This is a genomic window from Nostoc parmelioides FACHB-3921, assembly GCF_014696625.1.
Classification (GTDB): domain Bacteria; phylum Cyanobacteriota; class Cyanobacteriia; order Cyanobacteriales; family Nostocaceae; genus Trichormus; species Trichormus parmelioides.
Map to the genome: position 1 here is coordinate 1 of NZ_JACJQL010000048.1, position 45,975 is coordinate 45,975.

The 45,975-nt window shown below is 41.1% G+C and carries 49 protein-coding genes and 25 tRNA genes; 49 read left to right on the forward strand and 25 right to left on the reverse strand.

Annotated elements, in window-relative coordinates; all coding sequences use genetic code 11:
• The first annotated feature begins 135 nt into the window (after positions 1–135).
• Positions 136–456: a hypothetical protein gene (locus tag H6G14_RS23745; RefSeq protein ID WP_190570236.1), complete on the forward strand. Its 321-nt coding sequence runs from the start codon at positions 136–138 to the stop codon at positions 454–456.
• 177 nt (positions 457–633) lie between these two features.
• Here H6G14_RS23745 and H6G14_RS23750 read toward each other — a convergent pair whose 3' ends face one another.
• Positions 634–831, reverse strand: coding sequence for an NblA/ycf18 family protein (locus H6G14_RS23750; protein WP_044520365.1), 198 nt, complete (start codon positions 829–831; stop codon positions 634–636).
• A 527-nt stretch (positions 832–1,358) separates the two neighbouring features.
• Between H6G14_RS23750 and H6G14_RS23755 the strand changes: the two genes are divergently transcribed.
• Positions 1,359–1,748, forward strand: a complete 390-nt coding sequence (locus H6G14_RS23755) for a VOC family protein (RefSeq protein WP_190570238.1) — start codon at positions 1,359–1,361, stop codon at positions 1,746–1,748.
• Positions 1,749–1,831: 83 nt separating this feature from the next.
• Here the strand turns inward: H6G14_RS23755 and H6G14_RS23760 are convergent, their stop codons facing one another.
• Entirely contained in the window at positions 1,832–3,109 is a 1,278-nt protein-coding gene (locus H6G14_RS23760) for an EndoU domain-containing protein (protein WP_190570240.1), read from the reverse strand.
• Positions 3,110–3,381: 272 nt separating this feature from the next.
• On the reverse strand, positions 3,382–3,873 hold the full coding sequence (locus H6G14_RS23765; protein WP_190570242.1) for a hypothetical protein: 492 nt from the start codon (positions 3,871–3,873) through the stop codon (positions 3,382–3,384).
• 922 nt (positions 3,874–4,795) lie between these two features.
• Between H6G14_RS23765 and H6G14_RS23770 the strand changes: the two genes are divergently transcribed.
• The 26 genes from H6G14_RS23770 to H6G14_RS23895 all read left to right on the forward strand — a co-directional run bounded on the left by H6G14_RS23770 (position 4,796) and on the right by H6G14_RS23895 (position 7,935).
• On the forward strand, positions 4,796–5,332 hold the full coding sequence (locus tag H6G14_RS23770; RefSeq protein ID WP_010999558.1) for an HNH endonuclease: 537 nt from the start codon (positions 4,796–4,798) through the stop codon (positions 5,330–5,332).
• 282 nt (positions 5,333–5,614) lie between these two features.
• A tRNA-Glu gene (locus H6G14_RS23775) sits at positions 5,615–5,692 on the forward strand.
• A 5-nt stretch (positions 5,693–5,697) separates the two neighbouring features.
• Positions 5,698–5,772: transfer RNA gene (locus H6G14_RS23780), tRNA-Ser, on the forward strand.
• Positions 5,773–5,777: 5 nt separating this feature from the next.
• Positions 5,778–5,852, forward strand: a tRNA-Ile gene (locus H6G14_RS23785).
• A 3-nt stretch (positions 5,853–5,855) separates the two neighbouring features.
• Positions 5,856–5,926 (forward strand) — tRNA-Trp (locus H6G14_RS23790).
• 127 nt (positions 5,927–6,053) lie between these two features.
• Positions 6,054–6,127, forward strand: a tRNA-Glu gene (locus tag H6G14_RS23795).
• Between the two features lie 126 nt (positions 6,128–6,253).
• A tRNA-Tyr gene (locus H6G14_RS23800) sits at positions 6,254–6,338 on the forward strand.
• A 4-nt stretch (positions 6,339–6,342) separates the two neighbouring features.
• Positions 6,343–6,430 (forward strand) — tRNA-Ser (locus H6G14_RS23805).
• A 6-nt stretch (positions 6,431–6,436) separates the two neighbouring features.
• Positions 6,437–6,510 (forward strand) — tRNA-Arg (locus H6G14_RS23810).
• A 6-nt stretch (positions 6,511–6,516) separates the two neighbouring features.
• Positions 6,517–6,590: transfer RNA gene (locus tag H6G14_RS23815), tRNA-Phe, on the forward strand.
• A 9-nt stretch (positions 6,591–6,599) separates the two neighbouring features.
• Positions 6,600–6,674 (forward strand) — tRNA-Asn (locus tag H6G14_RS23820).
• 5 nt (positions 6,675–6,679) lie between these two features.
• Positions 6,680–6,755 (forward strand) — tRNA-Gln (locus tag H6G14_RS23825).
• Positions 6,756–6,763: 8 nt separating this feature from the next.
• Positions 6,764–6,837 (forward strand) — tRNA-Gln (locus H6G14_RS23830).
• Positions 6,838–6,842: 5 nt separating this feature from the next.
• Positions 6,843–6,920, forward strand: a tRNA-Leu gene (locus H6G14_RS23835).
• Positions 6,921–6,924: 4 nt separating this feature from the next.
• Positions 6,925–7,001 (forward strand) — tRNA-Pro (locus tag H6G14_RS23840).
• 3 nt (positions 7,002–7,004) lie between these two features.
• Positions 7,005–7,078 (forward strand) — tRNA-Leu (locus H6G14_RS23845).
• A 5-nt stretch (positions 7,079–7,083) separates the two neighbouring features.
• Positions 7,084–7,161, forward strand: a tRNA-Leu gene (locus tag H6G14_RS23850).
• Positions 7,162–7,204: 43 nt separating this feature from the next.
• Positions 7,205–7,280 (forward strand) — tRNA-Lys (locus tag H6G14_RS23855).
• Between the two features lie 6 nt (positions 7,281–7,286).
• Positions 7,287–7,360: transfer RNA gene (locus tag H6G14_RS23860), tRNA-Leu, on the forward strand.
• A gap of 2 nt (positions 7,361–7,362) precedes the next feature.
• Positions 7,363–7,440: transfer RNA gene (locus H6G14_RS23865), tRNA-Met, on the forward strand.
• 3 nt (positions 7,441–7,443) lie between these two features.
• Positions 7,444–7,515 (forward strand) — tRNA-Thr (locus H6G14_RS23870).
• A 29-nt stretch (positions 7,516–7,544) separates the two neighbouring features.
• Positions 7,545–7,615: transfer RNA gene (locus tag H6G14_RS23875), tRNA-Gly, on the forward strand.
• 5 nt (positions 7,616–7,620) lie between these two features.
• Positions 7,621–7,696 (forward strand) — tRNA-Val (locus H6G14_RS23880).
• Positions 7,697–7,702: 6 nt separating this feature from the next.
• Positions 7,703–7,774, forward strand: a tRNA-Arg gene (locus H6G14_RS23885).
• A gap of 6 nt (positions 7,775–7,780) precedes the next feature.
• Positions 7,781–7,854 (forward strand) — tRNA-Ala (locus H6G14_RS23890).
• 5 nt (positions 7,855–7,859) lie between these two features.
• Positions 7,860–7,935 (forward strand) — tRNA-His (locus tag H6G14_RS23895).
• Between the two features lie 230 nt (positions 7,936–8,165).
• Here H6G14_RS23895 and H6G14_RS23900 read toward each other — a convergent pair.
• The 3 genes from H6G14_RS23900 to H6G14_RS23910 all read right to left on the reverse strand — a co-directional run bounded on the left by H6G14_RS23900 (position 8,166) and on the right by H6G14_RS23910 (position 10,299).
• Positions 8,166–8,771 carry a hypothetical protein gene (locus tag H6G14_RS23900; protein WP_199326272.1) on the reverse strand — a complete coding sequence of 202 codons (606 nt, stop codon included), beginning with the start codon at positions 8,769–8,771 and terminating at the stop codon, positions 8,166–8,168.
• Positions 8,772–8,788: 17 nt separating this feature from the next.
• Entirely contained in the window at positions 8,789–9,532 is a 744-nt protein-coding gene (locus H6G14_RS23905; RefSeq protein ID WP_190570245.1) for a ParA family protein, read from the reverse strand.
• A 206-nt stretch (positions 9,533–9,738) separates the two neighbouring features.
• A complete protein-coding gene (locus H6G14_RS23910) occupies positions 9,739–10,299 on the reverse strand; it encodes an HD domain-containing protein (protein ID WP_190570247.1) in 561 nt (186 codons plus the stop codon).
• 135 nt (positions 10,300–10,434) lie between these two features.
• Between H6G14_RS23910 and H6G14_RS23915 the strand changes: the two genes are divergently transcribed.
• On the forward strand, positions 10,435–10,854 hold the full coding sequence (locus H6G14_RS23915; RefSeq protein WP_010999552.1) for a hypothetical protein: 420 nt from the start codon (positions 10,435–10,437) through the stop codon (positions 10,852–10,854).
• A 201-nt stretch (positions 10,855–11,055) separates the two neighbouring features.
• On the opposite strand, the gene H6G14_RS23920 is transcribed toward H6G14_RS23915, so the two are convergent.
• The 4 genes from H6G14_RS23920 to H6G14_RS23935 are packed head-to-tail and all read right to left on the reverse strand — an operon-like array spanning position 11,056 to position 13,380.
• Complete coding sequence (locus H6G14_RS23920) at positions 11,056–11,463, reverse strand: hypothetical protein (RefSeq protein ID WP_190570249.1); 408 nt, start codon at positions 11,461–11,463, stop codon at positions 11,056–11,058.
• 59 nt (positions 11,464–11,522) lie between these two features.
• On the reverse strand, positions 11,523–12,686 hold the full coding sequence (locus tag H6G14_RS23925; RefSeq protein ID WP_010999550.1) for an HNH endonuclease domain-containing protein: 1,164 nt from the start codon (positions 12,684–12,686) through the stop codon (positions 11,523–11,525).
• 3 nt (positions 12,687–12,689) lie between these two features.
• A complete protein-coding gene (locus H6G14_RS23930) occupies positions 12,690–13,145 on the reverse strand; it encodes a hypothetical protein (RefSeq protein WP_010999549.1) in 456 nt (151 codons plus the stop codon).
• Positions 13,123–13,380 (reverse strand): hypothetical protein, encoded by a 258-nt coding sequence (locus H6G14_RS23935; RefSeq protein WP_044520387.1) that lies wholly within the window; start codon positions 13,378–13,380, stop codon positions 13,123–13,125. Before H6G14_RS23935 ends, H6G14_RS23930 begins: the two co-directional genes overlap by 23 nt.
• An 8-nt stretch (positions 13,381–13,388) precedes the next feature.
• Between H6G14_RS23935 and H6G14_RS23940 the strand changes: the two genes are divergently transcribed.
• From H6G14_RS23940 to H6G14_RS23995, 11 genes are all read left to right on the forward strand, one after another.
• Entirely contained in the window at positions 13,389–14,357 is a 969-nt protein-coding gene (locus H6G14_RS23940) for an HNH endonuclease (RefSeq protein WP_242053522.1), read from the forward strand.
• Positions 14,358–14,440: 83 nt separating this feature from the next.
• Positions 14,441–15,295, forward strand: a complete 855-nt coding sequence (locus H6G14_RS23945) for an AcrVA2 family anti-CRISPR protein (protein WP_190570253.1) — start codon at positions 14,441–14,443, stop codon at positions 15,293–15,295.
• Positions 15,292–15,786 (forward strand): DUF262 domain-containing protein, encoded by a 495-nt coding sequence (locus tag H6G14_RS23950; RefSeq protein WP_190570255.1) that lies wholly within the window; start codon positions 15,292–15,294, stop codon positions 15,784–15,786. Before H6G14_RS23945 ends, H6G14_RS23950 begins: the two co-directional genes overlap by 4 nt.
• 178 nt (positions 15,787–15,964) lie before the next feature.
• Positions 15,965–16,345, forward strand: coding sequence for a hypothetical protein (locus H6G14_RS23955; protein ID WP_190570257.1), 381 nt, complete (start codon positions 15,965–15,967; stop codon positions 16,343–16,345).
• Positions 16,346–16,395: 50 nt separating this feature from the next.
• Complete coding sequence (locus H6G14_RS23960) at positions 16,396–16,626, forward strand: hypothetical protein (RefSeq protein WP_190570259.1); 231 nt, start codon at positions 16,396–16,398, stop codon at positions 16,624–16,626.
• Between the two features lie 21 nt (positions 16,627–16,647).
• A complete protein-coding gene (locus H6G14_RS23965; protein WP_190570261.1) occupies positions 16,648–17,118 on the forward strand; it encodes a hypothetical protein in 471 nt (156 codons plus the stop codon).
• Positions 17,119–17,141: 23 nt separating this feature from the next.
• The gene (locus H6G14_RS23970; protein WP_190570263.1) at positions 17,142–17,357 is read left to right on the forward strand and encodes a hypothetical protein; all 216 of its coding nucleotides are present in this window, start codon (positions 17,142–17,144) and stop codon (positions 17,355–17,357) included.
• A 493-nt stretch (positions 17,358–17,850) separates the two neighbouring features.
• Complete coding sequence (locus H6G14_RS23980; RefSeq protein WP_190570267.1) at positions 17,851–18,870, forward strand: tyrosine-type recombinase/integrase; 1,020 nt, start codon at positions 17,851–17,853, stop codon at positions 18,868–18,870.
• Positions 18,871–18,918: 48 nt separating this feature from the next.
• Entirely contained in the window at positions 18,919–19,668 is a 750-nt protein-coding gene (locus H6G14_RS23985; RefSeq protein ID WP_190570269.1) for a class I SAM-dependent methyltransferase, read from the forward strand.
• A gap of 104 nt (positions 19,669–19,772) precedes the next feature.
• Positions 19,773–20,222: a (2Fe-2S) ferredoxin domain-containing protein gene (locus H6G14_RS23990; protein ID WP_190570271.1), complete on the forward strand. Its 450-nt coding sequence runs from the start codon at positions 19,773–19,775 to the stop codon at positions 20,220–20,222.
• 235 nt (positions 20,223–20,457) lie between these two features.
• Entirely contained in the window at positions 20,458–21,486 is a 1,029-nt protein-coding gene (locus tag H6G14_RS23995; protein ID WP_190570273.1) for a Vgb family protein, read from the forward strand.
• Between the two features lie 161 nt (positions 21,487–21,647).
• Here H6G14_RS23995 and H6G14_RS24000 read toward each other — a convergent pair whose 3' ends face one another.
• Positions 21,648–21,947, reverse strand: a complete 300-nt coding sequence (locus tag H6G14_RS24000) for a hypothetical protein (RefSeq protein ID WP_190570274.1) — start codon at positions 21,945–21,947, stop codon at positions 21,648–21,650.
• 147 nt (positions 21,948–22,094) lie between these two features.
• Between H6G14_RS24000 and H6G14_RS24005 the strand changes: the two genes are divergently transcribed.
• Both H6G14_RS24005 and H6G14_RS24010 read left to right on the forward strand, forming a co-directional pair.
• Positions 22,095–22,676: an Hpt domain-containing protein gene (locus tag H6G14_RS24005; protein ID WP_190570276.1), complete on the forward strand. Its 582-nt coding sequence runs from the start codon at positions 22,095–22,097 to the stop codon at positions 22,674–22,676.
• 301 nt (positions 22,677–22,977) lie between these two features.
• Positions 22,978–23,331, forward strand: coding sequence for a phenylpyruvate tautomerase MIF-related protein (locus tag H6G14_RS24010; RefSeq protein WP_096637511.1), 354 nt, complete (start codon positions 22,978–22,980; stop codon positions 23,329–23,331).
• A gap of 326 nt (positions 23,332–23,657) precedes the next feature.
• Here the strand turns inward: H6G14_RS24010 and H6G14_RS24015 are convergent, their stop codons facing one another.
• From H6G14_RS24015 to H6G14_RS24055, 9 genes are all read right to left on the reverse strand, one after another.
• Positions 23,658–24,329 carry a response regulator gene (locus H6G14_RS24015; protein WP_190570278.1) on the reverse strand — a complete coding sequence of 224 codons (672 nt, stop codon included), beginning with the start codon at positions 24,327–24,329 and terminating at the stop codon, positions 23,658–23,660.
• Between the two features lie 224 nt (positions 24,330–24,553).
• Positions 24,554–26,281 carry an ATP-binding protein gene (locus tag H6G14_RS24020; protein ID WP_190570280.1) on the reverse strand — a complete coding sequence of 576 codons (1,728 nt, stop codon included), beginning with the start codon at positions 26,279–26,281 and terminating at the stop codon, positions 24,554–24,556.
• A complete protein-coding gene (locus H6G14_RS24025; protein ID WP_190570282.1) occupies positions 26,278–26,856 on the reverse strand; it encodes a hypothetical protein in 579 nt (192 codons plus the stop codon). Before H6G14_RS24025 ends, H6G14_RS24020 begins: the two co-directional genes overlap by 4 nt.
• A gap of 73 nt (positions 26,857–26,929) precedes the next feature.
• On the reverse strand, positions 26,930–27,601 hold the full coding sequence (locus tag H6G14_RS24030; RefSeq protein ID WP_190570284.1) for a hypothetical protein: 672 nt from the start codon (positions 27,599–27,601) through the stop codon (positions 26,930–26,932).
• A 3-nt stretch (positions 27,602–27,604) separates the two neighbouring features.
• Positions 27,605–27,913, reverse strand: coding sequence for a hypothetical protein (locus H6G14_RS24035; protein WP_190570286.1), 309 nt, complete (start codon positions 27,911–27,913; stop codon positions 27,605–27,607).
• An 88-nt stretch (positions 27,914–28,001) separates the two neighbouring features.
• Positions 28,002–28,205 carry a hypothetical protein gene (locus tag H6G14_RS24040; RefSeq protein ID WP_190570287.1) on the reverse strand — a complete coding sequence of 68 codons (204 nt, stop codon included), beginning with the start codon at positions 28,203–28,205 and terminating at the stop codon, positions 28,002–28,004.
• A gap of 8 nt (positions 28,206–28,213) precedes the next feature.
• Positions 28,214–28,480 (reverse strand): hypothetical protein, encoded by a 267-nt coding sequence (locus H6G14_RS24045; RefSeq protein ID WP_190570289.1) that lies wholly within the window; start codon positions 28,478–28,480, stop codon positions 28,214–28,216.
• A gap of 5 nt (positions 28,481–28,485) precedes the next feature.
• Positions 28,486–28,701 (reverse strand): hypothetical protein, encoded by a 216-nt coding sequence (locus H6G14_RS24050; protein WP_190570308.1) that lies wholly within the window; start codon positions 28,699–28,701, stop codon positions 28,486–28,488.
• On the reverse strand, positions 28,694–29,746 hold the full coding sequence (locus H6G14_RS24055; protein ID WP_190570291.1) for a ParM/StbA family protein: 1,053 nt from the start codon (positions 29,744–29,746) through the stop codon (positions 28,694–28,696). Before H6G14_RS24055 ends, H6G14_RS24050 begins: the two co-directional genes overlap by 8 nt.
• A 257-nt stretch (positions 29,747–30,003) precedes the next feature.
• Here H6G14_RS24055 and H6G14_RS24060 point away from each other — a divergent pair, with 257 nt between their 5' ends.
• The 5 genes from H6G14_RS24060 to H6G14_RS24080 all read left to right on the forward strand — a co-directional run bounded on the left by H6G14_RS24060 (position 30,004) and on the right by H6G14_RS24080 (position 38,890).
• Positions 30,004–30,174: a plasmid partition protein ParG gene (locus H6G14_RS24060; RefSeq protein ID WP_010994151.1), complete on the forward strand. Its 171-nt coding sequence runs from the start codon at positions 30,004–30,006 to the stop codon at positions 30,172–30,174.
• Between the two features lie 380 nt (positions 30,175–30,554).
• Positions 30,555–33,836, forward strand: a complete 3,282-nt coding sequence (locus H6G14_RS24065) for a DNA primase family protein (protein WP_190570293.1) — start codon at positions 30,555–30,557, stop codon at positions 33,834–33,836.
• Positions 33,837–34,428: 592 nt separating this feature from the next.
• A complete protein-coding gene (locus tag H6G14_RS24070) occupies positions 34,429–34,698 on the forward strand; it encodes a hypothetical protein (protein WP_190570294.1) in 270 nt (89 codons plus the stop codon).
• Between the two features lie 288 nt (positions 34,699–34,986).
• Complete coding sequence (locus H6G14_RS24075; RefSeq protein ID WP_190570296.1) at positions 34,987–35,133, forward strand: hypothetical protein; 147 nt, start codon at positions 34,987–34,989, stop codon at positions 35,131–35,133.
• 238 nt (positions 35,134–35,371) lie between these two features.
• Positions 35,372–38,890, forward strand: coding sequence for a WD40 domain-containing protein (locus H6G14_RS24080; RefSeq protein ID WP_190570298.1), 3,519 nt, complete (start codon positions 35,372–35,374; stop codon positions 38,888–38,890).
• Between the two features lie 37 nt (positions 38,891–38,927).
• Here the strand turns inward: H6G14_RS24080 and H6G14_RS24085 are convergent, their stop codons facing one another.
• Together H6G14_RS24085 and H6G14_RS24090 are read right to left on the reverse strand one after the other, a co-directional pair.
• Positions 38,928–39,137, reverse strand: a complete 210-nt coding sequence (locus H6G14_RS24085; RefSeq protein ID WP_199326273.1) for a hypothetical protein — start codon at positions 39,135–39,137, stop codon at positions 38,928–38,930.
• A 116-nt stretch (positions 39,138–39,253) separates the two neighbouring features.
• Positions 39,254–40,087 (reverse strand): hypothetical protein, encoded by an 834-nt coding sequence (locus H6G14_RS24090; protein WP_190570300.1) that lies wholly within the window; start codon positions 40,085–40,087, stop codon positions 39,254–39,256.
• Positions 40,088–40,391: 304 nt separating this feature from the next.
• On the opposite strand from H6G14_RS24090, the gene H6G14_RS24095 reads away from it, so the two are divergent.
• Entirely contained in the window at positions 40,392–40,577 is a 186-nt protein-coding gene (locus tag H6G14_RS24095) for a CopG family transcriptional regulator (RefSeq protein WP_190570302.1), read from the forward strand.
• 252 nt (positions 40,578–40,829) lie between these two features.
• On the opposite strand, the gene H6G14_RS24100 is transcribed toward H6G14_RS24095, so the two are convergent.
• The 3 genes from H6G14_RS24100 to mobV all read right to left on the reverse strand — a co-directional run bounded on the left by H6G14_RS24100 (position 40,830) and on the right by mobV (position 44,388).
• The gene (locus H6G14_RS24100; protein WP_096637527.1) at positions 40,830–41,006 is read right to left on the reverse strand and encodes a ribbon-helix-helix domain-containing protein; all 177 of its coding nucleotides are present in this window, start codon (positions 41,004–41,006) and stop codon (positions 40,830–40,832) included.
• Between the two features lie 690 nt (positions 41,007–41,696).
• Positions 41,697–42,332: a hypothetical protein gene (locus H6G14_RS24105; RefSeq protein ID WP_096637528.1), complete on the reverse strand. Its 636-nt coding sequence runs from the start codon at positions 42,330–42,332 to the stop codon at positions 41,697–41,699.
• A 337-nt stretch (positions 42,333–42,669) separates the two neighbouring features.
• Positions 42,670–44,388: a MobV family relaxase gene (gene mobV / locus H6G14_RS24110; RefSeq protein ID WP_190570304.1), complete on the reverse strand. Its 1,719-nt coding sequence runs from the start codon at positions 44,386–44,388 to the stop codon at positions 42,670–42,672.
• A 439-nt stretch (positions 44,389–44,827) separates the two neighbouring features.
• Between mobV and H6G14_RS24115 the strand changes: the two genes are divergently transcribed.
• On the forward strand, positions 44,828–45,304 hold the full coding sequence (locus H6G14_RS24115; RefSeq protein WP_190570306.1) for a hypothetical protein: 477 nt from the start codon (positions 44,828–44,830) through the stop codon (positions 45,302–45,304).
• Positions 45,305–45,975: the final 671 nt, after the last annotated feature.

Sequence of the window (45,975 nt, forward strand, 5' to 3'; positions counted from 1 at the left end):
TACTCACCGTAGTTACTGGAATATCGGTCACTAAAATTATTCAGAGGGATTCTCCGTTGATATCTCAACTACTACGGAACTGGTATATAAGTGGATATTAACGATATATCAAAAAGAAGGGTGTTTGAATAAGCGATGTCAGCCAAAAGCGAAGTCACAATAAAATTTAGTGGTGAACTACCAACAGCCACACCAGCAGAGAATAAGAAAGTTGCAATCGAGTTGACAGATCAGAACGGCATAGTCTTTACCGCTCAAGTTAACGCCAAAAGTTGGCGCAAGGCAGAAACTAGCGCCTCAGAGTTTGCAGACTGGGCTGGGGCTGTATCGGGTAAGCTTGGCCAACGAACAGAAAACGGGTTTGAGGTGGTTGATGCCGGAATCCAGATTTTTGAAAAGAAGGCGAAGGAGTCAAAACCAGATGTAGCGGCGGCTGAAGTTGGCGCAAGTTCATAGATGTGTCTCAAGCATTCAATAGCACATTTCCACCGAGAGCAAATATCTCATTGCTCCTGGTGGAAGCACTTTCAGTTGGCGCTCCAACATTCTAAAAAGTGGAATCGTTAGAATGCAAAAAAATGAAATACACGACATTTATATATCTACAACAGGTTTGATATTTACGAGCAGTCTTTAGCCCCAGACAGCATCTGAATCGAGTTTCCACTCATGCTTGAGCAATTCCTGGTATGTCGTTTCTCGAATCATCATCTGCTTATACAGCATGAGCAAAAGCTCTTGAGCTTGTTCACGGGACATCTGCTGCACTTGGTCAGCAAAAGTTCTCAGGCTAAATTCTTGTTCTAAAGATAATGTCATAGGTTGATTAATTGCAGGCTCAATCGCCCAACTGGAGGAAAACTTTTTTGGTAAATGCTAAAAATCAGGAGAGGAAGTGTTAATACCTAGCTGCGGTTAGTAGTCGTACACTCATTGAGCTATTGGGCATTCTCCTCTTCAGTGGTGTCGCACCTAGATTGTGAATTTATATTAACAAGTATAACAAAATATTTACAAAGCTGAGGCGATGGTAGATCAAAGCTTAAAAACATCATGTACCCTGATACCTCAGAGATCCTTTTGGTCAAAGACCAAAAAGGTATTACACCACCAATTGATGAGACTACTTAAACTAAGCTATATGCAGAGGTTTCTGCATGAGTCAGGCGACTATGGCGAACTGAATACTGGATAAACTACGCTGGTCAAATCGTCTCTTATTTGCGGACACCGGATGGAACGCTCGTTGAGCTATGCACTCCCGTATCTGCATAAAAGTGTGGCTTAACCTTCACTTAACTGTTGGTCGGGTTTTAGCTCACACGTTCGTCCTCTTGGAACAATGATTGAGAATAGTTATGGGCTTTAGCCGCATTCTTACAAACATCTGCTCCGCTCAACTGACAGAAAGCCGAGATTTCTATGTGGCTTTGCTTGGCTTTGAGGTAAGTTATGACAGTGATTGGTATGTTCAACTTCGCAGTCCGTCTAATCAAGAACTAGAGTTTGGTATTATTCTTCGCAGTCATCATCTGGTTCCACAGGAGTATCAAACTGCTCCATCAGGTATGTATGTAACGTTTGTGGTTCCCGCAGTTGATCTAGTCTACGAAAAAGCAGTAGCTATGGGGCTTCGCATCGTTCAAGAACCTAGAAACGAGTTTTATGGGCAGCGTCGATTCTTAACTGTCGATCCAAATGGTTGTTTGATAGATATTTGTTCACCATTTACTGAAACAGAGAAATAACTATTCCACGTTCTAGCCCCAACGTGTAAGTAGGTGGATGCCTAAATGCGGGATGAATTAGAATAAATGGCAGCCGAAACCCTTTACTGGATACAGTTAGGGGTAGCGTCAGGAGTAGCATCGGGATAGAAAGTACGGATACCACCTTGTCTTCTGACAAATACGGCTTTAAAAGTTCTATTCTCATCTGTGACACCCAGAAGACATACTTGGTTAGTAGTGCTAGTGTTGGGGTTGTTCTTGTAACCTAAAGATGCGTTTGACAAAATTTCTTCAGCACTGAGGGTGTAAGGATAACCTTTGATAGTAGATTGAGCAGTCCCAGTACCTACCCTCATGACAACACCCATTGTGTAGACTGTGTTGGGAACAACTTCTTCCCTAAACGTATTATTATTCAGCCGCCCAGCTAAACCCTTATTTTGCAGTTCTACATAACGACCAACAAAATGCAGCCCACCAATAGAGCCTCCTTGAACTGGTTCTCCACAGAATATATGCTCGAAGCCTTCCACATTAAACCAGACATCGGTTAAATCGTTCAAGAAATCAGTATCAGAAGTACGACCTACTTTGAGATATCCTCCCACAGATGCCTTGACATTTGCTAAGACAGTAGGATTATTCTGCATCATAGACTGGAAGCCAGTGCGACTCACAACAGTACCCGGATCGCCGCAAAGATTGACTACTGCTGTATCAAAGCTGTTGAGAACTGGGGCAGGAGGTGTGACATCAGCAGGGCTACCAAAGGCTAAACCGGATACAGAGTTGTTGATATCGTCAAAGAAAGGTACAGAACCGGCTGGTAGAGAAGGAGGAGTGGAACCGGAAGAACCATAATCATTAATTACGATGTCATCAATATTGGTTCGGTTTGCAGTTCCATCAGTTTTACGAATTTCACAGCGAACACTACCAGAGATATTGGGTGTAAAAGTCGCTGTTTGCAAGGCTGTAGAAGTGGTATTGACAGTAGAGCCGATTTGTATCCATGAAGAGCCACTGTTAGGTGAACACCAAACACCCCAAGTAGTATTAGCGTCAGTACCAAACTTAGCGTATTTGATAGTAATAGAGCCTGCACCCGTAGTGCGATCAAATCGCATTGTCACTCTACCACTATTACGAATGCGGGCAGACTTTGCACCATTTTTTCTGTCAGTGCTGAGATCACCAATCAGAGCATCATTCAAATTCCATAAGCCCGTGCTGAGATTAACATCAGCATTCGCATAACTTGTTTTTGTACCGCTCTCAAATCCTTCAGAAATTGTGGCGCTATTTGCACTAGTTACACAAAAGGTAAGTAGTATAACTGCTCCTGTTGATATCTTTAAAGTCAAGGCTAACTTAGACATACTTAATAGGTTAGTTATTTGAGTTAATTAGTAGTTGATATTGAGCCTAAATAGGTAGATTGACTACCCTAAATTACTTCATTTAAAACGAAGAAATCAAGAGAAAATATATGATTCAAAATCCTATAATTTAAGCAAAGATTAAATTATTGAAGATTTAAACAACTGCATTACGATTGGCAATGCAGTTACTGAGTATGTCATTTATCTATTAAATTTCGATTAAATATAAGTTAAAAAAATGATTACTAATTTATTTTAAAGTTCAGCTATTAGTCCTCATCTTTAACCCATAGCATTCCAATCAGTGTAGCACTTACAAAAATTATACCTGTGTCAAATGTTGCGTCTGTCAGCGAATCCCAAGCACTAAGCGCCGAGTAGTTGTTGGCAAATACTGCGTTAGTAAAAAATTTACAGGGATTTGGAAAAAAGTTGAACATCTTAGTAGAAATTTTTTCAGCCTCTTCTATTGCCATAATTTTTGAAGAATAAGCCAAATCTTTTGTCAAGACAAATGCTAAAATTTTTTCTGCTGCGGCTTGATGAATTTCTTTCCAGTGAACGTCAAGCCCTACATACCCCATTTGACTAACAAATAAATCCAGAATTTCTGTCAAATCCTCAGCTTTTTTAAGGCTCAGATAAGAGCGGATTTGTTTAATTTCAAACAAAACATTTCCCAGACTACGTTTTGAGAGAATTTCTGCTCTAAATTCTTTAATTTCTGAAGAATCTACACTTTCTAATATTTTGATGCTCATTTTATTTAAATAAATAATTGCAGCTTTTTGCGAGCTTTATCTAAAATATTACTCCCAAGTTAATACATCTCGCAGCACATCAGGAATTTCTCCCATCTCTAGGGGAAATTCCAACAAGATTTCTTAACCTAAATACCCAGACTCAGGAAACGATAACAGCATTCGCATTAGCGCTAACCAAACTTCTGGTTCGTATTCCCAAGGTACTATTACGAGTAGAGTGTGGTTAGTACCAAAAGTAATAGCCAATACCGAGCATGAGAGGTGCGAGATAATGGCGACCAGAAGCATTGATATATGCAGGCTGTAATCATCAAACTAAGAAATTAAGTCAATACGTTTCTTACTTTCGACTTTTTGAAAGCATTTTTCTATCTGCTCAAGGGTGGCGATCGCTCTCACACTCAAAAACCCAGCTTTTATGACTGGGCTTTAATGGGGTTATATTCCCCTAGTTATTTATAGAACTTATTTATAATTCAGCACTCTGATATTTACTACACCCCAAGCTTTACTATTTCGGAAAATTGGTTGCCCTTTTATATCTTCTACAATCTGTAGTAGACAAACATATAATACAAGATGTATTATTAAAAGTATCTTAATTACAAATACTACAAAGTTCCATGATCAGCAAGTTATCTTCAAGCATTAATAACGCGGTGCATTGCCAACCCTATCGGGATTTAGGCAGAGCAATCGCGCTGTTTGCGTTTGAGGGAATGTATCTGTTCATTGGCGAGAAATCTATAAGTGTTGGCATTTTTGGAGCGTTAGCCTCTTGGCTGAATCGAGATCAACTTATCCTTAGCGGGAGGTGCAAATGTCTCATAGCACCAACATAGTGCAGAGAGTATCAACTAACTGACCCCCGCTTCTTTTCACCAGAGGCGGGGGTTATTTTTTAGGAGTGAATTAACTGATGGAAGCTCAACCACCTTTTCAGCAATCCCAAATACTACAAAATTCAGTCGTAGTATTCTCCAAAAACTACTTACCATTAGCACGCATCAATATCAAACGAGCAATCGTGCTGTTAGTCACGGGTCAGGCTGAATCGTTGAATTTTGGTACTACAAAACAGTGGGAAGTACGTTCTCCCAGTGTTGTACTACAAGTACCTGAACACATCCGCTTAACCGTTGGCAATCCCGAACGTCATTGGAAAGTACCGCCTGTAAACCGTCGTGAAGTTTTGAGACGAGACAATCACACCTGTCAATACTGCGGTAGCACCAAGCATTTAACGCTTGACCATGTAATCCCCCGCTCAAAGGGTGGACAGCATACCTGGGACAACGTTGTCACAGCGTGTGAAAAATGCAACTCAACCAAGAGCGATCGCTTGCCGCATGAAGCGGGAATGGTACTGAAAAACAGACCCAAAGCCCCAATTCACCCAGCAGTTGCATTTGCTGAACAATTTTGGAACGCACAACGCCTGAGTGAATCTGAGTAATTGACTTCAAACTCAATCATAGAGGGCAATACCGCAATTAAATCATACTGTCCTCTCACTTCTCAAAAAAAACTTTGTAGTATGCCCTTGACACCTTGTAATACATTATGTAGTATATATGTAGTGAAGCACTACAGCCTCTCAACAAGGCATAGAGCAAACACCTCAGAACCATGAAAACTGAATAATTGCCACCCAACGTGGGGGTGTAGCTTAGTCCGGTTAAAAGCAGTCGCCTGTCGAGCTTTCATACCGTGGGTTCAAATCCCATCATCCCCGTGTAGCCTTGTGGACAAATAAGATAAGTCGCTGTGCCTCTCAAGCACGGAGAAGCGGGTGCAACTCCCGTCGAGGCTTCCAAATGTGTCCAGGTCGCCTAACGGTAGGGTATTGGTCTGCTTGCACCGACTGTGCGAGTTCAATTCTCGCCCTGGACTCCAAGCATTGCAGCGTCACCTAACGGCAAGGTACTCGGCTCATAACCGAGAGTATACGGGTTCAACTCCCGTCGCTGCTACCAAATGCACAGATGGTGTAATGGCAGCACTAGGGTCTCCAAAACCTTTAGTCAGGGTTCAAATCCTTGTCTGTGCGTTGCCGTGTCCTGACCGAAAAAGCTTACATACTTGCCTAATGGTAAGGCAACTGTCTCTAAAACAGTATATGCAGGTTCAATTCCTGTGTGTGAATCAACAGCTTTTTCTACTTACACGGCATACATGGTGCAGAAGCGAAGTGGTCGAGCGGCACGTCTTTCAAGCGTGTAATTAGCGGGTTCGAGTCCCGTCTGCACTGCCTCATGGGGTGACGAATGGTGATCGACAGCAACGAAACCAACAAACGGACGCTTGCTGGATAGGGGTTCGATTCCCCTTCACTCCATCCCTTGTGGATGTATTTCTACAAGGTGAACGTTGATTTGGGTCGGTATCCAAGTCCGGTTGAAGGAAGCCGTCTGTAAAACGGATGCCTATGTGCTTCGTAGGTTCAAATCCTACCCGGCCCATTATGGAGAGATTGCTATTGGCAGGGCAAGCTGTTTGCTAAACAGTCGTGAGATTCAGCATCTCATTGTGGGTTCAACTCCCTCTCTCTCCGCCTTATGAGAACGTGGTGTAACTGGATTGCATCTCAGATTACGAACCTGAAGGTTGGGGGTTCAAGTCCCTCCGTTCTCGCCTTATCCCCTGGTAGCTCAGTTGGTAGTAGCGCCTGTCTGAAGAACAGGAGGTCGTCAGTTCGACACTGACCTGGGGGACTGGCACATTGCCCCATAGCTCAATGGCAGAGCAAGCGGCTGTTAACCGCGAGGTTGTAAGTTCGACTCTTACTGGGGCAGCCATTAATTGCAGGATGGACGATTGGCAAGTCGCCTTGACTCTGAATCAAGGAGAGGTTGGTTCGACCCCAACTCCTGCATCCAAATATCAATGGGAAGTAGGCAAACAGGCAAAGCCGTCGCACTTTGAACGCGAAGTTTGAAGGTTCGATTCCTTCCTTCCCAGCTTATACTCCTGTGGCCCAATTGGAAGAGGCGGCTGTCTCAAAAACAGTCTGTGTGTGGGTTCAAATCCCACCGGGAGTACCAATATCGGGATGTAATTCAGTGGTCTAGAAGCCTTGTTTTGGGGACAAGGAGCCGTAGGTTCAAATCCTACCATCCCGACCATTTGCCCTTGTGACGAAACTGGCAAACGTGCTGGTCTTAGAAACCAGATTTTGTGGGTTCGACTCCCACCAAGGGTACTGATACTCCCGTGGCGAAATTGGTAAACGCTTCCGTTTGAGGGACGGAATTGTTACAGGTTCAATTCCTGTCGGGAGTACCAAACTGGGTCGTTGGCAGAGCGGATAAATAACGCCCTTGTGTATGGGGTATTGGCATAGCGGCAAGTGCATCGGACTTTTAATCCGACTTAGACAGGTTCGACTCCTGTATACCCCACCAAATTTTACCCCTGTGATGCAATTGGCAGACATGACCTGCTTAAAACGGGTTTTCTACAGGTTCAAATCCTGTCAGGGGTACTCGCGGAGATAGAGCTATGGTGCGCTCTGGGGTCTCATAAGCCTTCACGTACCGGGTTCAAATCCCGGCTCCGCTACCAAATGCTGGTGTGACTCAACGGCAGAGCAATCGCCTTGTAAGCGAGCGGTTGCGGGTTCAACTCCTGTCACCAGCTTGAATAATGCGATGCCTACGGCGGGCGAAGCCATCGTGGTGTAACGGCAGCATCAGAGTCTTCCAAACTCACGGTACGAGTTCGAGTCTCGTCGATCGCTCTTTTAGCCCTGTAACTCAATTGGTAGAGTGCCTCTCTTACAAAGAGGATGTAGCGGGTTCAAATCCTGTCAGGGCTACCAATTTATGGGAGTGTCGCCTAATGGATGGGCATCGATCTTCTAAATCGATTTGTAGGGGTTCAAGTCCCTTCACTCCTGCTGTCTGGGGTCATAGCTCAACTGGCTAGAGCGTCCGCCTTGCAAGCGGGAGGTTAGGGGTTCAAATCCCCTTGATTCCACTTTTGGTGTCTGAAGCCAAAGCGGTCGCGGCGCTGGTTTGTGGAACCAGTCATAACGGGTTCAAGTCCCGTCTGACACCCCTTAAGGAAGATGCCGCTAAATGGTCGGCAACCGGTCTTGAAAACCGGGGTGGGGTAACACCCAGGGGTTCGATTCCTCCATCTTCCGCCTTCCACCTGAAGCCGAAAAGTGAGGCGCTGTGCTGATAACACAGTCATAGGAGGGGCAGTACCTCCCTGGTGGATTTGTTTAGTAGACAATCGCCTTCTGCAAACCGAAATATTAGAATAGGCGATCGCCAACTCATCTTTCAAAGTTTGTCACGGCTTTTCTGCCTTGACATCAATACTTCTATCAAAGCTGCACGATCAGAGTTAAACGACTCTAACAGTTGTACTAAAGCTTCTTCTACAATTACTTCCTTATAAGGAGCATGAGCTTTTCCTAGCTCTAACTGGAGTGTAAGGTGCAGTTTGTCTAGCTGATGCAGTACATCTTCACTGATTTGAAACGTAGATTTACGCAATGAAACTTTTTCTATATTAACTTGCTGACTGGTTGACTTGTCAGATTGTTGACTGGTTGGTGATATGTCTTGTTGACTTGCTGACTTGTCAGCTTCCTGGGTAGTTAAGGCTACATCTTGCTGACTGGTTGACTTGTCAGATTGTTGATTGGTTGGTGATATGTCTTGCTGACTTGCTGACTTGTTAGCTTCCTTACTGTTTAACTTGTCAGATTGTTGACTAGTTGGTAACTTCTCTTGTTGACTTGTTGACTTGTCAGCTTCCCTGCTGGTTGACACTTTATCTTGCTGACTTGCTGACTTGCTAATTTGCTCAAACCCAGCTAACACTTTATCGGTCGAGGACAACGGATCATTATCGTCATTTAATCTGGCGCGTCGTTTTGTCATCTGTCTTTTCACCTTAATTAGATTGCAGCAATTAAATTAGCGATAATCTGGTAAGGCTGCACCAGCTTGGGGTCTTTAGCATAGATGTGAATTGGCTCACCAGCTAAATTTGACTCAGAAAACTTGATTGACTTTGGAACAGGTTCAAATATCCGAATGTTTTGTAGTCTCTTATTTAAGGAGGCTAAGACATCTTGAGTCATGACGGTATTTTCAGCCATTGTTGGCAAGATTCCCAGTATTTGTAATTGGGGATTAAGACGTTTCTGAACACTTGCAACTGTTTCCAACAGTGCAGCCAACCCTTTTAAAGCGAAAAATTGACACTGTACTGGGATAAGAACTGCATCCGCAGCAGCTAAGGCATTAACCGTTAATAGTCCCAAAGAAGGTGGACAGTCAATTAAGATGTGATGGAATTGCTTGAGTACGGGAGTCAGTCGCTCTTTAAGGATGGAGAAGTTACCTACCTTCATAAGCATTTCTGTTTCTCCCTTAGCTAAGTTGATGTCAGCAGGCAATAAGCTAAGTCCAAATTTAGTAGAAACTACTCCATCGATGACTTCTGCTTTCTCTGTAATAACGTCGTAGCAGCTAATTTGGTCATCAGCCACTTCCACCCCCAGCCCTGTAGTCAGATTACCTTGAGGGTCAAGGTCAACAGCCAGGACAGTATCTTTAAGAGCCAGCAGTCCTCCTAGAGAGATAGTAGAAGTAGTTTTTGCTACCCCTCCTTTCTGATTTGCCAATGCGATAATCATTGAATTTTAACCAAGCATTTTGCTTACGAGATTACTGGCAAGTCATGAATATGGCAAGTTAGGTTGATAACCAGCCGACTTGTCAACTTGTTGGGTTGCCAACCAGCTAACTTGTTATAAAGTATAAAGTTATATTCGTGAGTCGCTAGGAAATCTGGTGTAGCTGCTAATAGGTGTAATCTAAACCGTTATCCTTGTAAGTCTATTTACTTAATAAATGTCTTGTAATCCTCAATTTTAGTAGCCAAGCGGGATGCTAGAAATGAGCTTGCGTCCTTCAAAGCTTTATAAATTTCAATACTTTCTTCTCGATATCGAATAATTTTGTCTTGATTCCAATAATATGGAGGTGTTTGTAGGTTGCTGATTCTATCTGCCAATTTCACCATCCATATTTCTTGTGGTTGCTCCTTTATCCTTTGCAAACTATCTGCCATTTGGAGATGTTTTTCTAGAGAATTATTTTTAGTTAGAGCCAGTACACCATTAGCTACTGATTCACCAAATTCTGTTTTTATTTGCTCAAAACTGATATCAGTATCTTCGATGGTGTCATGTAAAATACTACATTGAATTGCTAAGTCTCCGTCATACTGTTTTTCTGCATTTAAGGCAGCAATTACTTCCACGCTCACAAAACTCAAGTGCATGATATAAGGTATGTTTGTCCCTGGAAATTTCTGCCCCAGATGGGCGTGTGCTGCAAATCTATAGGCTTTGATGTAACTTTCTTGTGACCAGTTCTGTAAACTTTGATATATTTCCATTTAAGCTTAAAATAACAATAAATTTATAAACTATTAATTTGGAACAATATATATTGCTAATTAATAGTAAGATGACAATTTTTAATTCAGTATAGTAGATAATGCGAAATTTAAAATTTATTGTTGAATAATTTTATGGAAACAGAGCAAAATTATTTCATCATCTTCAATACTACAGAGGGAGCATATTTACCTCTCAACCCTGATGACAACGGTTTATTAACTTATTCGACCCAAAAGCAAGCCCGTGATGCTTTTGAGTTGAACTACAAAGAACATCATGAACAGCAATCAGCAACTTGGTCTACCAGTGCTGCAATACATTGGTTAAACCTACAACCATTTGTGGTAGCTTTAAGTGCCAGTCTAACTCCAATGGAAGTGTTAACCACACTCTCAAATTCCGATACTCCAGACCTAAAGGTGTATTCTCTGTCTAGTATTGCTGTGCGTTCTATTAGGGCAGCTAGGGTTGACTTAGAAACTTGCCGCCATTATGAGGTGTCACAAGTAGAGTTGATTAACCCTAAGTGGTGGCAAGAACAACCTGTTTAATTCACCATAGTTATCAATATTTAATGACACCTGAAAGTTTTATAGAGCTTGTTAACGTTGCAAGTCAAATAGCGACTAAAAGAAATAAAGCGATCGCCGTGTTCAACATTGATAACACTTACTATATGGTCGATGCTTGTAAATGGGAACAAGGTTGTCCGTATGGGCTATATGTTATGACAGTAGAACCAGGACAAAAACCTAGTAAGGTGCTTGACCTTGCTGAAATTTTTCATAATCTATCTTAAGAGTCAATATCTCAAACACTACTGGAGACAAAACCTCTAACTCTATTGGTTCGCCAGTGTAGATGACATCTGGAAAGTCTTGAGGGTAAAAGATTCCATGAGGAATATTTTCTCCTTGAAGCCACATTTTGGCTCGATAATCGATACGTTCACCTGATGCTAGGTCTATCCAAAAATGCGGCTCAATTTCTTGATTTTGCCGAGTCAAAACCCCAATCATGGGTTGATGCTCAATGCCATGATTAGTTAACACAGTGTAGCAGATGCGAGTCATACCATCGCATTCTGTTTGAGAAGAATCATAGCAGTCAAGGAGTTGCTGAATTTTTTCTCTTAATATCACCTCATACTCCTTAATCATTTTCTTTGGACAAGGAACTACTTCTGAAAACCAAAGTTTAAAATGTAATAGCCATATCGTCAAAAACGAGCTAAGTTACGAGATTCAGCAAAAACATCAATGAGATCAACAACAGCAGCTGATAGTACACCAGGAAAACAAGCAGTATCACCGAAGATAGTAGCAAATCTGACAGCCACATCTTCTTGGAGTGCTAGAGACAGTGAACTAGATGTGCTGTAGTTTCTGTAAGCTAACTCTAAAGAGGGTTGAGCTTGTTGCAATTTTGCCTGAGAAGGTAAGCGATCGCGCTTGGTGTGTGAATTGAAATTAGGGTCAGCAGGTACTAAGTTCCAAAGTTCATTGATGGGGTAGAGAGATACGGGTAAAAGGTGGTCTAAATCGTACCTGATGCCATAAGAAATGTGCTTTTTTGTCCAAGGGCAAACAAACTCTGTACCTTCCATTAACAGTAAATCTACATTGTTACGTTCCCAAGTTAAAGGTCTGCGATTGTCAGGTCTATCTGTTAACAACTCATAAATGCAACCTCGATGCACTTTTGAGTGATTTTTCTGTTGTAATTTCTCTGTGAACAAACACCATTCATGAATGCAAAGTGCTTCAATCCACAATGACATATCCCCAAAAGTTTGCCACAGATCAGCTTTAATTATTAAGCATTTATCATCTGCTTTAGTACCAGGAACTGCTACAACTTGATAGCTTTGTTCTGCATACCTTAAGGGTTTATCAAATACACTCCAGTGACCAAGCCCTGCATATTTAACTGGCTGCTCAATTGCTTTACTAATGGCTGTGAGAGCAACTTGATAGGCTTGACGTAACGGTTTTGAGTAGCCTTGATATTTTCGCGGTACTCTCAGCTCGTTGATGAGGTAAAAGCCATCGCTAGGGCTGAAGATTCCACTAACACCTGATTCCCATTCACAGCGTAATTTCTCTAGTTGAGGGCGAAACAAGATATCATTTCGCAATTGACCATTAACTATTGCTCGTTGTCCTTGCAAAATAGGGTCACTTGGTTTGACAAAAGGCCAGTAATAAGCAATCCAAAACTGAGCCAGTACCCGTAAAGGCACAGCTACATCCGCGTTCGTTTTCCGCAAATCAGGGAAGCTGAGGACGACATCATTAATGGCACGTAACAAGGCGATTTTGTAGCTTGTTACTTTAGTATCGTGTTTGAGAATTGTGCTAATAATGATGCTGCCTGATGACATAATCTATTCTGTTTTCAAGGTACTTAATTGCTGTGCCAAATATTCAACTTGATTTTTGACAAATTCTAAATTTTTATATGTAGCATCCCTATAATTAAAAATATTCACAATAATTGGAGAAATATCTTCGCTATGGGTACAGTCAAACCCTATCCACCAATAATTATCAGTTATTGGTAATAGTTGATGACAAACTGCTTTGGGGTCATTACTTTGGTGAGATGCTTCAGAAAACGTAATTTTTCCATGAACTTGAATGCACCTTAATTCGTTGTTTGTGCCATCCTTACCATAATAAGGATGAGTTGGAGGAATACCCACATAGCCACACAAAAAACCTGGGTCTTGCCTGACTATTAAACAAGGGAATCCCAGATAAACCCATTCAATTCGGTCTGGTTCTTGCTGCCATTCACCGTCTGCCCATGCAGATTTATCAATCCAATTCAGAGTTTTCATCTATAATATTCCCATTCTGATCACGTTTCACTTCTACCACCTTTACATCAAAACTTTCCCACTCCTCCACAGTAAACCCAGCCTCAGTTTCATCTGGATACCGCCGCGCCATTTCTTGCCATGCAGCTTCTTCGTTGATTGCCCAAATATAATGACCTTGGCGTTCTCTAAGGTCATCTCGACCTATGCAGTCGTGTAAGTATAATGCGTTACGTGTACATCGATATTCGCGCATGGCTGCAAATGAATAAAGATTTAGCTTACTACGTTAAGAAATTTTCTCCTAAATCCGCATCAAACAAAATAGGTTTAAACGTTAGCCCTGGCGCACCAAATAAGCCCATTTTGCTGCTGTCTGTCATCGAAATGATAGCAACGAGGCAGATCACCAAAAACCAAATCCCCTTCAATGCTGAACTTATCGCCACGTTTCTTAAACTATGGAGCCACCTGGAGCCACTACGTAAGCCAGATATAGGTTTACCTTTCTATCACCTGACCAGCGATCGCTTTTGGCATTACCAAATGAAACTGGGATTTGAGGGATGGATGAAAGCCAAAATAAAAATTAGGACTCCTAGCACCATCAGAGAAACAGTAGAGTACGCCTACCTTGATGATGAACTCTGGTTACTGCTCCAAAATCACCAAGACAGAACTGTACTAACTCATGTTTTGATTGACTCCTGGTTTAATGAGCTTACACAGGAGGATATAGAGCCGTTATTGCAAGTCAACGCCTTTGCTGAACTACAAGACCAGTTGCAACGCACTGGTGGTAAAGTTTATCAGCCAGAAGAACTAGAAGATGAGCAAGCTGTAATTGTGCGAGATGGTGCATTCCGTAAAATTGTAGTTTCAACTTATAACTACCGTTGTGCATTCTGCGGATTGCAGATACTTGACTCACTCGGACAGAACATTGTAGATGGGTCACACATCAAACCATTCTCGCAGTTCTACGATGACCGCATCGATAATGGGCTGGCACTGTGCAAAAATCATCATTGGGCATTTGACCGTTTTTGGTTCAGCATTGATGATGATTACACTATCATCGTCTCTAACAGCCTACGGGAAGAATCACCCAACGCTAAACCAATGAGGGAGTTTAGCGGCGATCGCATCATCTTACCTGCCCAAGAGCAGTATTATCCAAGGCTAGATGCAATAAGCTGGCATCGTGAAGAATTTTTGAGACGAGCGGCGTAACGCATAAGCTCATTCTTGTGGATACAGATTAGAGGATTATATTGTAATGAATGTAATTTAACTGAGATGTATAAAAGTAAAACATGACTAAAAAACCCAAAGGTTGGTATAAAGACATTGTTATTCGTCCCGTTATTCATGTAGACGGTTACGAAAGCTATGAGAAAATGTGCAGTATTATTGCTGATATTTATTACTCTGCGGAAGAACAAAAGCTACTGCGCGGATTAATAACTAATCCCGCAGAATCGATGTACATCACCGCGTATACCTTATTTAAAGTCGGTCAAGCTAAATGTCCGGCATATTGGGTAAACAAAGATTTACTCGAAGCCTTACTGCAATCGGTTTTAACCGTTGAAATTGATAGCTTAAATTGGGCAATGAAAACAGGAATGTTTATGCTGCCCAAAGGTGTAATTCTTTCTCCTGAAAATAAGAGCGTTGATGCTGTTTTTTGGAATTACGATAGTGAAGCTGGTATCCTTTATTGGACAGCAACTGATGGATCTAGTTTCTTTTGCCGCAGATTTAAACTTGATGCACAAAAACTTACTTATACTGATTCTCAAGATATTGACCCCAAAGTAGTCGCAGGATTTAACGAGTATTTGCACTCAATTTTACTCCGATTAATTTTAATAATGGAATGCCGCCCCGAATTTGTAGATACAACAAGCGAGGTAATTAGAGTTAATAAAGGTTTTGGTAAAGAACAAGCCCAAGATTTTTATCAACCACTTTGGCTAGGACAAGGATATAGATTCAAAAGTGAAGGGACGCAAAGTAGTGAAGGCAGTAGCGGTACACATGGTACTAAAAGCGTCCACTGGCGTAGAGGCTTTTTACGTAATCAACCTTATGGAGAAGGCAGGCAGCAAAGAAAATTAGTCTGGATTGAGCCAGTTCTTGTAATGGGTGGAAAGGAATCATCATGATGACTAACGATGAAATTAACGCCAAATATGAATCTGGCTTAAACAGATTAGTTCAAGAATTAGATAGGGTAAAGCTACCAATATTATTTGAAAATATTAGGTCTAATCCTAACTACATAATGATTGATGGAGATAGTCAATCTGCTCTAGATTGGAATGATATTAAAAAATCTCAGCTAATTGAATCTTTTATTCTTAATTTACCTGTCATGCCAATTATTCTCTACGAGATGTCATATCATACATACAAAGTGATTGATGGTAAACAAAGATTAAAAGCAATTCTAGATTTTTACAGTAATCAATTAGCTTTAAGTGGATTAGAAATTAAGACAGAATTAAACAGATGTACTTATGCTAATCTCCCAGTTCATGCACAAAAAGACTTGGATAGGCGTTCTTTGTCTTTAATATCTATTATCCCTTCAGAGGATGCGAAACCTGATGAAATAGCAAAATTAATAGAGATTATTGCTAATCGCCTTAATTAAAGCCCAGCGTTTGCATTCAACTATCAGTCCATCAAAAGTGCTTAGAAGGCTTACGCTAGCATTATGAAAATGTGTTTGTAGTTGCTATTTAACTAAGCGCACAGATTGTAAATACATAGTAAACTATGTAAACTATTAGAGTAAGCGATCGCACATTTTAGCTATCCCCAAAATCATCATGAAGTTGCAACGCATTGAGGCAGGTGAATATCTGACTCCTGATGGCAGATTTTACGTCTGCAATACTTACTATTCCAATGGGATACCTGGAAGAAGTAACACAAATAAAGGTTGGTTGATTGAAGATAGAAGCGGGGCAACTCCATTTCTAGTTAGTAGCAATCAGAAAAGCAAGCTGCGGCGAGTGGATACACTTGCACAGGCTAGAGAAATCGTTGCAGGGATTATTCAACGTGATGCTGACGCACAAAAGCTATATACAGACGGATGGTGTAAGGAGAAGAACTCAGAACAGCCGGGAGTCTGTTGGCGATCGCCGTACTCTGGTAGGTTGTTAACGCAAACTGAGGCAATGCTGGAATTGAGTTTAATGTTGTGACAAATAGAAGAAGATGAACATATTAGAAGTAAAAACTATATTCAATTAAAATGACTAATGCACAATCCAAAATAGACGAACTTTTTAAGATTCTTGAACCACTGAATAAAACGCAAGGAGAGCATTCGGTGAGTGTAACTTTCTATCTTGGTATGAAACGTGGAGTCATTAACTTTATGTTGGACTGGAAAAATTTCATTGGTGAACAAGAATTTGAGAATCTTGACGAAGCGATAAAATTTGCATATTCCCTGCAACAAAAAGTAAGCATTATTAATTAATCAGGTTAGCAATTTTATAAAATGTACTACGGATACTGTTGCTATACCAAAGATGATGAGCCTTTGGGTTGGCTATACACATTTGACTCTAATCTTGAATATGCTTGGACTAATAAAGATTTACATTTGTGCAAGCGATGGAAAACAGAAAAAGGAGCTAAAAAACACTTCGATTATTACAACAATAATTGGCAGTTTAAGAGTAAAGGAGGCTATCTCAAAATTGAGGTAATGTCAGAGTTTTCTGAAGCCAAATCGTCTGCTAAGTCTAACCAACAGCTTTGGAATGAAGCTAACCGAGATAGAGTTTATGAGTCACAAGAAAAGTACAATCAAAAACGTCCTATAATCTCATTTCGTCCCAAAGCCGAACTGTTGGAATGGCTGGAAGAGGAACGCAGGCAAGGTGAAGATGGTGAACCTGAGACAGATGCAGCCCTTTTGAATCGGAAACTAGAAAAACTAAAGAGTTTAGAACAACAAGAATTTTAGCGATTCGTTCAAGGATAATTAAAATGTCAAATAAAATATTAAAGTTTGAACTAATTGAAGGGATACCAGAAGACAATGGGATTTATTTTTTATTATTAGAAGATGGTTCTATAAAACAAGGATATCTCGGCTCTTTCTCTTTTCCTTACCATCAAGAAGATATTGTTAGAATTGCTGATTGTGAATCTGAGAAATTTCATTATGAAAAATGTGTTGGTTGGTTAAAATCTATAGAATGATGTTTTGAGTCAAACAATAAGTATAAAATAAAAATTTGTGATAGAAATAGCACAAAAAATTAAATGTTATGGGATATTAGATAACGACTACATGAATGGTCATACTTTAGTGCGTGAAGGTTTCCCATCTCATGCACTACACTCTAAGTTTCATGAAAAATAATCTAGAAAGCTGATTAATAAATTAAAACTATAACCAGAATTATTTGGCTTCCGGCGATCGCTTCGCTTCATCAAGGCATGGGTGGCGTTGCTAGGGTGGTTTATAAACTGACTTGCCTCAAAGACATCTGCACCACATCTCCCACTTTTAGCTATCAATTTTGCTATCAAAGCCGGAAATTACAGACTTAGCATGATTAATTAACACCTGCCTACTTCCGCAAGAAGGATTTAGCTGTTCGCCGAGTGTAAACATTTATGCCCCCACCCACTGAGGTATGATGTACGTTATTGGAAAGGCGCATTATCAATAACGACCCAGTGAGCAATTATGCTTAACGAGCCAATTTTTGGAGAGCTAGTTAAAGTCGAGTTGGAGGCGTGTTTAGATGCACCGATCGCGAGGTATTTTGACGCGCAGCTTGATAAAGACCCGGATGTGTTGGCGCAACTGCTGGCAGATAAGCGCAACCCCAATACTCGGCGTGCTTACGAGAAAGATTTGCGGGATTTCTTTATGAAGATGACTTTATTGCCGCCGACTGGGGATAGTGTGCTGGAGTTTTTGCACTTGCAGCGAGAGCAAGCGGTGATGGTGGTGCTGAAGTATAAGGCGAAATTGATAGCGTCGGGGGTGAGGGAGGCAACCATTAATCGGCGGTTGGCGGCGATTAAGTCTTTGGCAAAGATGGGGCGGAAGTTGGGGGTGTGCAATTATTCCCTGGAGGATGTCGAGGGGGAGAAGGTCAAGGCTTATCGGGATACGCGGGGGGTTGATAGCAAGACGATAGCACTGGTGTTACAGCAGTTTGATAGGGAGACTTTGATTGGTAAGCGCAACTATGCAATTTTTTTGGTGCTGTGGGGTTTGGCTTTGCGTCGCCAGGAAATATGTCAGTTAAATGTGGGTGACTTTGATTTTTATGGGCGCAAGTTGAGGGTTTTGGGTAAGGGTAAGGGAACGAATGAAGAATATTTGGATATGTCCAAAGATGTGGCGGCGGCGATTGCTGATTGGTTAATTGCTAGGGGGGATTTGAATGTTAATTTACCAATTTTTACAGCGTTAGATTTCCATAATGAAGGGCATCGATTGACTACGGATGCTATCTATAAAATAGTGTCGGCGGCTTTTAAGTTCGTGGGGGTGAAGAAACCGATGTCACCGCACAGGGTGAGGCATTCGGCGATTACGGCGGCATTGGATGCGACGGATGGGAATATTAGAAAGGTGCAGAAGTTAAGCCGTCATGCTGACCCCAGGACGTTGATGATTTATGACGATAATCGCAATAAAGACCTGTGGGAGATGTCGGAATTGTTAACGGGTATGTTGAAGGATTCTGAGTGAGATTGATAAATTGACTAGCAAATATTCTAATTAAAGTGAGGTAATTATATGAGTAAAATTATTCAAAATCACTACCAGAATTTAGCAATCCAATATGATAATTTATGGTTTTATTCAGAAAATTACGTGAGGTTCTTTACTGAAGAAATTATTAAACATTTACGCTTAAATATAGCAGATATTTTGGTAGATTTAGGATGTGGGACAGGAATATATGCTCAAGAAATTAACAATCAAATTCAGTTGCAGAAGCCGATTATATGTGTAGATTTCTCGGACAAGATGCTTGAGCAAATTCCTAATAATAGTAAGTATGAATGTATAGTAATGGATGCAATAGAATTTGCTGCTTTGCCTAGAACCTACAATAAGATTCTGATTAAAGAATTAATCCATCATATTGATAAAAAAGACCTTCTATTATCTAGCTTATTTAAGAAAATGGCATCTGGGGGGATTTTGCTACTAATACTTTTGCCGCCAACGATTAATTACCCCTTATTTAGCAAAGCTTTGCGTAAATATGAAGAAATTCAACCTCACTATAATAATCTTACTCAGATACTTGAAAAGATTGGTTTTAATGTAGCGGTGGATTTTGTTGAATATCCTTTGGCAATACCTAAGTCTAAATACTTCCAGATGGTACGAAACCGCTATATGTCTTTACTTTCAAGTTTTGATGATAACGAACTTGCTCTTGGTCTAGCTGAAATGGAACAGCAATATGCCCAACAATCTGTTCTTAAATTCACCGACTGCTTTGTTTTTATAACAGCAAGTAAGAGCTTATGCTAAATCAGGCAATTTGATTGGGTGTTTATAAAATACCTGCTCTGTTAGAACAAACTTAACGGTCAATTTAGGTGATGCTATTGGAGAAATAGTAAAGCCACTCACCCATGAAGAAACTGCTTAAAAGGATATTGGCACTGCTAAGACAAATTTTTCAGCAGTTTTCATCTACTGAGCAACCAAGTTCTCCGCCTTCTTATCACCCGCCAGCAATTCCTATTCCTCCTATTCCTACTTTTGTTCCCCAGTGGCACAACGGGTTGGTACTAGTTTGTTCACAATGTACAGTCGAGCAATTTGACGGCAGTTCTCATCGCATTAATAAAAGTACAACAGCCTCCTCCGAGTTACAAAACTGGTTGAAATCTCGTTTAAAATTTGATGGGCTGTGGGGAAAATATCGGGTTGTTAGCACCAGTTGTTTAGGAGTTTGTCCACAGGGGGGCGTTGTTGTGGTTCTACGTCATGATGCAGTTGGGCAACAATGCTTTATTGTCCGTCCTCAAGGCGAACGCGAAATTCTCTACTCCTATATCAAACAGATGCACAAGTATTAATCTTTAGCTGATTTTTGGTTATCTTCTTATATTCTTAGTTTCGAGCAATAACTAAATTATTGCTCGAAACAAAGTAGATGCTTCTTATTTCAGTGATGTTCATGCTTGAGACTGTAATCCTTCCTCTATTTAGTGGTTTGTGAGAAGGAATGGGAATTTTTCTGCTTAGTAGGACTTGATTTTCTAGAGTGAAATTGTTAATTTCAGGAAAAATCTAAACAGGGTCTACCAAAGTATGAATTTTTCCAAGTTTTATAAATTGGGCTTTTCATTATTGACTATTACACTGATGGGGTGGAATACACCAAAAGCTGAAGCGTCTGTTCTTGTTAGTAGCATACGTAATAATTCTGTTCTTCGTTACAACGATAAAACAGGAGAGTTTATTGATACTTTTGTTCCTGCTGGTAGTAATGGATTAGATGGCCCATCAGGAATAATTATTGGCCCTGATAACAATCTCTATGTCATTAGTATTCGTACTGATAGTGTGCTACGTTACGATGGCAAAACTGGGAAGTTTATTGATACTTTTGTGAATAACAAAGATGAAATTGATTTTGCTGAAGACCTACTTTTTGGTAGTGATGGAAGCTTTTATCTGACTTCTCTAAATTTAAGAGAACCAAGTAAAAATAGTGTTCGTCGCTATGATGGAACGACTGGAGCTTTTATTGGTAATTTTGTAGCTCCTGGTAGTGGTGGATTATACGGCCCATTAGGTATTAACTTTGGTAATGATGGAAATTTATATGTAACTAGTGTTTTTTCTAATCAAATTTTGCGCTACAACGGACAGACTGGAGATTTTATTGATGTTTTTGCTCAAAGCGACAATCCTAACTTGACTTTTGCTGACTTCAGTTTTGGGACAGATGGCAATCTTTATGTCGCTAATCCTAGAAATAATAGTATCTCTCGCTATGATGGCAAAACAGGAGAATTTATTGATTTCTTTGTTCCTAGTGGAAGCGGAGGTTTAGATTCACCTGTAGAAGCCGTTTTTGGCCCAGATGGCAATTTATACGTTAACAGTTTTAACACTGATAGTATTTTGCGTTACGATGGTAAAACAGGAGTTTTTATTGATACTTTTATTCCTGCTGGTCTTGGAGGCTTAGACGGCCCTACTTCGATAGTATTTACAAAAGATATTCCCGAACCAAGTGTTGTTTGTGCCGTTGCGGTTTTTGCTTTCACTAATATTTGCAGTGTCTTATTATACAATCGTAAAAAGTCAATTTTCCCCACTAATCATAACTGAACGCATTCTCTACAGCTTTTACCAATGTTATACCGAGAATGTATAAAGAGTTCAGTTTAGGTACTTAGATGAGGCGATGAAAAACGCGCCATCAACTTTTGGGTGCGATTTATTTGGCTGCTTCTGTTGTCTGGTTGAATTGATGACACGCCCTAGCTCCTTCAATTACTAAGTTTTACTGAACTAAAAGTTTTGGGATTAATAGGTCGTGATTGCTTCAACCAGCAGTAGTAGGTAAATCCTAAACTTAATAAAACTAATGCAGTGTTTGTTTTAGGCTCTGGGACACTGACAGGAGTGATAGTCAATGAGCCGGAAAAATCATTGTTAGGAGTGGCAATTTGGTCATCAGACAAAGTTAACTTAAATTGACCCGTAAATGTACTGCTTGCTGGAATCAAAACTTCTTTGAGTTGAGTAGTTAAAGGTAAGTCAGTGTTAATAAAGTTAGAGTCTTTCATGGTTTCGACTCTCCTGAGATCCACTTTCTATAGAAGAAACAAATATATTGAGCCAACCGCTTTGGGGACATGATCAACTCAAAGCGGTTATTAAAATGTATGCCATAACTTTCCACCTACAATAGTGATATCAGCCAAGATATCACCATGCCCTCTAAGAAAACTCAAAGCAAGAAACCGCCGCCCAGCGAGATGCTCCGCGTCCCCGTTGCGTTAAAAGACGCTGTAAGGGAGTTGTCACGGTTGCACAGGCAAGGGCGTACAAACGAGGTACTGCAAGGAATCCAAGAATTAGTAAACAAATTAGATAGCACTGCTGATATCGATACCAATGCTTCAATACAGCAATTAGAGCAACGGGTAGCCCAACTAGAATCACCGCACTCTTCAGGTTCTACCGATGAGTTGAAAGAGGAACTGACGGCTATCAGCGATCGTGTGGGGCAGTTAGAGACAGCGTATAACCAACTGATCATTTACCTCAATAGCAAAAGTAAACCCAAGCAATCATCCTCACGTTACTACCAGGGTCAGGGTGAGGTAAAGATAGATACTTATACTCTACAAAATTTAGCAAAGCGTTTGGGGGTAGATGTAGAAACTCTAGAGCGTATCCGAGTGAATGCCAAAAGGCCGGAGGAGTTTATTAGCTGGAGTAGGGGACGTGACCCTAGTGGTTTGGGTTGGAGGTATAACCCAGAAAGTGGACTTTACCATCCGGTGAGGTAGCGTGCGGGAGCGCGTTTAACTTCCTTGAGCCAATATTTTCTTGATTCATCGCCAAAATCTTCATCGCTACGGCTTCAGGAACACTCATGGCCGAGCAGCGATTTCCTTAGCCAATAATTCATCTGTGACAGATTATGGATATATAAGCTTTCTCATCTACTATCCCACCTAGTCACACAATAGAGTCAGTGGCAAAGCACAATAGCTTTGGGAGCAACTATTTTTTGCTAGAATATTCACCTACCTCAGACATTGGCGTGCTGCTAAAAAGCACAGCTAGAGATATTTATCATGATTAATTATGCCTTTAATTAAAGTCCAAACTTCTGTATCTGCACCTGAAAAAGCTCAAGTTGAGGCCTTGTTAAAAGGTCTATCAGCTAAGTTAGCTAAACATTTAGGAAAGCCAGAATCTTATGTAATGACTGCTTTAGAAGCAGAAATTCCTATGACATTTGCTGGGACTACAGACCCCGTTTGCTATATCGAAATCAAAAGTGTTGGTACCATGAAATCAGACCAAACTGAGGCTATGAGTCAAGATTTTTGTCAACAAATTCATCAAAGTCTAGGCGTGCCAAAAAATAGAATTTACATAGAGTTTGCTGACGCTAAGGGTGCAATGTGGGGGTGGAATGGTACGACTTTTGGTTAAAAAAAGGAATTATTAATTAGTGGATAATCAAAATCCCAATAACGATGCACTTGCATTCCAGAGCGAGATGCCAATAGAAAATAGCCTGGTGGCACTTGATAAACATTGGCAAACATAGTCCGGTCTTGAGCTAAAATGCCGGACTCAGCTTGCCAAAAAGATTCATGATCCCAAGCTGCTGGGACACCCGCAGCAAATAAAGTTTTCGAGATAACAGGAGAAAATAGCTGTTATCCAACTACTAAATTTATTACTTTATGTAGGATAGAGAATAGCTAAAATTCACCACTCCCCGACTTAATACCTTCCGTCTCCCCACCAATACATCATTCATTCACAATCAAGTTATAGTCGATGTAACCAAGCATCGCCCCTCTTTTTATCGCCTCATAACGGTTCTTCACGCCCCATTTACTATACAAATCACTGGCATATTGTTTGACCGTACTAACAGAGAGAAACATTTCACGGGCAATCTGTTCAAAAACTAAACCCTGAGCCAGTAAACGCAGGACTTGTATTTGTCGCTCACTTGGTGGATCTATCAAGTTTTTCTCAACGAAATTGGGGTCAATATATGTATTTTGATAAAGCCTTTCTAATAGTTTTTTAGCCAGCTTAGGGTCAAGTAGGCATTCATTAAAGTAAGCTCTCTTGATGGCTAGTTCAATCAATTCTATATCGGCACTCTTGAGCATATAAGAATCAGCACCATAACGAAAAGCCGAGTTAATAAAGTCTGAATGAGTCTCATTAGTAAATATCACCACTTTACTATTAGTATTTCTTTTAATTGAACGAGTAAGTTCTAAACCACTCATGTCGGGTAATAGTAAATCGACTAACACAACATCAGGATTTACTTGTTCAATTAACTGAAAACCTATCTTGCCACAATTAGCTGACCCTGTAACTTCTATATCAGGAGATTGTGCAATAGCTCCTTTGATGCCTAAGAGCGTGAATGTTTCTGGTTCAACAATTACTATTTTCAGCATGATGTTGATAATCTTCTAATAGTAAATGGCTATTTATTGGCGGATTTATTATTGGTGTCTAGCGGACACGCAGTAGACACTTGGTGTCTGGGCGGTGTCTGGGGTGGTGTCTGCTGGTGTCTAAGCTGTATAAGGGGTTCGGGCTTTAGTGTCTGTGGTGTCTGGTGTCCTGTGTCCGCTAAAAAAGGGCGTTTTTGGGGGCAGACACAAGACACTATTAGCAGTCAAATTTGATTGATCCTGATAACACCCTCGCCTATCCAGTCTGCTAAAGATGCCCCAACAATTTCATACATCCAGCCCTTAATTTGCTCAACAGTGAATCTCTCACCGTTGACTTTAAAATTGCCTTTGAACTCTCTTACATCAGCTTCTATTCGCTCAGTTCTGGTGAGATATTCATACAATTTCTGCGCCATTGGTGATAGCTTATTTTGTTCATTTGAAGTATCATCAGTCTTGCCACCGATATTAAACTCAAGTTCATAAATGCGTTCTAAAGTGGCTTTATCTATGGGCGGAATTGAGTTAGATTCTGGTGTCACTGTCTCACTAAAGTTAGAGATTTTGGCTGTCATTTTGGGCAGAATAACATCAAGCCATTCGTTAGAACTATCGAGTTTTACCTTTGCTTTACCCGTAGATTTAGGCTGTAATGTAACTGGATCTACTTCAGCCAAACATTCAACCTGAAGCATTTTAGAAACGAGATTATGTAAGCCTTTAATTCCGAATAAACAAGTCTGGGTATTGTTGTGAGCTACCACAGTTAAAGGCATCTCCTGTTTGCGACTTTTAGTAAGTGCCAGCTTGCCGAATTTCTCCAATAATTCTGCATCTTTAATGAAGTCAGCGTAGGTGGTTGCTTCCTCACAAATTAGGGCAGTTGCTTTACCCTCTGCCCAAAGTTTTTGTCGCCATTGCTCCTCACTCATAGAAGAATCATTGAAAGTTTTTAACCTTGATTCCAATTCTTTAACGTAATTGCGGATCTGCTGTTCTATCTCGTCCCATCCGTGATAACTTTCAATCCCTCGCCATTCTGCACGGTTGCTGTCAGGGTCAAGGACAACAACACGGTAGCCAGCTTCTTTTTTCTGTTTAACAACGTAACGAGCCAGCCAAGATTTACCGCCTCCTTGGTTGCCCCAGATGAGAGCAGTTTGTTTGACTAAGTTTTGTACCCAACTGTCTTTGGGAGCAATCGCCTGGGTAGAGTCAGCGCCAGTAACCTTATCTGACGGATTAGTGATATCTTCTATCGACTGCCCTGGCAATGCACCCACTGGCTGTCCGGTTGTCTGTTGTAGTTGCGCCCGTGCTTCTGCCTCAGCCCTTAACCTGACTTGCTCCTGAAATATGGCTAACTCTTGCGGTGTCATGTTTGATAACTGGGCTGCCCTTGCCCGTCGATTCTCAGACCATTGGTGAAATTCGTAGTCTAACTGCGCGGTGTAGCTTTCTTTATGGAGTCTCAAGCCTTCACGAAGCTTGCTAATCAACCAATTGGCTTTTAACTCATTCCTAATTTCGGGTAGCAACTGCATCAATCGCCATTCCCTAGCCTTGGACAATGCGAAAGCACCACCAGTAGTCACGACTGCGGCTAGACCCCAAAGCGGTTTATTTGGGTTGCTCTTTGGAATAATCCTTAATCTGGTTGCTTTGGTAGGCAGGAAATTATTACGTTGAAATTCAGGGTTAGCTGGTGCGTAAGCTTCGGCATAAAACTCAGACTCCGGCATTATGTATCGTTTATCTGGTGTGCAGTATCTAGCGCGGTTATCTGGTGAGGTCAGTGTTTCGGGGATGAAGCAATATTCCACCAAACTGATTTGAGTGCCAGTAAATGATTTAGCGCCACAAATTAACCCGATGGTTGCCAGCACGCCTACAGTAATATTGTTGGCTGTCCCTGAGCTTCTATAAGACTCGAACTGCTTAAGTTTCATTGGTTTGCTCCCTTTAGCACTGCTGCCAATAGCAACAACCCCACTGCACCTAACCCCATCAACAACCAAGGTGTTTCAGGTTGGGGAATTGGTTTAACTTCGTAGTTTCTAACTTCCTCGTAAAACCTTGTCTTACCTGCCTTAGTCGCTCCCCTTACAACCCGATACTCATCAAAGGCTATCCACAGCGAAGCCCCTACACTTGCAGTCTGAACAGTCGCCACCATGAAGTCTTCGCCAATGTGGATTCTGCCGTCATATTGAATCTTGGTGAGGGTGTTGGCGAAGAATAACCCCAGTACAATGCTGCCTAGTGTGCCAGAAGCGATCGCGCCAATGGATAAACTCGTTAGTAGGCTGACTCCAGTGTTAGCGGTGAATACGCCCAAAAATGTGGCTAGAGCTTTGTTGAGGAGTTGCTTGTTATTGAAAACATCCCTAATAGATTGCTCTAGTCGTTCGCTGTCCTCATCCTCTGGGTTGGTTTGAGTTTTTTGTGGTTCACTCCAATAAGGAGAGGGAGTCTGTTCATTGTTGGAGTGAAATTGAGATAGTAGAGCTTCAAGATCATTCATTTTTACTCCTTCTTAACCCTACAAACTGGCATGAAAGCCAGAGTTTAAGAGACTCTGGCTTTTTACTTGTGGTTTAGATGCCCATAAAGTTGCGGAACCACTGCCCTACGCGACTAATCCCAGCAGTCCGGCTGTAGTTCGGCTTGGGTATGCGGTCGGTCTTCGCTTCACTGCCGTTTGTCCACAGTGCGTTAGTTACCGCAGTTTCATAGGCGCGATCTGCTGTATCCTGTGCTTCAGGAACTTTGTTAGACGCTTTGATTAAATCTGCCTCGTATTTTGCTAGAGCCATTAGATCGGCGGTGGCCCCTGCTATCTGAATCAGGCTTGAGCGTTGAGCGTGTCGGGTTGCCTCCGCAGTAGTAGCGTTGACGTGTTCGGCTTGTATCTCGGTCATCTCATTTTTGAAACGCTGCTCTCCTGTCTTACTGGCGTTGATAGCTTTCAGGGTTTGCGTTCCGTGCTTCTGGGTCAGTTGCACCAGTTCCGCGTAGGCTTGATTGACATCCCCCGTGATTTCAATGATTTTCCGATATGCCTCCAGCGCCTTGGGTAAATTGGCTTTGGCTGTGTCCGACAGTCGCGCCATATCTGCAATTCGGGTGATTACCGTTTGGTCGCCCTGCACGGCTTTGTTGAAGTCTTCTGCTGACACGTCAAATAAACTGCCCATTGCGTTGAGCGTACCAGGGGCAGTGCTGGGAATGTGGTTTTTCAGCTTGGCAGATCCATAGTTACGCGCCATGTTTTACTCCTGTTGCTGGTACTTGAGTTGATTAACAAGTGCCTCTGCCAGCCCCAATAGGTCGCCTAAAGTTACTCGTTTGTAAAGACCTTGAACAATTGGAGAGACTGTTGAAACAGCCGACGCTGATACTGTGCTGCCAATAACGTTGATTTCGGCTCCCAGTAACGTTTGGGCTATGTTTTGCAGGAGAAAGAGTTTTTCTACCTTGCTTAGTTGTTCAAATGTGCTGCCGTATTGTTGCTGAAGCTCATCTAGGTAGGAACCATCCCCCGGCATTGTTGAGGTGAAAAAGCCTAGTGGTTTATTCATTGCTGGTAAGATTCAAGTAGCGTATATGATGCTTAATTGCATTTGGAGCGAACACCATGTTTAAGAAGCAATGGATTCGCTCTTTCTCTTAGGATAAAAAACCGTCAAAGCAATGTAAATCAACGTTGTTGTGTGCAAGGAGTTCCCAGCCTAATTCAGTTAATGCTTGTTGAGCATCACTAACATTCACATCGGGGTGAAAATCCAAGGTTAAAAACTGTGGATGCTGGCGGATTTGTGTTAGTAATTCTTGGGCTTGTGTAACTAATTCTGGTAGTGGTTGAGTATTCATAATTTACCTCACAAAATTGATAATTGCAGTGATTCTTGACTGATGACAGAACTTTTTATAGTCGCTCCTTCTACCTCATAACAGCGATTAGTTAAACCTTTGTGATTCAGTTTCAAATCAGCTTTTTTTCGCTGTCCTGCTAGTGGGCGAAAAATAAATTGTGGGGCTTGGATTGTGCCTGTTTTGTAGAGGTAGCGATACAGCGTTCTGTCAATCTGGTAGACCTTTTGGCTGCTGAGAATTGTGCTGTCATAAACTCTATTTAGGTTGTTCATACTTATCAAAACATTGCTGCTAATTTGTTAGCCAGAGATGATTCAACCTTTTTGCTAGGCATTTCCACCGACTCGGAAAAGTCACCGCCGCGTCGTTGGAACTCTAAAAGTATGTAGTTGACCAATTCGCCGTAATCATCAATATTTAGTTGTTCGGATAGTTGTTTAAGCATTGGATGAAACGGCTTTCTAATCACTACTCTGATGCTCTCGTTACTCATCTATTCCCCTCGAATACATCATTGTCGCTAGTTGGTATAACCCCTCTGCATTTGACCAGAGTGGGTTTTCTGCTATTACGAATCCTTTAGCTTTTAATGCCTCGTCAACGCCCCTTAGTTGCGAACCTCCGCCAATAATTAAGCAAGCATCGGCGTTTATCTTCCACGGGTGTATGAATTTGAAAACTGGGGAAAGTGACTTCTGCACCCAAGGCATTAATTCTTGACTGTAAATGTCTTCAAAGCTGAATTGTTTCCCATACCAAAACGGTTTTTCACTACTTTCTAATCCCTGACGGATTAGGTGAGGTATTGCTATTTCACCCTGTAGTCGGTTTTTAAATGTTGGGTTGACGGAAATCATTTTGATTAATTCCTCAACCCCGTTATCAAATGTCTTGCGGTTGGCTAAATGTCCCTTTTGTCCAATTAAGGTTGCTATGACTGTACGATTGCCAATATCTACAATCACGTTCTGTTTGCTGGTGTCGAGTCTATGGGCATTAGCAGCGATGGCGGCGTGTCCTTCGTCGTAAACTTTCAAAACGTGAATGTTGACTGTTGTTGGTATAGGTTTACCACCAAACCTAACGATGTGTTTACCTGCAATGGCATCAATCAACTGTTCCTCTAAATCTCCTCGCTCATGCAAAGAGGCACAGATAATTAGGTTAATTACTGGCTTATAGGGATAGTAAGACAGTGCTGCTAACAGGTGTTTGAGTGATTGAGTGACTTTAGCGGTTGCATCATCAGTCACTCGCAAGTGGTTTTTGGGGTTTGCATCATAAGCGGCATAGCCTGACAACCACTGTTTGTAGTCCAGCTTGGTGATTGCGTCTCCTTCTAGGTACTCTACATAACCCTCAGTTGGTAACTCAGTCGGACGGTAGTAGCAATTCTCTAAATAACTTGGAAACCTGATTTTTCGGTCTGATGTCACGAACTTAACGCCAGAGTTACCGAGGTCGTAACCTGCTATCAGCGTGAGTGTACCCTGATGCCTCGTCAGGGCATTTTCGGGCATTTCTGCCAAATCTGTCATAAGGTTTTACCCTCTAATTATTCAATTGACAAGGTTCTGAAATAGGCTTGCTGTCTTGGTTTTAAACATCCTTGCAATGATGCGGTGGCACACTGGCACTTATCCCATCTAATGCAAGTTTGGTCATTCCCTGACGTTTTTGCCTTAATAGCACTATAGCACAAAAACTATAGTGCTATTGAATCATTTACTTGAATGTGCTAACTATTTGGCGACAATAGTAAAGTATTGCTAATTTGCTAAAGAAACATTTTGCTATGACCGATTCAAACAAACAGGTTTTTGTGCGATTTCGAGTAGATGAAGAAAAGCGCGATCGCTTCAAAATAACCTGTATACAGTTAAAAACAACTATGGATGAAGTTTTAAAAGGTCTTCTTGATAAGTGGTTAGAAGAAAACGATCCTGAGTCAACCAAAAATAAATAGCACTTTGACTATAGTGCTATAATCCTCACATCAATAACAAAAAGCCCCCGGTGGAAACCGAGAGCTTTTAGTTCTTAACAACGCCCTATCTTGGCGGATTCAGCGTTGTTTGTTCACTCATACCGGGAAAGCCCGGATTTAATAAAAGTTAATATGCTTAAACTACAAGTTTACAGCGACAGTTACCATGAGTGCATCGGTAACATTGTCAGGGGGCATTGTATCTATATTACAGCATCAAGAAATTTGCTGTCAGAAATAGATAATAGCACAGTAATTAACTGTTTTAAAATCCTCGGAGACACTTGCTATAGAGACAACACAGAGATTTTTTTAATAGCTAATTATCAACAATTGAATCAAATCGGAGGTATCGCGTAATGGTTGCACAATTCTCCTCCTCTACAGCGATCGCCGGTTCAGATTCATTTGATATTCGCAACTTCATCGACCAGTTAGAACCAACAAGGGTCAAGAATAAATATATTTGCCCAGTGTGCGGTGGTCATAACCTCAGCATCAACCCGAATAACGGCAAATACAGTTGTTATAACGAGTGCCTTCACCGCGATATTAGAGAAGCAATCAAGCCCTGGAGTCAGGTACTAGAAGAACGAAAACTAGGCTCTACACCATCAGCCAGTCCCTTACCCATTAAAGCCAAAAAACCCGCTTGCCCACCCAAAGTTTTAGATGTAGACCCATCACAGTTAAGAATATGTAGGCTATCGGGTGAAATCACCACGCCACAACCTGTAACACCTGATTTCGTTCCCAAATCCGTTAGCTCTAGACTATTAGCTTCAGGAGCAACACCATCCGAATTAAAAGAAATTACAGTCATCGAATATGACTATGGTGAAGAACGAAAGGCTCATAGGTTTTCTTGTCCCTGTGCCGCTAAAGATAAAGGCACAGTCAAAACATTCTCAGTCAGCCGAATTGACCCTATAACTAACCTCGTTGCCTGGAACAAGCAAGGGAAATGGCCCGCTTACAGACAATCGGAAGCGATCGCCATGATCAAAACCACAGAAGGCATACCTGTAGTGCTAGGGCATGAAGGGGAAAAATGCGTAGAAGCAGCCAGAACCCAAGGACTCGCCAGCATTACTTGGGTGGGCAGCAGTTCCGATGGTGAGATCATGCACTCATTGGGACAAATGAAGACCGTCACAGGTAAAGATTTTTTACTGGCTTACTGCGTAGATAATGATTCTACTGGCTGGAACAAAGCCCGTAGAATCGAAGAAATTTGCTCACAAGCCGGAGTGGGTTTTGTTGCCATTGACTTGCTAAAAATTCAGCCATCCCTACAAGATAAAGGAGATGTAGCAGATATTTTTGAGTCGGGCATGACAGGGGATGAATTAGTAGAACTGATACTCCAGCAAATCGAAGAAATTACCACCCAAAAGCAACAACTTCTAGCCCAAGACACATTAGATGTTGCTGATGATGGCGAGTCGGAGCCGGACAACACATTCTTGCAAAAAGGGTTTAACACCCTTTACGGCGAAACAAAATGGATGTGTGCCGATGGCAAGCTGTACTACTGGCATGGCAAAGGCTACAGATACTCACCTGATGCAGTTGAACGTCGGCGCATCACCAATTATTGCAATTCATATCCGGTGATGAAGAAAAAGGGTGATAGCTTTGTCATCACCTACCCTTATGCCAAACCCAACAAGGTCAAAGAATTACTGGAGTGGGTTAAGCTACGAGTCGAAATTGACCCGCAATTACTCAATCCGCCAGGGGTGAACTGTACCAATGGCGTGTTAGCCATTGACTGGTCAGGCCCAATACCAAGGCCAGTTTTAGAAGAACACGACCCAGATAAGCACTTTTTTACTTATGAACCATTGGTGAAGTATGACCCTCTTGCTAACCCCAAACATTGCGATCGCTTACTAGGATGTTTGGACTCCCCACAGCAACAAATTCTATTAAGGAATCTGGGGGCGAGTCTTGATTTAGCGGAAGTTCGCAAGCGTCGCGGACGAGAAACAAAGGTCATACTGGCTTGTGGCTTAGGTGCAAATGGTAAAGATTCGATTCGGCAGGTAGTATCGATCATCTACGGGCATCAAGGCATGACCAGTTGTTCCTTAGCTGACTTTGTAGCCTATGATGAAGGGCGGAAATTTGCATTAGCTCCCCTGGTTAACAGCCGGGTCAATTGGGCATCAGAGAACCCACAGACAACACGACTCGATAAAATTCAATCGCTCAAATTATTTGCTACTGGTAACGTCTTACACTCCGAGCGTAAAGGCAAAGACCACATCGAGTATAACCCCAATGCCATCGGCATCTATAACTTGAATGAAACCCCGCCATTGTATGGAACCATTCAAGCTACTATCGACCGCATTGTTGCCTTGATTTTTGACAAAACATTCAAGAACAATCCTGACCCCAACAATCCAAAAGAGCTATTAGCCGACCCTCGGTTTGCTTATGACGTGGATTTTGTGCAAGAGTGTGTTGCTCCAGCATTTTTAAATAAGATGATTGCTGGGTTACAGGCATTAATCGTTGAGGGCATTGACTACAGCTGCACTCAACAAGCCTTGGAAGAAATTCAAGCGGAAAACTCGCACTTGTTCCAATTCTGCAAGGATACAGGGCTGGCTTATAACCATTCGGGTATCGTTACTGCCTTTGATATCTGGCAACGGCTAGAGAATTGGTACATCGATAACGGTACTTTGTCATTTGAGGAATCTAGCAATGGCAAGGTTAAAGCGATATGGCAGGAACAGTCCAAGCCCAGCGATAAAACAGTCAAGGCGATTAACCAAGCCCTACCCAGAATAAAAGCATTATTCCCCAAGGCCAAATTAACCACTGTCCCCCACCCATCAGGTAAGCGAAAGTTACAAGCACTGCAAGGAATTAGTTTTGATAATGTGCCAATGTCAATAACTGGCACACCCATAGCAATAAGGGATAATTCCACACCAAATTCCACACCAAATCCACACCAACAAAGCCAGATAAATCAAGACTTCCACACCACCCACACCAGTGATGAGGGGTTGGATGAAAAAAATGATTCTGGTCAACAAAAAGCCGATCTAGATCCTCAACCAAAATCAGATATCAATGTCAATGTCAATAGGGCTGATCAAGATTGGGATGGGAATCTTGAGTCAAAATCAGAGATCAATCCCAATGTTGATTGTGAAAATGAAGTAGAGGGCGCTCCATTGGTGTGGGAGGTGTGCGATGAAGTGCCTGCAAGGGATACAGCTAGTTCAACTGGTGTGAAATCTGGTGTGCCAGATGAGCTTATTGCTATGCCAGAGAGCTTATTGACAACAGAAGTAGAGAGCCAACAAAAGAGCGTAGATGTAGCAGAGGTTGGTCTACAAGGTGAAGAGGAAGCGTCACAGCAAACAGTCAATGTTCAAAGAGACGAACAACCAAAATCTTCCACCCCCGGTTCCACCCCCGGTTCCACCTCTGGATTATCAATGGAGGAGGAAATTATTGGCAACGTGGTACTGATTAGAGAGTGCATTGCTTGGCAATCCTGGGGCATGATTGCTGAACTGACCCAAAAATGGGCTGGTGAGTTTAAATCGGCTGTTTGGAAACAGTTGACTCTAGAGGAACGTGAGGCGGTTAAGCAACTCAAGGCATTGGAATGAAACTGTCGCCAGTGTTGGCTCATTCTTAAGCTAGGGAGCTAGGGAAGACTCTAGATAAACAACCTCGCTGTTAAGGGACAGACTGACGCTCTTGCTATTCCTGTTTTACCAAGAGAGCAGCAAGCCCTATGTATTGGCTTCTCTCGAACAGGCAATAGCATTTAAACCTGTTTAGATGAGCCTAATAGGAATTAATTGCTCAACTCAGTACAACAAAAAACGGTAGCAAAATACATCAGTGTGCCATGCCAGTTTTATGTGAAATCTATGGCAGTTTCATGTTGGATTGATGTGAAATCTTAGTCAGAACCATGTAAATTTCATGGGAGCCGTAAGTTTGACCGCAGCCAAACTATGTCAAATTCTTGGTAAATCTATGGTAAAACCTAGTCAGATTGACGTGAATTTCATGTCAGTTGAAAAAATTTGAGTTTCCGCACAGTACGCAAAAAAGTTTTTCCCGTTTTTTGGGTCAAAACTGAAAAAGAAAATAATAGCCAACAAAAAAGAATACTAAATAACTACATTAGTACTACAAAAAAGGTTTAAAAGACTCAAACTGAATGGGTAATAAAGTTTAGAGGGGCAGGGGGTGGAACAAATTGTTTCTGAACCTCAAACTCAATCACCACAGGTAATAGAAGAGTGTTCCACCTCTGGTTCCACCCTCGAATTGTCTTTTGAGCAGAAACTTATGGGTAATGTGGCACTAATTAGAGAATCTATTGCCGATCAGTGTTGGGAGTTGATTGCTGAACTTACAGAAGAATGGACGAGTGAGTTTAAATCGGCTGTTTGGAAAGAGTTGACCCCACAGGAGCGTCAGGCAGTCAACGCCCTCAAAGCCCGTAACCAAACTTAAGGCTAAGGAAACAGCACAAAAATAGGTGAAAATTAGGCTTTTTTAGTTGCACTATGGACAATAAAGAACAACAAATCCTCTGTTCATGGGTAATAAATGCCAAGCCTTTGATGCGCGTAGTTGAGCAAAAGCTTCTAGAGAGCCGTGTTCTAGTTACAAATAAGGCTATAGTAAAAGCCATTTGTACAGTACTTGGTCGCTGATTTGACAGGCAAAATTGACTAAAGGCTGGTAGTTAAATCCTCTGGCTCAAAGATGACAGGTGGATAAAAACCAGCAAGTAAGAACATGAAAAAGCTAATTTATGAAAATATAGATTTTTGGCTAAAGGGGAGGCATTTAAGCAACTCAAGCTCCTTAAAGACACCTGATATAAATGTCAGAGTTTCTGTGGCAGTGCGATCGCCTGTTGCTATTAGAATCATTAGTTACTGATTCAAAAAAGTCTGAGTTTTTGGTTTTGAGCTTATTCCTCAGCCCTCACTAAATCTGCTTTCTTAGAAGAGGGTTAATCTAATCAATGTTCCTGTAGGTAGTTGCGAAAAATGTTTACTTTGGTGAGAAATTTGGTTATACCGAAGAGTAGGTGCGATATATTTATAAATTTGGAAAGATGCAATAATTCTAATTATTGGTAAGTTTTTAAGACTGAAAACTGTTACATTTTTAATAAATGGTATTACAGAATTGGAGACGCAAACGTGGCGTTGCACTTACTACTAGGGGTTGGCAAAAACTTCAGGAAGCAAGACGTAAGTTAGAAGCAAAGGAAAATTTTGGAAATAGCTATACATTGGAAGAAATCAGCACTCTTACGGGATTGTATACCAGTACAATCTCGAAAGTACTGAATCGTGAAGGAGGGGTTGATAAAAAAACTCTTGAAAAGTTATTTTTAGCTTTTCAGTCAAAATTACACAAAAGTGACTATTTAAACTCAAATACTCGGTTAGACTGGGGAGATTCTAGCTTTATTTCTGTTTTTTATGGACGTAAAGAAGAGGTTACCATATTAGAGCAATGGATCGTTGATGAACGTTGTCAATTGGTAGCATTATTGGGAATGGGTGGCATTGGTAAAACTGCTTTATCTATAAAGTTTGCTCAACAGATTCAAGAAGAATTTGAATATGTTATTTGGCGCTCTCTACGCGAAGCTCCACCCGCAAAAACCATATTAACTCAGTTCCTCCAATTCCTATCGGAAGAGCAGGAAACAGAAGTTAACTTACCAGAAAGCTTAAGTGATAAGATATCACGACTAATCTATTATCTGCGAACACATCGTTGTCTGCTGATACTTGACAATGCTGAGTCGATTTTGCGCTATGGGAGTCGAGCTGGACAATATCAAGAAGGATATGAGGAATATGGTGAAATTTTTAGACGTTTAGGAGAAGCTACTCACCAAAGCTGCTTAGTGTTGACTAGTCGAGAAAAACCTAAAGAAGTAGCTCTACTGGAAGGAAAATTACTACCAGTTCGCTCTTTAAAATTAAATGGTTTGAACGTAGCAGAAGGGCAGAAAATTTTGAAACTCAAGAGGTTATCAGCAGCAGAAGATGAATGGAAAGCAATGATTGAATGCTATGGAGGCAATCCATTGGCTTTAAAAATAGTTGCTACAACCATTGAAGACGTGTTTGCTGGTAATGTAACTGAGTTTTTGCAACAAAATACTTTTGTTTTTGGGGATATTCGTGATATTTTAACGCAACAGTTTGAGCGATTATCAAATTTGGAAAAAGAAATAATGTATTGGCTAGCAATTAATTGTGAGCCAGTTTCATTATCTGAGTTGCAAGATGATATTTTATCACCAGTATCACAACGAAAATTGCTAGAGGCTTTAGAATCGCTAATAAGGCGATCACTAGTTGAGAAAAGTATAACAAGCTTTACTCTACAACCTGTAGTCATGGAATATATAGCTCAGGTATTGATAGAGCAAGTCTGTGAAGAGATTGCGACTGGAAATCTTGAGCTTTTTAGATGCCATGCACTGGTCAAGGCAAGTGCTAAAGATTACATCAAAGAAACTCAAGTTCGTCTCATCCTCAAACAAGTAATTAATGGGTTGCTCACTATTTTGAGGAGCAAAAGAGGAATTGAAAATCAATTAACTAAAATTCTAGTTAAACTACGAGAAGAATCACCCGAAGAACCAAGTTACACAGGTGGAAATGTTCTTAATTTGCTTTGTCAACTACAGACAAATTTAACAGGTTATGATTTTTCCGAACTGACTATTTGGCAAGCAGACTTGCGGAACATAAAATTATATGATGTCAATTTTCAAAATACTGATTTAAGTAAGTCAATTTTTACCGAAACTTTTAGTGGTGTTTTGTCAATAGCTTTTAGCCCTAATGGCAAACTTTTGGCAATCGGCGATACTAATGGCGAAATTCGCTTATATCAAGTTATGGATAGTAAGCAAGTTCTTACCTGTCAAGGTCATACTAACTGGATTCCATCACTAACTTTTAGTCCTGATGGTAATATGCTGGCTAGCAGTAGTAGTGATCACACGGTGAGATTATGGGATGTAGATACAGGGAAATGTCTACAAACTTTACAAGGACACACACATGAAGTGTGGACAGTTGCCTTTAGTCCAGATGGTAAAACACTAGTCAGTGGCAGTAATGACTGCACGATGAAACTATGGCATATTAATACTGCTAAATGTTTCAAAACATTTCAAGGACATATAAGTTGGATAATCTGTGCAGTTTTCACTCTAGATGGACAAATGCTAGTAAGTGGCAGTGATGACGACACAATTAGATTATGGGACACCAGTACTGGTGAATGCCTCAAAATTTTCTGGGGACATGATGACGGGATACGAGGAATCACTATCAGTCCTGACGGTCAGACAATAATAAGTAGCAGCGATGACCAAACAGTGAAATTGTGGGACATTGATACTGGTGAATGTATTAAAACTTTACAAGGACATAATGCTGCGGTATGGTCGGTTGCCATTAGTCCTCAAGGTAATCTCATCGCTAGTGGCAGCCTCGACCATACAGTAAAACTATGGAGCGCTACCACGGGTCAATGTTTGAAAACCCTTCAGGGGCATTCCGCTTGGGTCTTTTCTGTTGCTTTTAGTCAACAAGGAAATATTCTTGCAAGTGGTAGTGAAGACCAAACAGTGAAGTTATGGGATGTTAGTACAGGTCGATGTCTAAAGACTTTCAGTGGATATACTAGCCAGTTCTGGTCAGTTTCTTACAGTCCGAATGGTCAGATGTTAGCAAGTGGCAGTCAAGACCATATGGTGAGGTTATGGGATGTCAATACGGGTCAAGCTTTACAAATTTTCCAAGCCCATGATGCTGCGGTTAGATCGGTAGCTTTCAGTCCAAATGGGCAGACACTAGCAACTGGCAGTGACGATCAAACAGTTAAGTTATGGAATACTAACACTTGTCAAGTCTTGCAAGCTTTTCACGGGCATCAAGCGCTAGTTTGGTCAGTCGCTTACAGCCCAGATGGTCAGATGTTGGCAAGTGGTAGTCAAGACCTAACAGTGAAGTTATGGGATATCAATACAGGCAAAACTTTACAAACCTTACAGGGTCATCGTGCTGCGATCCAGTCTGTTGCCTTTTGTCCTAAAGGAAGGACATTAGCTAGTTGTGCTTGGGATCAGACGGTAAAGTTGTGGGATATTAGCACTGGTGAGTGTAAAGGAACGTTTGAGGGTCATACCAATTGGGTTTGGTCAATTGCTTTTAGTCCGGATGGTGAACTGATCGCAAGTGCTAGTTATGACGGAACAGTCCGCTTGTGGAGTGTTAGCACTGGTGTGTGTGTCCAAACCTTCCAGGTATGTGTAAATGGTATCGTCAAAGCAGTTGTCTTTAGCCGGAACGGTCGTTTTTTAGCTAGTAGTAGTCCTGATTACTCAGTTAAGATATGGGATATTGAAACTGGTGAATGCAAAAGGACATTATATGGACATTCCGCTTGGGTTTGGTCAATAGACTTTAGCCCAGATAATATAAATCTAGCTAGCAGTGGTGCTGATGAGACAATTCGAATATGGGATATTAGCACAAGTAAGTGCTTAAAAACTTTGAAAGCTAAGAAATTTTATGAAGGAATGAAAATTAGAGGAGTTAAAGGCTTAACCACAGCAACTATCGCTACTTTGAAAGGTTTGGGGGCTATTGTTTAGAAAAATGACCTCGGCTGCCCCCAATAAGCGTAAATCCTTAAAAATCAGCCATAGGGATATCACTTGGTAATCCTTTTGCAAATTCCTCTAACATTATCCTTTCCAAGTCAAACTCTGTGTCATCTAGTCTATCTAAGCCAATATTGCTAAGGCTGTTAGTAGAACTATCAGCATTTAAAGATTGCTGATTAATAGCAGAATCATCAGAATTTAAAGATTCCTGCTTAATAGTTGTAGTTTTTATCATCTTTCCCTTGTAATTTTGCGTGAATTATATAATGCAAAAGCTGTTTTAAACAAGTAGTACTTGGCTATTAAGTGAGTGCATTGGCAGTTAATCAGTTGCATTCACTCATGCTTATTTTAAATTTTTGATGGTTGTAAAAGCTTCTCAATATCGTCATCTGATATATAGTCCTGTTTAGGTGGACTAAAACGTAACAATGCAGCTTCATAACAGGCTTTTACAATACGATCAATCTCTTGGGAAGTTAGCCCTGCGATCATTACAAGTGATTCTTTTACGTGTTTTACTTCAGTACTAACAGCGCTGTGCGCGCGTAGACAACGAGTGGCTCTGATACCTGATGGTAGCAATGCTTCGACGCTCTGAACGTAAGCCTCTCCTACACATATCCCTAAGCGTTCAGCCGTATAGGAATATCCGACGCAATCGATGGGATCTGAGTCCTGGACACTGCGAGTAAAAGAGTCCACCAAAGTTTTTGCAGCAGGAGGAAGAAGCACCTCTACAACAGCTTCAGGTTTGTATCCCATTGATTGAATATCTAACAAGGCAAGTAGGTCGTGACCAGCCTCTTCTATAGATTTTTGTCCAGCCCACTGTGCCAAGTTATAGCGATTCGCTAAAGCAAAGCGCTCTTGTGCTTCTTTCATAAGTTGTGGGGTAGAGTGGCACAAATGGTAAAAACCAGCAAGCCGCCATACCCAACGTATAGGAGTCAGGGCTGGTGGTCGGCGATTAGACTTGACTGTGTTCCAAGCAGATACTATTGCAGCATCTAATCGCTTTCGAGTTTTAGCTAAGGTATCTGCATCAATTATCTTTTGAACAAAATAGTCATCTTTCAGCTTTGGTTCAGCTTGATGTATCCGATTACACTTGATAGTCTCTACAGTTACTTCATCAGGCTCAATATATGCCGATTCAGTGTTAACTAAAAATTTCTTAGACATAATTTGTTTCACACTCTCATCCATATCATCTAGTACCTTGACCACTACTTTTGCTAGAAAGGGATCTTAAATAAAAACATCTGCAATTTCTTGTAGGATAGGTGTCCGCACTTGTTCAAGATTTAGGAAAGATGGGATGTTTGTCCCACAATAGAATAATTTTTTTCTTGAAAACCTTAAAAAGAGATTTTCCTTTAAAAAAAGAAAATAAAAAGTTTAAGTTCAAGCTTAAAATCATGATTTTCACTGGTAAAAATTTTTCTTAATAGGCAATATTTAATAGGATTTTTACAAACTGAAGACAATGAATAAGACAGACGCGATTGACTCTGCTAGTTATACATCCTCTAGTCAAAAATCGACGCTTAAGCAAATTACATTAGACCTAACATCAGATGAAGCTCAAAACCTTAAAAACTATTGTGAGCAAACGGGTAAAGAGGTAACGAATGTAATTGAGGAACTCATTCAGAAGTTACCTGTGGTTTAATTCTTGTGCGATAACTCTAAATCAGAATATTTGTAACTGAAGTACAGCTTTTAGAGTAAAGCAATCAAAAATTGGCAGATGGAGGAATAGTGAATGGATAAATAATCAGAACTCATCGATAAATCCCTAAATGTAAGGTTTCGCTTCAAAAGTTACTACCAACGGTTAATTGCAGCTAAAAAGTTATGAATTTGGGCTGTAATTATACCTACAATTTCTGAATACAATAGAGAATTAAATCATCTATTGGTATTAAATAGAGGTAGGATGCTTCGTATTATCATGCTTTGTTGTAGTTAATCCTCGAATAAGTTCTCTAATCACATCAGTTGCTGGTCTACCCGTTTGATAACAATATTTTTCAAGGTTTTCAGCTTCATTTGATGCTAAATTTATGGTTATGCGCTTGACAGCCCATTTTTTATTCATGCTATGAATTTAGTAAGATTGAACAAATTTATAGATGTGGTTTTTTAAAAAGCATAATATTGCTTATTCTGTAGATCACTATGCCTCTAGATAGATATATTTTATCGACTAGAGAAGAGTTATAAAAAGCACTGTTTTACTATCTTTAAAAGCTAATCTATACGATAGCAAAACGTTTATCTATTGCATCATCATTTGTCCAAGTTATAGTAGAGCGATTGCCATAAAATTTTCACATCATAACTTTTTAAAATTACTCTAAAATTTTTAAGTTTTCTGTGCTTCTTTTTATTAACTAAATCTTATTCATTTTTCATTAAGAATATTACCATTCAAATGAACAGCAAGCAAATATATAGTTAGTAAAGAGCAGTTTGATGGACTTAATTAATCACTAATGCAAAATAAAACGCTTATAAATTTTTCAATAGGCGTACATATGGGGTAGTGCAACGATTCACGAAAAATTCCGCTATATCACTTGAAATTCTTGCTTGGAAACAGTTTCAGTCTTTAGTTATACGGTACTGATTAGCTATGAATCACCATTCCCTAGTTTGGCTTATTTTAGGCAATGTTATGAGCGCAACTGAGCCTAAGAATAAGGTTTGAGCCTTCTTTAACAAGCAACGGGTGATGAAGACAATCTGCCGCCCGTTGCTCTGGCAGCATCTAATTGCTCAAGCTTGCTCAATCTTGAAGAGCTTTACGCTTGGTACTCCGTTTGAGAATAGTTCCAGCTAATGCCGCGATGCCCAGCGAAAACATAAAGCTAGGTTCGGGAACTGCTGTAACTGTAGTGCCACTTAGGTTAATACGGGCAAATGAATTGGTATTAAAGGGCAGCCCCTGGACGTTTACGAACAATTCATTTCCCTTAAAGGTGACTCGATCAGGTGTTAGACCTAATGTAGTTTGTGGGTCTATCAAAACATTTGTAATTTGCAAAGCTGTGGGTGCAGTGAATGTAAACACATAGGTATTCTGAAACCCAGTTGCAAAGCTATTAAATCCTACGGCGTTATCAAAGTCGATAGCTAGGTAATCCGCACCAGCATCGATCGAAACGTCTACAAGAGATCTAGCAAATCCTGGAGGAACACCTGTACTTGGGTCAAACAAACTCGCAAGATTAGGGAACTCCACAGTTGATTCGCTAACAATCGCAGATGCAGGAAATGAAGTCACAAAGAGTTGACTTGTTGGGGTTGATTGTGCTTCGGTACGAAGTCTTAGCTCTGAACCAACTAGGGTAAAACCTAAAGCTGAACTACTACTAAAAGCAACTATTGCTACGGAGGCAAAAAGCGGAAGTGTCTTAATCATGAAGTATTTCTCTTTATAAATGCCTTAAGTAAACTGATTATGTATAATTTTTCCACATAATGTTCTTAATAAAAATATTTTACGTAAAATCTTTGAGTGCCAGTGCAAATAGACGTGAAGCCGAGATATGTGTAAGTGCGATTCGTTCTGGAGAAACCCAATATTTGGGAGGATTCCAGGCTTCACGTCCAGTAGGCTATTTCTATTGCAGTTAGTGAGAATAAACAAATGTTCCCTCTCAGGAAAGAAAAAGATTGAGTAATAGTGTGAATGAGGGTAACAGGTAATATGAGTATTTGTGTGATCAATAAGCGCATAAGTGCCTTGAAAATGACTTTTAAAGACTCAATTCATCATCCTGTTGCTGCTGCTGTCGCCTTAACTGCCGCCCATATTCAAGAAGCTGCTCGTTCCAATCCGCCGCTTTAGATAAGACTTGTTGGGACTGTGGCAGAAGTTTTAAGACACGCTGTGCGGCCGCATGAGTTGATTGGTCTTTACCAAAAGTCACCAGTATATTAGGAATGTTCTGCAATCGCTCGACAGGCAAAGAGTTGATGTTATCGACTGCCATGTACAAGGTTCGCTCAGGTGGCACATTGCCCCTAACAAGGTATTCGAGCATAGCTCTGGAAATAGCTTCAATGGGAGAAGAACACAGCAGAACATGATTTGTTTTATCGGTCGCTTGACCACCCAAACCGAAGTAAAACCAGCTATCACGGCGTTTGGTTCCCTTAGAGTAGCCTTTAAAACTGTTGTTCTCCCCTCTAGTTCCCCGTAAAAATGCACCGTTACGCTGACCCTCAAGATTCCGCATAACAAAAACAGCGTTTTGTTGGTCATCAGCGTAAACTAGGCTCTGGTTATAAAGCATTTGCAAACAATCAGAGGGGATGCCCCGTTGTTGGGTGAGGTAACGTTCAACGGCAGGCCAGTTGTTTCTATCTTCAACAGGTGGGGTAAATTGTGGACGCGGTTCAGTTTGGATAATGTCCGCCGCCCTGTTTTTAACGTGAGCGATCGCCGCACGTTCTACCCCAGCTTCACCGAATCGCTCATGTAACCAGACAACCGCCTGCCGAAAATTGCAGTTGTTAACGTGCATCACCAAATCAATCGCACCGCCCCCGCCCTTCTGTTGGTCGGGTGAAAAGTCGTAGAATTTCGACCCATCTATATTAATGATGTGACCGTGACCCCTCCATCTTTCCCGCTCGTAATCTAGCCCCAACTCCCAAGCGACATCCAATAATTCCAAGTCGCGCAGAAGTTTAGTTTGCTGCTGCCAACTAGCGAATTGTGCCTCTAATTCCTTGATGCGTCTGTCTAGTCGTTCATTTTCAAGCGCCAAAGCTTTTGCTGTGGCTTCCATCTGCTGTTTTTTAGCTTGCGCCCTATCCCGGTCAGCCGCTTTAGCTTGCAATTGTAACTGGGTGAGGCTGGTATCTGGTTCTATACCGGAATTAACAATGCTGTAAAAGTCCTTGATGTCTTGGTGTTGCGCCCTACTGCCCTTAATGCCACGCTCTAACCCCAAATGTTCTGTAGCTTCGGAGTAGGAGTCTTGAAACTCCCTCATCTTTTGACGACCATCGAAGAAGTGCTTGGCCCTCAATTGCCCTTTGTCATCGAGGGGGACAAAGTAAGCGTGAATATGTGGGGTGGCTTCATCCAGGTGTAATTCTGCCCTGACAATGCGAGATCCGTAGCGCGACTCTAACCATTGTTTGGATGCAGTCAACCAGGAGTCAACTTTGTCCTGCTCATAGTAACCCGCTTGTGTTGGGGAGTTGGGACGGAAATATTCGGGGCTGGCAGTCAATAAAATTTCGGTGCAGTAAACCGCATCGGGGCGAATCTTCCGTTTCTGCTCCCCTATCCTTTCTATCACCAACTGGTCTAATGAAAGTGTTGGGTTATTAGTGCCAATGAATCTGATATTTTGTTTGTCAGGGTCAGCGTTGGGTGTTTCTCGCTGACGTGCGGTGTGCGATTCACTGCCTGCCAAGTTACTGCGTTTAAGCTTTTTAATCCGTGCAATAGCGTAAGCCATGCCACTTTTTGGGTGATTGAGTGTAATTGCGTCGCAGACCCCACGCAACCTTTTTGTTTCGACCGCAAGGGAGAAATGGCGCAAGCCACCCGTCAGGGCAAAAAGGTGTAGTGGGTACACCATTATCTTAGTAAAAGAGCGCGAAATAAGACTGTCACAAAACCCCCTCTGCCGCTAAAAAGCCTGCTGTGTAGGGTTTTTAGCCCTCTGGGGCGCATAGGGATTTGTTCGATGCTTTGGCGTTTTACACCACAATAGCACTCATTAATGGCACTATTGGGGGGAAACGTAATTAAATTAGATTGACATTTATTAGGCTAAAAACACCACATTTAGGCACAATATTATCGCTATCATCGTTAAAGTAGACACATTTATACTCAACTCAAATATTGATAGGTTTTTATACTAAAAACATTTTTTATACTTAGGAGAAGATATGAGTCAACAACACAATTCCTATGTTGAGTTACCCAGAATAAAACGCAAGAGTAATTCATGGGAGGGAAAGGTAATTGATTATTTATTGAACCATCCTTCTAATAGACCAGCGACAGAGTTTGCCATAGAAGCGATTACAGCTTTTTGGCTTGCTGAAGCGTTAGAGGGTCAAGTCAGTCAGCCTGAATTACAGAAAGCTTGTTGGTCAGCAATTGAACGTCTAGAAGCGAAACTGGCAACTATTAGAAGAATAGGCAGAATAGAAAAATTACTTCCAGAGGGAGCAACAGTTCTAAGTCCTTCTGAAAAAACTGTGAATCCTACTACTACTAATGAGAACTCTAATGAGAACTTAAATGACTTGCACCTGTCCACTGATGAGGATGAAGATGAAGATGAAGACACTGACGGTTGGATGGATATAGAACTTTCAGAGGAAAAGAAACAGATGAGAAAGCTGTTTGGTATTGAGTAGTAGTTGAAAAAAGTGCATTAATCAAAGAAAAATCATCTCCTGTGATGTGGGCTGGGTTAAATTTAAGCAAGAATTTTGAAACATAATTGCAACATATCATGATTACGCATTATCAATAAGCTAGGGTCTTATTGACAATAAAAAATACTCAAAAAAGTGGCTGTAATTGAGTCTGGATAGGAATTACAGAAAATTTTGTTCAAAAACAGTGGACGGCCAAAAGGACAAGAAACCACTGTTTTTGATGTTTTGGACGGCCGTTGACAGGTGGGCATTTGTCAGCAGAGCATGACAAATGGCTAAGGTTGGCGCTCACTGGACGGCCAAAAGGACAAAAAACCACTGTTCTTGATGTTTTGGACGGCCAAAAATATTAGTGTCGGATGAGACTGATTTAGCACGGTTAAACTACACTAAGCTTACGGTGTTGAAGGTTTTTAGTTTAGTTGTTGCGTTAGACAAGTTTTTATTTCAGTTAACGCTCAATATATAGAATGGCTGCTGAACTCACAGTGGAAATTTCAGGTTCACTTACTGAAGAAGTTAATCGATTGAGCGGTCTTTTTGAAGTACAATTGCAACACAAATGTATTATAGATTCTCAATAATTTTAGAGTTATTGAGAATGAAATCGGTGTTTTAAATTGGCTGTAAGTCATTGTCAGTAAGCA

Excerpts from the sequence above, each read along its gene's own strand:
- H6G14_RS24075 (WP_190570296.1), top strand. The coding sequence starts at position 34,987 with ATGAAAAAGCTAATTTATGAAAATATAGATTTTTGGCTAAAGGGGAGG.
- H6G14_RS24020 (WP_190570280.1), bottom strand. The coding sequence starts at position 26,281 with ATGAAACTTAAGCAGTTCGAGTCTTATAGAAGCTCAGGGACAGCCAAC.
- H6G14_RS24035 (WP_190570286.1), bottom strand. The coding sequence starts at position 27,913 with ATGAATAAACCACTAGGCTTTTTCACCTCAACAATGCCGGGGGATGGT.
- H6G14_RS24030 (WP_190570284.1), bottom strand. The coding sequence starts at position 27,601 with ATGGCGCGTAACTATGGATCTGCCAAGCTGAAAAACCACATTCCCAGC.
- H6G14_RS23930 (WP_010999549.1), bottom strand. The coding sequence starts at position 13,145 with ATGAAAACTCTGAATTGGATTGATAAATCTGCATGGGCAGACGGTGAA.
- H6G14_RS23980 (WP_190570267.1), top strand. The coding sequence starts at position 17,851 with ATGCTTAACGAGCCAATTTTTGGAGAGCTAGTTAAAGTCGAGTTGGAG.
- H6G14_RS24095 (WP_190570302.1), top strand. The coding sequence starts at position 40,392 with ATGAATAAGACAGACGCGATTGACTCTGCTAGTTATACATCCTCTAGT.
- H6G14_RS23985 (WP_190570269.1), top strand. The coding sequence starts at position 18,919 with ATGAGTAAAATTATTCAAAATCACTACCAGAATTTAGCAATCCAATAT.
- H6G14_RS24115 (WP_190570306.1), top strand. The coding sequence starts at position 44,828 with ATGAGTCAACAACACAATTCCTATGTTGAGTTACCCAGAATAAAACGC.
- H6G14_RS23770 (WP_010999558.1), top strand. The coding sequence starts at position 4,796 with ATGGAAGCTCAACCACCTTTTCAGCAATCCCAAATACTACAAAATTCA.
- H6G14_RS24005 (WP_190570276.1), top strand. The coding sequence starts at position 22,095 with ATGCCCTCTAAGAAAACTCAAAGCAAGAAACCGCCGCCCAGCGAGATG.
- H6G14_RS23955 (WP_190570257.1), top strand. The coding sequence starts at position 15,965 with ATGAAGTTGCAACGCATTGAGGCAGGTGAATATCTGACTCCTGATGGC.
- H6G14_RS23970 (WP_190570263.1), top strand. The coding sequence starts at position 17,142 with ATGTCAAATAAAATATTAAAGTTTGAACTAATTGAAGGGATACCAGAA.
- H6G14_RS24080 (WP_190570298.1), top strand. The coding sequence starts at position 35,372 with ATGGTATTACAGAATTGGAGACGCAAACGTGGCGTTGCACTTACTACT.
- H6G14_RS23995 (WP_190570273.1), top strand. The coding sequence starts at position 20,458 with ATGAATTTTTCCAAGTTTTATAAATTGGGCTTTTCATTATTGACTATT.
- H6G14_RS24040 (WP_190570287.1), bottom strand. The coding sequence starts at position 28,205 with ATGAATACTCAACCACTACCAGAATTAGTTACACAAGCCCAAGAATTA.
- H6G14_RS23965 (WP_190570261.1), top strand. The coding sequence starts at position 16,648 with ATGTACTACGGATACTGTTGCTATACCAAAGATGATGAGCCTTTGGGT.
- H6G14_RS24025 (WP_190570282.1), bottom strand. The coding sequence starts at position 26,856 with ATGAATGATCTTGAAGCTCTACTATCTCAATTTCACTCCAACAATGAA.
- H6G14_RS24105 (WP_096637528.1), bottom strand. The coding sequence starts at position 42,332 with ATGATTAAGACACTTCCGCTTTTTGCCTCCGTAGCAATAGTTGCTTTT.
- mobV (WP_190570304.1), bottom strand. The coding sequence starts at position 44,388 with ATGGCTTACGCTATTGCACGGATTAAAAAGCTTAAACGCAGTAACTTG.
- H6G14_RS23990 (WP_190570271.1), top strand. The coding sequence starts at position 19,773 with ATGAAGAAACTGCTTAAAAGGATATTGGCACTGCTAAGACAAATTTTT.
- H6G14_RS24000 (WP_190570274.1), bottom strand. The coding sequence starts at position 21,947 with ATGAAAGACTCTAACTTTATTAACACTGACTTACCTTTAACTACTCAA.
- H6G14_RS23935 (WP_044520387.1), bottom strand. The coding sequence starts at position 13,380 with ATGCGCGAATATCGATGTACACGTAACGCATTATACTTACACGACTGC.
- H6G14_RS24065 (WP_190570293.1), top strand. The coding sequence starts at position 30,555 with ATGGTTGCACAATTCTCCTCCTCTACAGCGATCGCCGGTTCAGATTCA.
- H6G14_RS23915 (WP_010999552.1), top strand. The coding sequence starts at position 10,435 with ATGGAAACAGAGCAAAATTATTTCATCATCTTCAATACTACAGAGGGA.
- H6G14_RS23745 (WP_190570236.1), top strand. The coding sequence starts at position 136 with ATGTCAGCCAAAAGCGAAGTCACAATAAAATTTAGTGGTGAACTACCA.
- H6G14_RS23920 (WP_190570249.1), bottom strand. The coding sequence starts at position 11,463 with ATGATTAAGGAGTATGAGGTGATATTAAGAGAAAAAATTCAGCAACTC.
- H6G14_RS23945 (WP_190570253.1), top strand. The coding sequence starts at position 14,441 with ATGACTAAAAAACCCAAAGGTTGGTATAAAGACATTGTTATTCGTCCC.
- H6G14_RS24010 (WP_096637511.1), top strand. The coding sequence starts at position 22,978 with ATGCCTTTAATTAAAGTCCAAACTTCTGTATCTGCACCTGAAAAAGCT.
- H6G14_RS24015 (WP_190570278.1), bottom strand. The coding sequence starts at position 24,329 with ATGCTGAAAATAGTAATTGTTGAACCAGAAACATTCACGCTCTTAGGC.
- H6G14_RS23905 (WP_190570245.1), bottom strand. The coding sequence starts at position 9,532 with ATGATTATCGCATTGGCAAATCAGAAAGGAGGGGTAGCAAAAACTACT.
- H6G14_RS24050 (WP_190570308.1), bottom strand. The coding sequence starts at position 28,701 with ATGAGTAACGAGAGCATCAGAGTAGTGATTAGAAAGCCGTTTCATCCA.
- H6G14_RS23760 (WP_190570240.1), bottom strand. The coding sequence starts at position 3,109 with ATGTCTAAGTTAGCCTTGACTTTAAAGATATCAACAGGAGCAGTTATA.
- H6G14_RS23925 (WP_010999550.1), bottom strand. The coding sequence starts at position 12,686 with ATGTCATCAGGCAGCATCATTATTAGCACAATTCTCAAACACGATACT.
- H6G14_RS24060 (WP_010994151.1), top strand. The coding sequence starts at position 30,004 with ATGACCGATTCAAACAAACAGGTTTTTGTGCGATTTCGAGTAGATGAA.
- H6G14_RS23960 (WP_190570259.1), top strand. The coding sequence starts at position 16,396 with ATGACTAATGCACAATCCAAAATAGACGAACTTTTTAAGATTCTTGAA.
- H6G14_RS23950 (WP_190570255.1), top strand. The coding sequence starts at position 15,292 with ATGATGACTAACGATGAAATTAACGCCAAATATGAATCTGGCTTAAAC.
- H6G14_RS24090 (WP_190570300.1), bottom strand. The coding sequence starts at position 40,087 with ATGTCTAAGAAATTTTTAGTTAACACTGAATCGGCATATATTGAGCCT.
- H6G14_RS23765 (WP_190570242.1), bottom strand. The coding sequence starts at position 3,873 with ATGAGCATCAAAATATTAGAAAGTGTAGATTCTTCAGAAATTAAAGAA.
- H6G14_RS24085 (WP_199326273.1), bottom strand. The coding sequence starts at position 39,137 with ATGATAAAAACTACAACTATTAAGCAGGAATCTTTAAATTCTGATGAT.
- H6G14_RS23755 (WP_190570238.1), top strand. The coding sequence starts at position 1,359 with ATGGGCTTTAGCCGCATTCTTACAAACATCTGCTCCGCTCAACTGACA.
- H6G14_RS24045 (WP_190570289.1), bottom strand. The coding sequence starts at position 28,480 with ATGAACAACCTAAATAGAGTTTATGACAGCACAATTCTCAGCAGCCAA.
- H6G14_RS24100 (WP_096637527.1), bottom strand. The coding sequence starts at position 41,006 with ATGAATAAAAAATGGGCTGTCAAGCGCATAACCATAAATTTAGCATCA.
- H6G14_RS23910 (WP_190570247.1), bottom strand. The coding sequence starts at position 10,299 with ATGGAAATATATCAAAGTTTACAGAACTGGTCACAAGAAAGTTACATC.
- H6G14_RS23940 (WP_242053522.1), top strand. The coding sequence starts at position 13,389 with ATGAATAAAGATTTAGCTTACTACGTTAAGAAATTTTCTCCTAAATCC.
- H6G14_RS24055 (WP_190570291.1), bottom strand. The coding sequence starts at position 29,746 with ATGACAGATTTGGCAGAAATGCCCGAAAATGCCCTGACGAGGCATCAG.
- H6G14_RS23900 (WP_199326272.1), bottom strand. The coding sequence starts at position 8,771 with ATGACAAAACGACGCGCCAGATTAAATGACGATAATGATCCGTTGTCC.